56 protein-coding genes (1 of these 56 running past the window's edge) are annotated in these 55925 nt (G+C 69.6%); 19 read left to right on the top strand and 37 right to left on the bottom strand.

Annotated features, from left to right (window positions below; translation table 11 throughout):
* The 6 genes in view from ACFZDA_RS38440 to ACFZDA_RS38415 are tightly spaced (at most 48 nt apart) and all read left to right on the top strand, a layout consistent with a single transcriptional unit that may run on beyond the window.
* Positions 1 to 390, top strand: partial view of a hypothetical protein gene (locus ACFZDA_RS38440; protein WP_391090636.1) — the 3' portion only. The gene continues 282 nt to the left of window position 1, outside the view; 390 of the gene's 672 nt are visible here — the last part of the coding sequence; its start codon lies off the left edge, out of view; its stop codon occupies positions 388 to 390.
* Complete coding sequence (locus tag ACFZDA_RS38435; RefSeq protein WP_391090634.1) at positions 381 to 1472, top strand: hypothetical protein; 1092 nt, start codon at positions 381 to 383, stop codon at positions 1470 to 1472. Before ACFZDA_RS38440 ends, ACFZDA_RS38435 begins: the two co-directional genes overlap by 10 nt.
* Positions 1473 to 1520: 48 nt before the next feature.
* A complete protein-coding gene (locus ACFZDA_RS38430; protein ID WP_020270600.1) occupies positions 1521 to 1826 on the top strand; it encodes a hypothetical protein in 306 nt (101 codons plus the stop codon).
* Entirely contained in the window at positions 1823 to 3085 is a 1263-nt protein-coding gene (locus tag ACFZDA_RS38425; protein WP_391090632.1) for a putative T7SS-secreted protein, read from the top strand. The genes ACFZDA_RS38430 and ACFZDA_RS38425 overlap by 4 nt, the downstream gene beginning before the upstream one ends.
* Positions 3086 to 3101: 16 nt before the next feature.
* Positions 3102 to 3980: a hypothetical protein gene (locus ACFZDA_RS38420; protein WP_391090630.1), complete on the top strand. Its 879-nt coding sequence runs from the start codon at positions 3102 to 3104 to the stop codon at positions 3978 to 3980.
* On the top strand, positions 3977 to 4663 hold the full coding sequence (locus tag ACFZDA_RS38415) for a hypothetical protein (protein WP_391090628.1): 687 nt from the start codon (positions 3977 to 3979) through the stop codon (positions 4661 to 4663). Before ACFZDA_RS38420 ends, ACFZDA_RS38415 begins: the two co-directional genes overlap by 4 nt.
* Before the next feature lie 341 nt (positions 4664 to 5004).
* Here the strand turns inward: ACFZDA_RS38415 and ACFZDA_RS38410 are convergent, their stop codons facing one another.
* From ACFZDA_RS38410 to ACFZDA_RS38375, 8 genes are all read right to left on the bottom strand, one after another.
* Positions 5005 to 5598, bottom strand: a complete 594-nt coding sequence (locus ACFZDA_RS38410; protein WP_391090626.1) for a hypothetical protein — start codon at positions 5596 to 5598, stop codon at positions 5005 to 5007.
* Between the two features lie 48 nt (positions 5599 to 5646).
* Positions 5647 to 6255: a hypothetical protein gene (locus ACFZDA_RS38405; protein WP_391090624.1), complete on the bottom strand. Its 609-nt coding sequence runs from the start codon at positions 6253 to 6255 to the stop codon at positions 5647 to 5649.
* On the bottom strand, positions 6248 to 6889 hold the full coding sequence (locus ACFZDA_RS38400) for a hypothetical protein (RefSeq protein ID WP_391090622.1): 642 nt from the start codon (positions 6887 to 6889) through the stop codon (positions 6248 to 6250). The genes ACFZDA_RS38405 and ACFZDA_RS38400 overlap by 8 nt, the downstream gene beginning before the upstream one ends.
* A 9-nt stretch (positions 6890 to 6898) precedes the next feature.
* Positions 6899 to 8257: a hypothetical protein gene (locus tag ACFZDA_RS38395; RefSeq protein ID WP_391090621.1), complete on the bottom strand. Its 1359-nt coding sequence runs from the start codon at positions 8255 to 8257 to the stop codon at positions 6899 to 6901.
* 6 nt (positions 8258 to 8263) lie between these two features.
* Positions 8264 to 8566 (bottom strand): hypothetical protein, encoded by a 303-nt coding sequence (locus ACFZDA_RS38390; protein ID WP_391090619.1) that lies wholly within the window; start codon positions 8564 to 8566, stop codon positions 8264 to 8266.
* Between the two features lie 308 nt (positions 8567 to 8874).
* The gene (locus ACFZDA_RS38385; RefSeq protein WP_391090769.1) at positions 8875 to 9405 is read right to left on the bottom strand and encodes a transposase; all 531 of its coding nucleotides are present in this window, start codon (positions 9403 to 9405) and stop codon (positions 8875 to 8877) included.
* A complete protein-coding gene (locus tag ACFZDA_RS38380) occupies positions 9402 to 9941 on the bottom strand; it encodes a winged helix-turn-helix domain-containing protein (protein WP_391090617.1) in 540 nt (179 codons plus the stop codon). Before ACFZDA_RS38380 ends, ACFZDA_RS38385 begins: the two co-directional genes overlap by 4 nt.
* Before the next feature lie 125 nt (positions 9942 to 10066).
* Positions 10067 to 10366: a WXG100 family type VII secretion target gene (locus tag ACFZDA_RS38375; protein WP_306964887.1), complete on the bottom strand. Its 300-nt coding sequence runs from the start codon at positions 10364 to 10366 to the stop codon at positions 10067 to 10069.
* Between the two features lie 305 nt (positions 10367 to 10671).
* Between ACFZDA_RS38375 and ACFZDA_RS38370 the strand changes: the two genes are divergently transcribed.
* Positions 10672 to 15312 carry an FtsK/SpoIIIE domain-containing protein gene (locus ACFZDA_RS38370; RefSeq protein ID WP_391090615.1) on the top strand — a complete coding sequence of 1547 codons (4641 nt, stop codon included), beginning with the start codon at positions 10672 to 10674 and terminating at the stop codon, positions 15310 to 15312.
* 46 nt (positions 15313 to 15358) lie between these two features.
* Here ACFZDA_RS38370 and ACFZDA_RS38365 read toward each other — a convergent pair whose 3' ends face one another.
* Together ACFZDA_RS38365 and ACFZDA_RS38360 are read right to left on the bottom strand one after the other, a co-directional pair.
* Positions 15359 to 17332, bottom strand: coding sequence for a protein kinase (locus ACFZDA_RS38365; protein WP_391090613.1), 1974 nt, complete (start codon positions 17330 to 17332; stop codon positions 15359 to 15361).
* A 94-nt stretch (positions 17333 to 17426) separates the two neighbouring features.
* A complete protein-coding gene (locus tag ACFZDA_RS38360) occupies positions 17427 to 18275 on the bottom strand; it encodes an MqnA/MqnD/SBP family protein (RefSeq protein WP_391090611.1) in 849 nt (282 codons plus the stop codon).
* A gap of 319 nt (positions 18276 to 18594) precedes the next feature.
* Between ACFZDA_RS38360 and ACFZDA_RS38355 the strand changes: the two genes are divergently transcribed.
* From ACFZDA_RS38355 to ACFZDA_RS38345, 3 genes are all read left to right on the top strand, one after another.
* The gene (locus ACFZDA_RS38355; RefSeq protein WP_003992177.1) at positions 18595 to 18798 is read left to right on the top strand and encodes a cold-shock protein; all 204 of its coding nucleotides are present in this window, start codon (positions 18595 to 18597) and stop codon (positions 18796 to 18798) included.
* A gap of 155 nt (positions 18799 to 18953) precedes the next feature.
* Entirely contained in the window at positions 18954 to 19196 is a 243-nt protein-coding gene (locus ACFZDA_RS38350; RefSeq protein WP_391090609.1) for a hypothetical protein, read from the top strand.
* 43 nt (positions 19197 to 19239) lie between these two features.
* On the top strand, positions 19240 to 19902 hold the full coding sequence (locus ACFZDA_RS38345; RefSeq protein WP_391090606.1) for a methyltransferase domain-containing protein: 663 nt from the start codon (positions 19240 to 19242) through the stop codon (positions 19900 to 19902).
* A 17-nt stretch (positions 19903 to 19919) separates the two neighbouring features.
* On the opposite strand, the gene kstD is transcribed toward ACFZDA_RS38345, so the two are convergent.
* The 4 genes from kstD to ACFZDA_RS38325 form a co-directional block, all read right to left on the bottom strand.
* On the bottom strand, positions 19920 to 21713 hold the full coding sequence (kstD, locus tag ACFZDA_RS38340; protein WP_391090604.1) for a 3-oxosteroid 1-dehydrogenase: 1794 nt from the start codon (positions 21711 to 21713) through the stop codon (positions 19920 to 19922).
* A 96-nt stretch (positions 21714 to 21809) separates the two neighbouring features.
* Complete coding sequence (locus tag ACFZDA_RS38335) at positions 21810 to 22934, bottom strand: substrate-binding domain-containing protein (RefSeq protein ID WP_391090602.1); 1125 nt, start codon at positions 22932 to 22934, stop codon at positions 21810 to 21812.
* A gap of 190 nt (positions 22935 to 23124) precedes the next feature.
* Complete coding sequence (locus ACFZDA_RS38330) at positions 23125 to 25044, bottom strand: AMP-binding protein (protein WP_391090600.1); 1920 nt, start codon at positions 25042 to 25044, stop codon at positions 23125 to 23127.
* Positions 25045 to 25272: 228 nt separating this feature from the next.
* Entirely contained in the window at positions 25273 to 26556 is a 1284-nt protein-coding gene (locus ACFZDA_RS38325) for an acetyl-CoA C-acetyltransferase (protein ID WP_391090598.1), read from the bottom strand.
* Positions 26557 to 26650: 94 nt separating this feature from the next.
* Here ACFZDA_RS38325 and ACFZDA_RS38320 point away from each other — a divergent pair, with 94 nt between their 5' ends.
* Complete coding sequence (locus ACFZDA_RS38320) at positions 26651 to 27958, top strand: 3-oxoacyl-ACP reductase (RefSeq protein ID WP_391090596.1); 1308 nt, start codon at positions 26651 to 26653, stop codon at positions 27956 to 27958.
* The gene (locus ACFZDA_RS38315; protein ID WP_391090594.1) at positions 27958 to 28824 is read left to right on the top strand and encodes a MaoC/PaaZ C-terminal domain-containing protein; all 867 of its coding nucleotides are present in this window, start codon (positions 27958 to 27960) and stop codon (positions 28822 to 28824) included. The genes ACFZDA_RS38320 and ACFZDA_RS38315 overlap by 1 nt, the downstream gene beginning before the upstream one ends.
* Here ACFZDA_RS38315 and ACFZDA_RS38310 read toward each other — a convergent pair.
* From ACFZDA_RS38310 to ACFZDA_RS38270, 9 genes are all read right to left on the bottom strand, one after another.
* Positions 28812 to 29477, bottom strand: a complete 666-nt coding sequence (locus ACFZDA_RS38310; RefSeq protein WP_391090592.1) for a TetR family transcriptional regulator — start codon at positions 29475 to 29477, stop codon at positions 28812 to 28814. The two genes, ACFZDA_RS38315 and ACFZDA_RS38310, sit on opposite strands and share 13 nt — an antisense overlap.
* 77 nt (positions 29478 to 29554) lie before the next feature.
* The gene (locus ACFZDA_RS38305; protein WP_391090590.1) at positions 29555 to 30856 is read right to left on the bottom strand and encodes a cation:dicarboxylate symporter family transporter; all 1302 of its coding nucleotides are present in this window, start codon (positions 30854 to 30856) and stop codon (positions 29555 to 29557) included.
* 60 nt (positions 30857 to 30916) lie between these two features.
* Positions 30917 to 31018: a putative leader peptide gene (locus ACFZDA_RS38300; protein ID WP_391090588.1), complete on the bottom strand. Its 102-nt coding sequence runs from the start codon at positions 31016 to 31018 to the stop codon at positions 30917 to 30919.
* A gap of 145 nt (positions 31019 to 31163) precedes the next feature.
* Positions 31164 to 31463 carry a DUF4229 domain-containing protein gene (locus ACFZDA_RS38295; protein WP_391090586.1) on the bottom strand — a complete coding sequence of 100 codons (300 nt, stop codon included), beginning with the start codon at positions 31461 to 31463 and terminating at the stop codon, positions 31164 to 31166.
* Positions 31464 to 31571: 108 nt separating this feature from the next.
* On the bottom strand, positions 31572 to 32096 hold the full coding sequence (locus tag ACFZDA_RS38290) for a GNAT family N-acetyltransferase (protein ID WP_391090584.1): 525 nt from the start codon (positions 32094 to 32096) through the stop codon (positions 31572 to 31574).
* Positions 32097 to 32128: 32 nt separating this feature from the next.
* Positions 32129 to 32782, bottom strand: coding sequence for a UdgX family uracil-DNA binding protein (locus ACFZDA_RS38285; RefSeq protein WP_391090582.1), 654 nt, complete (start codon positions 32780 to 32782; stop codon positions 32129 to 32131).
* A gap of 69 nt (positions 32783 to 32851) precedes the next feature.
* Complete coding sequence (gene mqnE, locus ACFZDA_RS38280; RefSeq protein WP_391090580.1) at positions 32852 to 34015, bottom strand: aminofutalosine synthase MqnE; 1164 nt, start codon at positions 34013 to 34015, stop codon at positions 32852 to 32854.
* A gap of 37 nt (positions 34016 to 34052) precedes the next feature.
* Positions 34053 to 34508 carry an Lrp/AsnC family transcriptional regulator gene (locus tag ACFZDA_RS38275; RefSeq protein WP_059424549.1) on the bottom strand — a complete coding sequence of 152 codons (456 nt, stop codon included), beginning with the start codon at positions 34506 to 34508 and terminating at the stop codon, positions 34053 to 34055.
* A 68-nt stretch (positions 34509 to 34576) separates the two neighbouring features.
* Complete coding sequence (locus tag ACFZDA_RS38270; protein ID WP_391090578.1) at positions 34577 to 35263, bottom strand: UbiX family flavin prenyltransferase; 687 nt, start codon at positions 35261 to 35263, stop codon at positions 34577 to 34579.
* Between the two features lie 90 nt (positions 35264 to 35353).
* Here ACFZDA_RS38270 and ACFZDA_RS38265 point away from each other — a divergent pair, with 90 nt between their 5' ends.
* Positions 35354 to 35959, top strand: a complete 606-nt coding sequence (locus ACFZDA_RS38265) for a rhomboid family intramembrane serine protease (RefSeq protein ID WP_391090576.1) — start codon at positions 35354 to 35356, stop codon at positions 35957 to 35959.
* Here ACFZDA_RS38265 and mqnP read toward each other — a convergent pair.
* Both mqnP and ACFZDA_RS38255 read right to left on the bottom strand, forming a co-directional pair.
* The gene (mqnP, locus tag ACFZDA_RS38260) at positions 35949 to 36851 is read right to left on the bottom strand and encodes a menaquinone biosynthesis prenyltransferase MqnP (protein WP_391090574.1); all 903 of its coding nucleotides are present in this window, start codon (positions 36849 to 36851) and stop codon (positions 35949 to 35951) included. The genes ACFZDA_RS38265 and mqnP overlap by 11 nt on opposite strands.
* Entirely contained in the window at positions 36848 to 38299 is a 1452-nt protein-coding gene (locus ACFZDA_RS38255; RefSeq protein WP_391090572.1) for a menaquinone biosynthesis decarboxylase, read from the bottom strand. The genes mqnP and ACFZDA_RS38255 overlap by 4 nt, the downstream gene beginning before the upstream one ends.
* A gap of 69 nt (positions 38300 to 38368) precedes the next feature.
* Here ACFZDA_RS38255 and ACFZDA_RS38250 point away from each other — a divergent pair, with 69 nt between their 5' ends.
* The 3 genes from ACFZDA_RS38250 (at position 38369) to ACFZDA_RS38240 (ending at position 39800) form a co-directional block, all read left to right on the top strand.
* On the top strand, positions 38369 to 38671 hold the full coding sequence (locus tag ACFZDA_RS38250; protein ID WP_391090570.1) for a PLDc N-terminal domain-containing protein: 303 nt from the start codon (positions 38369 to 38371) through the stop codon (positions 38669 to 38671).
* A gap of 128 nt (positions 38672 to 38799) precedes the next feature.
* Complete coding sequence (locus ACFZDA_RS38245) at positions 38800 to 39459, top strand: DUF6232 family protein (protein WP_391090568.1); 660 nt, start codon at positions 38800 to 38802, stop codon at positions 39457 to 39459.
* A complete protein-coding gene (locus tag ACFZDA_RS38240) occupies positions 39456 to 39800 on the top strand; it encodes a hypothetical protein (RefSeq protein ID WP_391090566.1) in 345 nt (114 codons plus the stop codon). The genes ACFZDA_RS38245 and ACFZDA_RS38240 overlap by 4 nt, the downstream gene beginning before the upstream one ends.
* Position 39801: 1 nt before the next feature.
* On the opposite strand, the gene ACFZDA_RS38235 is transcribed toward ACFZDA_RS38240, so the two are convergent.
* Positions 39802 to 39915: a DUF397 domain-containing protein gene (locus ACFZDA_RS38235; protein WP_391090767.1), complete on the bottom strand. Its 114-nt coding sequence runs from the start codon at positions 39913 to 39915 to the stop codon at positions 39802 to 39804.
* Complete coding sequence (locus ACFZDA_RS38230) at positions 39863 to 40822, bottom strand: Scr1 family TA system antitoxin-like transcriptional regulator (RefSeq protein ID WP_391090564.1); 960 nt, start codon at positions 40820 to 40822, stop codon at positions 39863 to 39865. Before ACFZDA_RS38230 ends, ACFZDA_RS38235 begins: the two co-directional genes overlap by 53 nt.
* Before the next feature lie 106 nt (positions 40823 to 40928).
* On the opposite strand from ACFZDA_RS38230, the gene ACFZDA_RS38225 reads away from it, so the two are divergent.
* Positions 40929 to 41534: a hypothetical protein gene (locus tag ACFZDA_RS38225; protein ID WP_391090562.1), complete on the top strand. Its 606-nt coding sequence runs from the start codon at positions 40929 to 40931 to the stop codon at positions 41532 to 41534.
* A 51-nt stretch (positions 41535 to 41585) separates the two neighbouring features.
* Here the strand turns inward: ACFZDA_RS38225 and uvrA are convergent, their stop codons facing one another.
* Positions 41586 to 44087: an excinuclease ABC subunit UvrA gene (uvrA, locus tag ACFZDA_RS38220; protein WP_391090560.1), complete on the bottom strand. Its 2502-nt coding sequence runs from the start codon at positions 44085 to 44087 to the stop codon at positions 41586 to 41588.
* An 81-nt stretch (positions 44088 to 44168) separates the two neighbouring features.
* Between uvrA and ACFZDA_RS38215 the strand changes: the two genes are divergently transcribed.
* Positions 44169 to 44930 (top strand): MerR family transcriptional regulator, encoded by a 762-nt coding sequence (locus ACFZDA_RS38215; RefSeq protein ID WP_391090558.1) that lies wholly within the window; start codon positions 44169 to 44171, stop codon positions 44928 to 44930.
* Between the two features lie 20 nt (positions 44931 to 44950).
* Here ACFZDA_RS38215 and ccsB read toward each other — a convergent pair whose 3' ends face one another.
* The 7 genes from ccsB to hemL all read right to left on the bottom strand — a co-directional run bounded on the left by ccsB (position 44951) and on the right by hemL (position 52720).
* Positions 44951 to 46033, bottom strand: a complete 1083-nt coding sequence (ccsB, locus tag ACFZDA_RS38210; RefSeq protein ID WP_391090556.1) for a c-type cytochrome biogenesis protein CcsB — start codon at positions 46031 to 46033, stop codon at positions 44951 to 44953.
* A complete protein-coding gene (locus ACFZDA_RS38205; RefSeq protein ID WP_391090554.1) occupies positions 46030 to 47772 on the bottom strand; it encodes a cytochrome c biogenesis protein ResB in 1743 nt (580 codons plus the stop codon). The genes ccsB and ACFZDA_RS38205 overlap by 4 nt, the downstream gene beginning before the upstream one ends.
* A gap of 3 nt (positions 47773 to 47775) precedes the next feature.
* The gene (locus ACFZDA_RS38200; RefSeq protein ID WP_086563960.1) at positions 47776 to 48546 is read right to left on the bottom strand and encodes a cytochrome c biogenesis CcdA family protein; all 771 of its coding nucleotides are present in this window, start codon (positions 48544 to 48546) and stop codon (positions 47776 to 47778) included.
* Between the two features lie 13 nt (positions 48547 to 48559).
* Complete coding sequence (locus ACFZDA_RS38195; RefSeq protein WP_391090551.1) at positions 48560 to 49216, bottom strand: redoxin domain-containing protein; 657 nt, start codon at positions 49214 to 49216, stop codon at positions 48560 to 48562.
* Positions 49217 to 49282: 66 nt separating this feature from the next.
* On the bottom strand, positions 49283 to 50572 hold the full coding sequence (locus ACFZDA_RS38190; RefSeq protein WP_391090549.1) for a hypothetical protein: 1290 nt from the start codon (positions 50570 to 50572) through the stop codon (positions 49283 to 49285).
* Between the two features lie 133 nt (positions 50573 to 50705).
* On the bottom strand, positions 50706 to 51407 hold the full coding sequence (locus ACFZDA_RS38185; protein WP_391090547.1) for a histidine phosphatase family protein: 702 nt from the start codon (positions 51405 to 51407) through the stop codon (positions 50706 to 50708).
* Positions 51404 to 52720: a glutamate-1-semialdehyde 2,1-aminomutase gene (gene hemL, locus ACFZDA_RS38180; RefSeq protein ID WP_391090545.1), complete on the bottom strand. Its 1317-nt coding sequence runs from the start codon at positions 52718 to 52720 to the stop codon at positions 51404 to 51406. The genes ACFZDA_RS38185 and hemL overlap by 4 nt, the downstream gene beginning before the upstream one ends.
* A gap of 488 nt (positions 52721 to 53208) precedes the next feature.
* Between hemL and ACFZDA_RS38175 the strand changes: the two genes are divergently transcribed.
* Complete coding sequence (locus ACFZDA_RS38175; protein ID WP_301983146.1) at positions 53209 to 53646, top strand: hypothetical protein; 438 nt, start codon at positions 53209 to 53211, stop codon at positions 53644 to 53646.
* Between the two features lie 421 nt (positions 53647 to 54067).
* On the opposite strand, the gene ACFZDA_RS38170 is transcribed toward ACFZDA_RS38175, so the two are convergent.
* Positions 54068 to 55552 carry an aldehyde dehydrogenase family protein gene (locus ACFZDA_RS38170; RefSeq protein ID WP_391090543.1) on the bottom strand — a complete coding sequence of 495 codons (1485 nt, stop codon included), beginning with the start codon at positions 55550 to 55552 and terminating at the stop codon, positions 54068 to 54070.
* A gap of 66 nt (positions 55553 to 55618) precedes the next feature.
* The coding region (locus tag ACFZDA_RS38165; protein ID WP_391090541.1) for an ABC transporter permease at positions 55619 to 55925 on the bottom strand (307 nt) is incomplete at its 5' end.

The raw sequence follows: 55925 nt of genomic DNA, 5'->3' as shown, positions 1-55925 counted from the left end.
AACTACCTCCGTGCCATCTATCGGGGCGTCGACAAGCGCACGACCAAGGACGCGGCCGTGACCACCTACGCCACCGGCGAGGGGCTCCACTACGCACAGGTACAGATCAACGAATGGATCAAGGGTGGCTGGACCGCCACCGGCACCCGCCGTCACTACGACGCCACCACACGCTCCGCCCCGAATGGCCAATCCGTAGAGGTCGCCTTCTGCGCGGACACCGGGAAGTTCTACGGCAAAGAGGTCAAGACGGGGAAGGTCCTGAAGACCGAGCCAAGCCTCAAGGACTTCGGCTACTACAGGATTGTCATGGTCAAGTTCCCCACGGGCAAGAGTCTCTGGCAGGCATCCAAGGTGTTCGTCGAGACGGCAGCGAAGAAGTGCCGGTGAACAGATCACGAAGTGCTGCCCTCGGCACCAGCACTGCTGCCCTGACTCTTTCGATCAGCGCTCTCATCTTCACGGCACCCAACGCCGCTGCGGAACCGGTGGACTTCGGCAAGGGCGGCGCCACAGAAGAGAAGGGCGGCGGCGACAAGACCGGCATCTTTGCCGCCGCCCGCATCCAGTACTCCGGATCCGTTACCAAGAACGGCAGCACCGGAAACGTGACGTCCACCGACGTCAACTGGACACCCCCACCCTGCTGGTACGCCCCTTACCTCGGCGCCAAGGACTTCAAGAAAAAGATGTCCGAGGACATCGAGCGCAAGAAGAACACACCCGGTATGGGCGGGACCGCGGGTGCGGCGATCGGTGAGATGCAGCGCCACTACGAGGACGAGTACGGCTGGACCGACACTCCCGGCTACAAGGACTACAACGTCGAGAACGACGGCAAGGGGATGTTCTGGGCCGGCGTCGAGAACCCCAACGAGCCGGACCCCCTCAAGCGGTCCTCGTGCACGGAGCTCCCCTTCTGGGTCGAGAACGGCGATGGCCCGCCGCCCCAGTACGAAGAGGCCATCAAACCGGAAATACTCGCCGCTCTCGCTTACCAACACATGGAGCTCCCCGACACCAAGGTCACCCTCGCCCCCGAGGCCACGACCAAGGTGAACCTGCCGACCTGGGCCTGGCTCGACAAGGCCGTCTTCGATGAGGTCCAGGCCACGGCGGCTCTCAACGTCCCCGGCTTCAACATCCAGGCCACCACCACCGCCAAGCCGGTGTCCCTCAAACTGGAGCCGGGCACCGAGGACGCCGAGACCTACCCGGCCTCCGGCGAGTGCACCATCAACGCCGACGACTCCATCGGCGAGCCCTACGCCAAGGGCAAGGCCGACCAGGACCCGCCCTGCGGCGTCAAGTACCTTCGCTCCTCCGGGGACGGCACGTACAAGCTCCGGGCCACCATCACCTGGGACATCGACTGGACCGGTACCGGCGGAGCCGGCGGCGACCTCCCGAACGGCACCTTCGGCAACGACCAGACGGTCACCGTCCAGGAAATCCAAGCTGTCAACCGCTGAGAGCCAAGCCTTCGTAACAGACCCACTAGACCGGCCGGAGAAGTAGGCGTGGCGAACGACTCAGATCTCAAGGTGAACGTCGACCTTCTTGTGGAGTCGGAGTCCCGACTCCGAAAAATTAAGAAGGAGTTCAAGAACCTCGGCAATCACCGTGACGACATGCGCGAGCACTGGGGCAGCGGTGACATCACAGGCGCCATGGACGAGTTCGTGGACAACTGGGATGACTACCGCGAAAGCCTGCTTACGCACATCGACACCGTAGGCAAGCTGATCAAGGCCACCATCGACGGATTCACAGGCTTGGACGCCGAGCTTGCCAAGGAACTGCGCAAGAAGGAAAAGAAGAAGTGACGACGGCTCCCAAAGTCCGGCCGCGCGACTGGCATCCCCTCGCGGAATCCGATCCCGTCCCAGGAGATCCGGAAGAGATACGTTCCGAAGTCAAGCGCATGAAGGGCGTCGCGAGCTCTCTGCGTGAGCAGGCCCGTCTCCTCCGCGGCATCGGCAACGACGACGAGCTCAAGGGCAAGTATGCCAACTCCCTGCGGGACGAGTCCGAGGGGCTGGAGAAGAAGCTTCGCGAGGTGGCGGAACGCTACGAGAACGTACACGGCTATCTGACGCGCTGGGCCGGCGAACTGGAGGGCTTCCAGACCCAGGCCGACAAGGTTCTCGCCAACGCGAAGAGAGCTCAAGAAGAGGCCGACGCCGATAAGAAGAAGGCCGTGACGAACAAGCCGGGGCCAGGCGAACCGAGTCCCTCGCCGAGTGGCACCGACCACGATCCGCTCACTGAATATCGGCTACAGCTCAACCGCATCACGTCTGAGCGGGACGAGCGCGCCTCACATTACGCCGACAAGATCCGCGACGAGCTCGACGACTCCATCGAGGACAGCTTCTGGGACGACGCCAAGGGATGGCTCCACGACAACGCCGACCTCTTCAAGACGATCGGTGACCTGGTCGGCGACCTGAGCGGCATCCTCGGCATGCTGGCCATCATCACCATGCCCTTCCCGCCCCTGGGGGCCATCTTCGCGACAGCCGCGGCTGTGACCAGCGGTATTGCGCTGATCAGCCATCTCTTGGCGAAGGCAGGCGGGGCCGACGTCAGTTGGTTCAGTATGGGCCTCGAAGCGCTCGGAGCCATTCCGGGCATCACCGCATTTGCCAAGGGAGTCAAGGTCGCAGACGGCGCGGTCGCAGCGGCGCGGGCGACACAGCTCGGCAGTGGATTCCGGGGCGTCACGACGATCGGACGGAACATTGTCGGCATCGGCGACAACGTCGCGGGAGCCGCGAGCTTCACCGTCAAGGGCAAGACCATCGGTTTGTGGGGTCTGAAGCACAACGGTCTGATCAAGGCCGAGGGTCTCATGGGACGGATGACTCTGGTCGCCGAGCAAACTGTCCACAACGGTCAGTGGATCGGAACCCGTGGACTCAGCTTGGCCAGTCGGGGGCGCTGGTCAATCGACCCTATGAGCAACCTGGGACGTGGGATCGACGCCGGTCTCAAGATCGCTCCTAAGCTGGTGTCGATTCCCACGCACGTCGGCGAGCTCATCAACCCCGGCGACCGTTTCCAGGAATCGGTCGCCTCCTGACGAGGACGGAACCCCTGTGAACTGGCAACCAGCACCCGGCGAGGAAACACTGGCTCGCTTCCCGGCTTCGTTCGCGACCGGAACCGCAGCCTCCGTGGACGGCCGGCGTTCTTTCCGGGACCGCCGCCGCAATGACATCGAATCCGACCTGACTGGCTGGCCGGAGGGGAGCACCTTCGCGGTTCGCCGCCTACCCGGCAGAATCGGCGTACACGCGCGAACCGCCGTCTCCGGAGTGTTCGCCGTGGCGTGGGGCATTCTCTCCGACCTGCTGGGCGGAAGCACGATCAACCCCGAACCGGGCCGGGGGAAGTTGGAGGAGCGAGAAAACGAGGTGGAGGACTTCCCTGTGATGTGGGCCGACGCCGGTGACATCGCACGCACTCTGCCTTGGCAGCTCGACCCTTCCCGGCGCCCGCAGGGTTACGTGACCGAGATCGTGTTGACCACACGACGCCTCCTTGTCGTCGGGGCAGACACCGCATTGTGGGAAACACAGCGGGAGAAAGTTCTCGATGCAGCGGCCAAGCCCTTCAGCATCGGCCGTAGGGATTTTCGCGTCACCTTTAGGGACGGTTCATGGGCGCGGCTGACCACCACCGCTTCTTCTCACACCACCGAGTTGGTGGGACTGCTCACGGGAAGTCACCGGCGGCTGTCCGATTCCGAACTCTCGACCGCACAGCGCGAGCGGCTCTCCAGCTATACGGCGTCCTTGCCCGAGGGTGCCACGCGCCCTGTCATCACGAGACTGCCGAGCGGACTGGTACGGGTCGAGTCCACCACTCCCGGCCGCGGACGGGGCGCCGTCTCCGAGTCACGGGGTCTCGTGATGGACGAAACCGGCCAGGATGCGACGCCGGCCCCCGGAGACATCGAACCAAGCAAGGCATGAAGGTGAGCACCGACAGCATGGCAACGCCCGGCATCACGACCGTCATCGAGGATCCGGTCATCCCTCCCCTTTGGTTCGTGGCGCCTGAGGGCTTCCACGCTCTACCCGTCGACGCCGACGCTGATGCCCGAGTATCCGCCGCGGCCGAATTCGCTCGTGAACTCTTCCCCGAAGGCGACACCCACCTTTGGGAGTCGGCGGCGCCCTTCTACGCCGGGCTCACCGAAGTCTTCGCGGAGGCCGGGCTGGCCTATTCGGCCATGGGTGTGTTCAGCGACGGCAACGGCGGTGTCGTGCACTTCTCCTTCACCGTGGGTGCGATCGAGTCTCCGTACGCCACGCCCGACGAGGCTGCTGGTTCGATCCAGCAGTCTCTCGACCGTGACCCGGGGAACGACAGCCGTAGCATCACCTTGCCTTGTGGACCGGCCGTATCGAACATCTCCGTCCGCGAGGTCACCGTCGGCGCGGAGCTCACCGCGACAGGCGAAGAAGCGAAGCTCCTCACCGGCCAGATCCAGGTGTTCATCCCCTTCCCGACCAAGCCCTTCGTTGCAGTCTTCACAGTGGATACCGCCGCCATGGAGTACTGGGGAGAAATCTGCGACATGACCGCTGCAGTCCTGGAAACGGTGTCCTTCGATACCTCCTCTGACAACGCCGACCCAGTGAAGCGCACGTGATCTTCTTCGAGTTCGAGGCCGACCCGACCGAGTAGTTTCCCCTGCCCCTGCACTGGACGGACAACAAAAAGGACCAGAACGAAATGGTGCAAGGGTCCGTCCTGCGCTCTCGGAATTCGTTCATCCCCGCTCGGCACCGGGGACTGCACTAGTTTCGCTACTTCGGCGACCGGGGCGTCAACGACTCCCTCAACTACGGCTGGTGGTCCGAGGAGCACCGGGCCTACACGACCATGCGCACAGTCTCCATGGAACTCGACTGGCTGACATCGAACATGGCCGTCTTCGACGACTTCGACCGCCGCATCTGGCTCAACCCGAACGCTGGCACTGACGTTCGCCTACGCCGCTCGGCTCTTGCCCTTCCCCTTCTTGCGGAGCTTGCGGAGCCTTTCGCGCTCCCGCGCCGCCTGCCCCTTCGCTCTCGCATCGAACCAGCGGAAGCAGAGCCAGCCGACCGCGCCGACGACGACGACGTAGGCCAAAAAGGCTGTGCCCGTGCCGGGGATGTACTCGCAACTCGCCGAACGGCAATTCTTACCGGGTAGCGCGCTCAGCAGGTAGAACAGCGGCCCGAACGCCGCCGCGCAACAGAGCGCTGTCCCCGCAGCCCGCAGACCGCGCGTCAGCCGGCTTCCGCCCGAGGGGCCGGACCAGCTGCGTAGGCAGCCGACAGCGCCGAGAGCTGTGATCACACCGAGCGCACCACCCAGCGCCCAGGAGCCACCGGGCAGATTCACCAGCACCGGGACCGTCTCGCGGGCAAAACGCTTCCACAGCCCCATCACCAGCAAGATCACACTCGTGCCGACGACTAGGCAGAGAATCACTCCAGCAAGTCCGAAGCCGTCCCGCATGCCGAAACGCCGGTCGGCAGCCGCAGCGTTGGTCTGTCCCCCCACCTCTCGTCCCTTCATATCTGCTGCGATTCCCACGCGTGGCTCCGTCTAGGCTGGTTTGTGCGCCACGTCTTCACCGCGGTGTCAGGTCCAGTGCAACGTATCCGCCACCGCGTCGAAGAGCCCCACCATCTGCTGCGCCAACGGATCCAGGGGCGTGGAGAACGACAGAATCAGCCACTCATCGGTCGCCGGGACTGGAACGTAGAACTTGACGGTCGTTGTCCGGAGCTCGTTGCCCAGCTGTGTACTGGGGGAAGCCGCTTCGGAGCGGAGTTCACGGACCGCCCTGCCAGCGGCGGAGAGTTCGACCACGGTGGCCTCCGCCCCACGCCGGCCAAGCACCTCCGCGAAGGTGTGCACGTCCGAGGACGCCGGCATCGTCCCCGGCATGGGAAAGCTGACCAGAAGCGACGAGGAAAGTGGCAAAGGACCGATCCGCAGAGTTGACAGGTATAGCTCGATACCACCGGCCTGATAGGCATCCTTTGCCGTCTTCTGCAACTCGCGCATCACCTGCTCCTTGAGCAGTGGAGCATTGTCGACGCCGCGGAACTGCTGCTCCGCCAGGGCGATGATGCTGCGATCGCGATCTTCCGGGTCGAGCGACAGCTTGAACCACCCGTCGGGGACGACGAGGTTGTAGTCCTTCGGCGGAGCGGTGGCGTCCTCGTCCACCCAGGACTCAGACATCAGGGGTGCCCCCCTCCGGAATCGGGTTGCCCTCGGCGTCGAGAGGCACCAAACGCAGAGTGGGGACCAACGCATCAATTTCGTCGGCGAGTTGATCGCTGTGTTCCATGGCGCTCCAGTTCATCGTCGCCAAGAGCACGTCGGAGGTCTCGGGCACCAGGAGGGCATACGAGACGGCTTCCGAGAGCTTCTTGCCGAATCCAAACACCCCCTTGGACTGGTACATCGCCTGCAGCCGGACCGCCGGCCCGACGGGCAGCTCGACCCTGCTGACCTGCGGCTCCCCGACGATCTCCTTGTGCCCAAGCAGTCTCTTCTCGACTTCGTCCAACGAAAGAGCGACTCCGTCTTCACCGAAGATCTGGACGTCGAACGTGGCGTGGTGGGCCCCGCCCAAGGCGAAGAAGGCAGCGGCGAGAACCGCCTGGTTTTTTTCTGCGGCCCGAGCGAGTTGGATCAAGTCCTTCTCGATGGACTCCTTCGACGCCACGAGATCCAAAGGGTTGAAGGATTGGACGACATCGCGCGCCCAGGATTCCTTCCCGTCGGAATCAAGTCCCATACCGGTCGTCAGATCGACCCATCCGTCAGGGAAATTCAGCTGACAGGTCCAGTCATCGATTTCAACTGTCATGCTGATCTCCTAGAATGCTGGTCGGGTGTTTTCATCGAGATAAATATTTCCGCCAGTGACGGCATATCCAATACCAGTCAGGACGTTGACCGTGGTCTTGACCCCGTTCAGCCCGGGAATGTTGGGGAAGTTGTCCGCCATGGGCTTGATCGACTTGAGACTGGCAGCGACTTCAGCGTCCACCAGAGAGACCGACTTCGCCACTCCGCCGTTCGCCGAGATGGCTTCCTTTGCACCACGCCAGCTGTTCGGGTTGAAAACAGTCTTGGCGTTGTCGGCAAAGCCCTTCCAGCCACTCTTGGTGAAGAGTTCGGTAAAGGGGCTGGCCATCGTCTTGCCGAGCTCTCTCGGTGACATCGAGAGCACCTTGGTGAAGCCCTGAGAGCCCAGCTTGTTCAGCTTTTGGCGGTCCCGTTTGAAAGCCTTACCGATACCCGGCGTCTTGCTCGACTTCATTCGGGTCAGCCGTTTTAGAACCACTCCCGCGTACTTACCGGCGAGCTTCGAGAACGCCTTCCCGACGCCGATCATCAGAAAACCCAGCGCCGCCTCACCCAGGTCCATGAGGTCAGCATTTCCGCGTAGGTAGAGAACCGCCGTACAGATGAACCCAACCAGGGACATGACGAGGGCGACCGTGCCCAGGATACCTGCCAGCGCTTGGCCGATCACAGGGATCCAGCCGACCATCAGGGACAACACCCCGCAGAAAGTGGCAATTATACCTGTGATGTTCGCGATGTCGTCGAGGAGGCTGTCCCAAAAACCGTCCTTCAAGGCATCGTCGGAAATGACCTCGTCGATCGCGTCACATGCCCGCTTAGCGGCGGCGTCTCGAATACGCTTCGCCTCTTCGATTTTCTCCTGGGCAGCCTTGACCACATCGTCGGCGGCCTTCTGCTGATCCTCGAGGTCCTTCTTCTTCGAATCGTCTTCCGCATCGGCGAGCTTCGTGCCGGCAGCACGTTTGTCGTCTTCCGCCGACTGGGCCTCCTTGAGGGCCTGGTCAGCGATCTGCTGTGCGCGGTTCAGATCGGAAGCGTAGTCCTTGGCCGTGGCGTGGACCTTATCCGCATAACCACCGCCGACGTCGACGACCTGGTCTCCGAGTACGGCCGCTGCAGTGGCGTAGCGTTTTCGTGCCGCTTCCAGCTTCCCCGTTGACCCTTCGGCCCGCTTACGAAATTCCCTGCCCGCGTCACTGTCCCAGGAGTCGATCTCCGAGATGGCCTTAAGGTTCTTTACTTGACGCTCCAGCTCCTCAGCAGTCTTCTTGAGTTTCTTCCCCAGGCTGGCGACCCTGTCCGGGTCTCCAGGAACGGGGTCGAACCAGCACAGCGGCGACCAGTCACGCGGTCGTGCCCCCACGGCGACTCACTTACCCTTCTTGCCGGAGCTCTGGGCTTCTCGGATCGCCTTGGCCAACTCATGGTCCAACTTGCTGTATGTCTTCGCCGCAGCCAGCGCGTACTCCGACAGGAACTTGAGCTCTTCCTGAAGCTTGTCCCGATTCAGGTTCCAGTTCGACTCGAAGTCCTCGAACTTGTCGGACAGGCCGTCGTGCCCGAAGTCCTCTCCATACGATTCCACGATGTCCGGCAGGCCCTCAAACGCCTTGTGAATCCGTCCGAGGCCTTTCCCCATCTCCCGGATGACCTCAAGGTCGTCGATCCTCACGCGGTCAGCCACAGGCCACCGCCGGAAGCACACTCATCGTCATGTCGATCCCCCGATTGCGCGGGCTCCGCGCTCAGCGATGTGAAGCGGTCGGATTTTACTAACCGTTGACACTTAATGCCAACTGTCATCTCCGTCCCCGCACATCCCACCCTGGGGCAGGGCTCACAGCTACTTCTGGGCAGACGCGGCCGTTCAGACCAGCCGACTACCACGCCGGGGGAGGGGCAGCCATCACGCCAGACGAGTGGAAAGCCTAAAGAGAATCGTCCATTACTGAGGTTGAACTCGTGATGTCGTGCCGTTGCTCAGGCGGGTCTGATGGACAGGCCAGTCTCGGCGAGGCAGCCGTCTATGAGGTCGCTGCGGTACTGGATGTGCCGTAGGCCGCGCCGGATGCGCTGGACGAGGTGTTCGAGGGTGCTGAAGGCGACGTTGGAGTGCCAGCCGCGTCGCAGGAGCGACCAGATCCCTTCAACGGGGTTGAGGTCGGGCGCATAGGGCGGCAGGTAGTAGATGGTCAGCCAGTCCCGGGACGCGGCGAAATCCCGCAGGTCGGCAGCCTTGTGGACATTGAGGTTGTCCCAGACGAGCACGATCGGACCGCCGAGCTGCTGGTGTGCAGCTATCAGCAGGTCCCGGTAGTCCCGCCAGGAGAAGCTCTTGCGCCCGTCCCGCCGACCGTCGTCCCTGCGCGGCCGGTAGATCAGCCGTGACCGGTGGCCAGGTTTGTAGCAGGTCAGCGCCGCGATGGACACCCGTCTGCGGGAACGGCCACGGACCCGAACCACCGGGGTCCGGCCGCGCTGGGACCAGGTCTTCGCCTGCGGCGGCGTCATGGAGAAGCCGGCTTCGTCCTCGAAGACGAGCCAGGCTCCACGGGCCGCCGCGAGTCTTCCGCGCAAGGCCACACCTCTTTGACCCACCCGGCCACAGCTTCGTCGTCCCGCTCGATGGCACGTCGGGCCGGGATTTGGCAGGACCAGCCGTTGCGTACCAGCAGTTTCCGCACACCCTGGATCGTGTAGGTCAGGTGGAAGCGCCGGCCGATCACCGTCTTGATCCGTGCCAGCGTCCACCGCTGGTCCTCCCAGCCGTGCGCGGCCGGCCCCTTGGCCAGCTCTACCTCCAACTGCGCGAACTGCTTCTCGCTCAGCCTCGGCAGCGACGCAGGCCCCCGAGACCGCAGAGCCCTCGGACCGCCGTCATCCCACATCCGCCGCCATCGCTGCACCGACCGGATGCTGACGCGCAGGTCCTTGGCGATCACCGAGCTCGCCTCGCCCCGGGCGAAGCCCTCGGCAGCCTGGAGCCGTAACTCCTCGCGGAACTTCTGACGTTCGGCGGTCAGACCACCGCCCTGTGGATACCTCATGCCCCGCTGATACCGCAGGGCTTCACGGCCCGTCAGCCCCTACGACATCACGAGTTCAACCTCAGTAACCGACCGGGGTGGCGCAGCTCCATCACGTGCACGCCACCCCGCTACAGCCGGCGCCCCTACTTGCGAGCCTGCTTCGCCAGTTCCTCGTCGATCTGCTCGAACTTGTCCGCAGCCATGGTCAGGTAGTCCCCCATGCCGTCCAGACCGTCGAGCGTGTCCTTCGTGCCCCGCACGAACTCGTCGAAGTTCTCGTCGAACGCCTTGGACGAGCTCTTCGTGACGTAGCCGCCCTGGACGAGGTTGTTGATGTACTTGCGGAGGCCCTCGAGCTTCTCCTGGAGCTTTTCCTTCTCCTTCACGACATGCTTGGCTGCGTCCCGCATGTCCTGATATGTGACATCAAGGTCCTTGGCCATGAAGCCGCTCCCTCTCACAACGCCGCAGGGCCAACCCCCGTGGCTCCCTGTTTGCGGACCCACTGTGTGATCGTCCGCTCTTGCGTCAGCAGCTTACGGGTGTGGCCTGTGGGGCCAAACCCCAGATTGTGAACGAGCCGTCATGAAGTCGTGTACGACGTTGCCATCGGGAATGTCACGGCACCTCCCCACTGCCCCGCCCCGACGCGGAACGGATATCGTCGCTACGACTGTGACCCGCGTTGCGGAAGCGGCCACAGCAACCACAAGGCCACACCGGCCCAGTGGCACGGGGAGGACTAGTCGTGCGCCTGACTCTGACCGTCGTCGACCCGTACGGCGGTGGTACCGCCGACGTGGTGCTCGATGCCGATCCTGAGTCCACCGTGGGGGACATCGCGCTGGAGCTCGCCAAGCAGGTCGGGCAGAGCGGCGCGCAGATCATCCCGCTGGGACAGCACCGGCAGGTGCCGGCCAACAACGCGCCCCTCGTGTACGTGGACGGGTACGCCGTCGATCCGAACGCCACCGTCGTCGGATCGCCCCTGCGCGACGGCGCGGTCGTCAGCCTCCAGGATCCTTCCGGGTGTCTGCCCGGTGAGCCCACCGGGCTCGTCGAGCTGCGGGTCGCCGGCGGGCCCGCGGCCGGGTTCGTGCACCGGCTCGGCGTCGGGCGCTACGACATCGGCAGCGGGGCCGCCTCGTACGTCCGGGTCGACGATCCCGAGGTCGATGCCCGGGCCCTCACCCTCTCCGTCGCCACCGACGGCACCTGCCAGGTCGCCGTGCACATGGACAAGGGCCTCGTCACCCTCGACGGCACGTCCCTCGCCGAGGACGAGGAGGACGACCAGGGCGAGAAGAAGAAGAGCGGCAAGAAGAAGGGGCAGGAGAAGAAAGAGGGGAAGGAAAAGGGCGGGCCCACCGACTGGCCCCTCGGGGCTCAGATCGGGATCGGCAACACCCTGCTCGAACTCACCCGGTACACGCCCCCCAACGCCGCCCTCAAGTGGTCCGACGACGGCATAGGGCTCGACTACAACCGCCCCCCGCGGCTGCGTCCGCCCGAGCGGCAGACCAGCTTCCGGCTGCCGTCGCCGCCCCGTGAGTACGAGGCCCGGCCGCTGCCCTGGCTGATGGCGCTGACGCCGCTCGTCGGTGCCGTCGTGTCCGTGATGATCTTCCAGCGCTGGTACTACCTGATCATGGCCGGCCTGGCGCCGATCCTGCTCTTCGCGAACTACTACAACGACAAGAAGCACGGGCGTAAGTCCCACGCCAAGCAGGTCCAGGAGTACGAGGAGCAGAAGGAGCGGATCGAGAAGGACGCTCAGGACGCGCTGGTCGCGGAGCGGACCGACCGGCGGCACGCCATACCCGACCCCGCCACCGTGCTCGCCCTGGGGACCGGGCCGCGTACCCGGCTGTGGGAGCGGCGGCGGACCGACCGCGACCATCTTCTCCTGCGGGTGGGGACGGGGCAGTTGCCCTCGGAGGTCGTGCTCGACGACCCCGAGCAGGACGACCACCGTCGCCAGGTCACCTGGAAGATCGAGGACGCCCCGGTCGCCCTGCACCTGCGCACCCTCGGCGTCATCGGCATGGCCGGGCCCGGGGATTCCGCCCGCGCTCTCGGGCGGTGGGCCGTCGCACAGGCCGCGGCGCTGCACAGCCCGATGGACGTGCAGTTCTACGTGCTGAGCGAGAACGCCGCGCAGGAGTCCTGGGACTGGATGCGCTGGCTGCCGCACGCCCGGCCGTCCGGTGGGCAGGACGTCAACGTGCTCATCGGGACCGACGCCGAGACCGTCGGCGCCCGCATCGGCGAGCTGACGCAGATCCTCGACGCGCGCAAGAAGGCCGCCGAGCAGAACAAGTCGCAGGGTGCTTCGAGTTTCAGCGACCCCGACATCGTCGTCGTGTGGGACGGGTCCCGGCGGCTGCGCTCGCTCCCGGGTGTGGTGCGGTTGCTGCGTGAGGGTCCCTCCGTGTCCATGTTCGCCATCTGCCTCGACGCCGAGGAGCGGTTCCTGCCCGGCGAGTGCCAGGCGTACGTCGTCGCCGAGCCCAAGGCCGAGGAGTACGAGCAGGTCCAGCAGGTCCAGCAGCAGTCCCAGCAGGTCGCCGGTGCCTTCCCCTCGTTCCAGGCCTGGCACACCACCGACCGGCAGACCGAACAGGCCGGCCGCAGCGAGAAGTTGCGGCTGCGTGTGGAGGAGGCCGGTGCGGAGCGGCTGAAGGACGTGCGGCCCGACTTCGTCTCGCCCGCCTGGTGTCTGCGGCTCGCCCGGGCGCTGTCGCCGCTGCGGGACATCAGCGGTGAGACCGAGGACTCGGCGCTGCCGGGCTCCAGCCGGCTGCTGGACGTACTCCAGCTGGAGCCGCCGACGAGTGACGCGATCGTGGCGCGCTGGCGGATGGGCGGGCAGTCGACGCTGGCCGTCATCGGTGAGTCGTACGACGGGCCGTTCGGCATCGACATCCGCAAGGACGGTCCGCACGGTCTCATCGCCGGTACGACCGGTTCGGGTAAGTCGGAGCTGCTGCAGACCATCGTGGCCGCGCTGGCCGTGGCGAACACGCCCGAGAACATGACGTTCGTGCTGGTCGACTACAAGGGTGGCGCGGCCTTCAAGGACTGTGTGCATCTGCCGCACACGGTCGGCATGGTGACCGACCTCGACGCCCATCTGGTGGAGCGGGCCCTGGAGTCGCTCGGTGCCGAGCTGCACCGGCGTGAGCACATCCTGGCCGCCGCCGACGCCAAGGACATCGAGGACTACCAGGACCTGGTGCGCCGGGACCCCTCGCACCAGCCGGTGCCGCGACTGCTCATCGTCATCGACGAGTTCGCGTCCATGGTGCGTGACCTGCCCGACTTCGTCACGGGCCTGGTCAACATCGCCCAGCGTGGCCGGTCCCTCGGTATTCATCTGCTGCTGGCGACCCAGCGGCCGTCCGGTGTCGTCTCCCCCGAGATCCGCGCCAACACCAACCTCCGTATCGCGCTGCGCGTGACGGACGGCGGCGAGTCGAGCGACGTCATCGACTCGCCCGAGGCCGGGCACATCTCCAAGAACACCCCGGGCCGCGCCTACGCCCGGCTCGGGCACGCCTCGCTGGTGCCCTTCCAGTCGGGACGCGTGGGCGGTCGTCGGCCCGGTGCCGCCGACCCGGCCGTGCTGATGCCCTGGGTGGGGCCGCTGACCTGGGAGGATCTGGGCCGGGCGGCGCTGGTCAAGCCGAAGGCCGAGTCCCGTGAGGACGAGGAGATCACCGACCTGAAGGTCCTCGTCGACACCATCCGGGACGCCAACAGCTCGCTCGGCATCCCGCCCCAGCACAGCCCGTGGCTGCCCGCCCTCGACGAGACACTGCTGCTGGACGAGATCGAGGTGCCCGCGTTCGCCGGGGGCGCCGGCACGCTGCCGCCGGCCCCGTACGGCATCGAGGACCTGCCCGCCAGCCAGTCCCGCCGCCCGGTCGTCGTGGACTTCTCGTCCTTCGGCCATCTGATGATCGGCGGCGCCCCGCGCAGCGGCCGCTCCCAGGTGCTGCGCACCCTCGCGGGCTCCCTCGCCCGCACGCACTCCGTCGCCGACGTGCATCTCTACGGCATCGACTGCGGCAACGGCGCGCTCAACGCCCTGACCCGGCTGCCGCACTGCGGCGCGGTCGTCAGCCGTAACCAGACCGAACGGGTCGTGCGGCTCGTCAACCGGCTCAAGGGCGAGATGGGCCGCCGCCAGGACCTGCTGTCGGAGAAGGGCTTCGCCGACATCGGCGAGCAGCGGGCCTCGGTCTCTGAGGACGAGCGGCTGCCGCACATCGTCGTGCTGCTGGACCGCTGGGAGGGCTGGGTGCCCACGCTCGGCGAGATCGACCACGGTTCGCTCACCGACGAGTTGCAGACGATGATGCGCGAGGGCGCGAGCGTCGGCATCCACCTCGTCCTCACCGGTGACCGGACCCTGCTGGTCGGCCGTATCGCGACCCTCACCGAGGACAAGTACGGTCTGCGGCTGGCCGACCGCAGCGACTTCTCGGCGCTCGGCATTCCGGCGCGCAAGGTGCCGGAGGAGATCCCTCCGGGGCGGGCCTTCCGCAACGAGTTCGGTACGGAGACGCAGTTCGCGCTGCTCGCCGAGGACACCAGCGGCCAGGGCCAGGCCGCGGCGCTGGCGGCGATCGGCGAGGCGGCCACGGCCCGCGACGCCGCCGTCCCCCGCTCGCACCGCCCGTTCCGCGTCGACAGCCTGCCCAGCCGTATCTCCTTCCCGGAGGCCTGGGAGCTGCGCGACCCGGACGCGTCCCGCTCGCGCCTGTGGGGTCTGGTCGGCATCGGCGGCGACGAGATCATCGGCTTCGGGCCCGATCTCGCCGAGGGCGTACCGGCGTTCGTCGTCGCGGGCCCGGCCAAGTCGGGCCGCTCGACGGTCCTGCTGAACTTCGCGCACTCCTTCCTCGCCCAGGGCACGCGCCTGGTCCTCGCGGCCCCGCGCCAGTCGCCGCTGCGCGGGCTCGACGGCACGGAAGGCGTCCTGAAGGTCTTCACCGGCGACGACATCGACGAGGACGAGTTCGAGGAGCTCGTCGACCAGGCGTCCCTGGAGAAGCCGATCGCGGTGCTCATCGACGACGGCGAGATCCTGGAGGACTGCGACGCCGAGAGCCAGCTGAAGAAGCTCGTCTCGCGGGGCGCCGAACGCGGCCTCGCCCTCGTCATCGCCGGTGACGAGGAGGACGTGTGCAGCGGCTTCTCCGGCTGGCAGGTCGACGCGAAGAAGGCCCGCCGCGGCATCCTCCTCTCCCCGCAGGAGTCCTCCAGCGGCGACCTCATCGGCGTCCGCCTCAACCGCGGCATGGTCGGCGGCCAGGTCGCCCCCGGCAAGGGCATGCTCCACCTCGGCGACGGGGAACTGCGCACGGTCGTCGTTCCGGGGTGAGGCGAAGGCACTGTCCGTGGCTGTGGGCTGCCGGGCCCGGCCGCGACTACCGCACCTTCGACAACCGAGCCTGAGGCCGGCCCGACTCCTCGCTCTCCGAGCGGTACTGGAGGTCGTCGCCCACCGGGGTGAGGCGCACCGTCGTGGGGGCCGGGTTGCAGCCGCCGTGGTTGGTCTTCGCGCCCACGGACGTCGCGACGAGCTCCTTCTTCGTCACCTGCTTCAGGGTCAGTACGTCGACGCAGACGCCGCCGAGCTGGTCGGTCTGGCGGAGCCGGCCCAGCTCCTGGCCCACGGCGGCCCGTTGGACGGTGATCCGGAACGTGCCGAGGGGCAGCCTGCCGTCCAGTGCGATGCCCTGGCCCTCCCAGGTGCCGAGGTACGCGGCGGGCACGGCGCCGGACGGGGCGGGGCTCGCGGTCGCCGCAGGAGGGGAGTCGGCGCCCGCGCCGGAGCCGCCCTCGTCGTCGGAGGTCCGGCCCGGCAGCAGGTCGAACACGAACACCGAGCCGATCGTCACGGCCGCCATCGCCCCGGCGACCGCCAGCGCCACGGTGCAGCTCAGTCTCCGCTCCCGGCCGCCGCCCTCCGGCGTCGACGGCGTCGACGTCGCCGCGACGGAGACGGAGACCCTGCCGGGGCGCCGGCCGGCGGACGACGGGGCGACGGTGTCGCCCTGCGGACCGCCGTCCCGGGGCGCGGGTACGGCGGTGGGTGGGGCGGTGGGTGCGGCTGGGGCTACCGCTGGGGACACGGCGGCCGGTGGGGCGCTGGGTGCGGCTGAAGGTACGGCGGTGGAGGGGCCCGGCGGCGTGGGCATCACCGGCGGCGGCCCGAACACCCCGGCCGTACCTGCCTCCGCCGACGACACTGCCTCAGTTGGCGTCCCTGCCTGAGCCGGCGTCACTGCCTGAGCCGGCGTCGTGGTGTCCGCCGACGACTCTCCCTCGGTCGGCGTCCCGGCGTCAGCCGGCATCCCGGCGTCAGCCGGCGTCACTGCCTCAGAGGACGACGCTGCCCCCGCCGGCACCCCGCTGCCCGCCGGCGGCCCCGTCTCCGCCCCGGTCACGGACGGGCTGCTGAAAGCGATCGGTCCCGAAGAGCCCCCGGCCGGCCCCGGCCCCGTCGCCTCCAGGTTCAGCAGCCGCACCGCGCCGCGGCTCACCTGCTCCACCAGCGTCCCCGGCAGCCACCCGTCCGCCACCAGCCGGGCCGCGCCCTCGGGTGCCAGTCGCCGGGCCAGCTCGGCGGGGGCCGGCCGCGTGTCCGGGTCCTTCGCCAGGCAGGCCGCGGTGAGTTCCCGCAACGGCCCGTCCAGGTCACCGAGTTCCGGTTCCTCGTGGACGACCTTGTAGAGGAGGGCCGCCGAGGAGTCCCCGGGGAAGGGCGGTTCGCCGGTCGCCGCGTACGTCAGGACCGCGCCGAGGGAGAAGACGTCCGCCGCGCCCGTGACGCCCTTGCCGAGGATCTGCTCGGGCGACATGTAGCCGGGCGAGCCGATCGACACGCCCGTGGAGGTCAGGGACGCCGTACCGTCCGTGGCCCGCGCGATGCCGAAGTCGATCAGCAGCGGCCCGTCGAGCGTGAGCAGGACGTTCGACGGCTTCACGTCCCGGTGCACCAGGCCCAGCTCGTGCACCGCCGCGAGCGCCTCGGCCAGCCCCGCCCCCAGCACCCGCACGGTGTGGGCGGGCAGCGCGCCGCCCTCGGTGACCGCGGCCGACAGCGAGGGACCCGCCGCGTACGCCGTCGCCACCCACGGCACGCGGGCGTCCGGGTCCGCGTCCAGGACGGGTGCCGTCCAGGCGCCGCCCACCCGGCGCGCGGCCGCGACCTCGCGGCGGAAGCGGGCCCGGAACTCCTCGTCCAGTGCGAAGTGCGGATGGACGATCTTCACCGCGACCGTACGGCCGCCGGCGCTGCGGCCCAGGTAGACCCGGCCCATGCCGCCGGAGCCCAGCCGGCCGAGCAGCCGGTAGGGCCCCACGACGCTGGGTTCGTCGGCTTCGAGCGGCCGCATGGCGTCACCCCTCCCCCCGTGGGCGCCCGCAGGCCCCCGCCGGGCCCCGTACGCGCGCACTCCCCAGCAGAGTAGTGCGCGAGCGCGGGCCCGCTCAGGGCTGGAGCAGGTCCACCTTCACGTCCGCGGGGAAGCCGGTCGTGGGGCCCACGCGGCGGGCGAACTCGGCGACCGCCTCCAGCTGCGGGCCGCCGAAGCGGAAGTCGAGGGTCGTGAAGTAGCGGGCGAGGGTCTCCTCGTCGAAGGCCTCCCAGCGGGCGGCCTGCTCGGATACCTTGCCGACCTCCTCCAGGGAGAGGTTGCGGGATTCGAGGAAGGCCTCGTGCACCTGGCGCGTGATGACCGGCTCGCGCTCGACGTAGTCGCGGCGCGCCGCCCAGACCGCGAAGACGAACGGCAGGCCCGTCCACTCCTTCCACAGCGCGCCCAGGTCGTGCACGGCCAGGCCGAAGCGCGGCCCGTCGAGCATGGTCGCGCGCAGGGCCGCGTCGCCGATGAGGACGCCGGCCTCGGCCTCCTGCATCATCAGGCTGAGGTCGGGCGGGCACGTGTAGTAGTCCGGCTGGACGCCGTAGCGCTCGGCGAGGAGCAGCTGGGCGAGGCGGACGGAGGTGCGGGAGGTCGAGCCGAGGGCGACGCGGGCGCCGTCGAGCCGGTCCAGGGGGACCTGCGAGACGATCACGCAGGACATGACGGGGCCGTCGCAGCCGACGGCGATGTCGGGGAAGGCGACGAGGTCGTCGGCGTTCTTGAGGAACTCGACCAGGGTGATCGGACCGATGTCGAGATCGCCCTGCACCAGCTTCTCGCTGAGCTTCTCAGGGGTGTCCTTGGTGAGCTCGAAGTCGAGGAGCGTGCCCGTTCTGGCGAGCCCCCAGTACAGGGGCAGGCAGTTCAGGAACTGGATGTGGCCGACGCGCGGCCGGGTGCGAGGATTGTCCACATCGTGAGGCTAGCCCTCATGGCGTAGGGGGCCGCGCCCGGCCCCGCCGTGGGTCTGTGAGCGGCGGTCGGCGCCTTCACGGCCAGTCGGCGGAGAGGGTTCAAACATTCGGGTGACGTGATCTTGACCCCTATTGCATTCCGGGGCCTGCGTGCTAGGCTCGTCGCAAGTTGCAGTTTGGTTTCCCTTGCAGTACAGAGCCTGCGGAGCATGTGACCGCGGGCTCTCGTCATTCTCAGACGTATGCAGTTGTGCAGAATTCATCTTCACACTTGCTGGTTCTGGAGCAGGGCAACCCTTTTGAGCCCAAGGAGGGCTTATGGCTACCGGAACCGTGAAGTGGTTCAACGCCGAAAAGGGCTTTGGTTTCATCGCCCAGGAGGGCGGCGGCCCCGACGTCTTCGTCCACTACTCCGCGATCAATGCGAGCGGCTTCCGCTCCCTCGAGGAGAACCAGCAGGTGTCTTTCGATGTCACGCAGGGTCCGAAGGGCCCGCAGGCTGAGAACGTCACGCCGGTCTGATCAGTAGTACCCAAGGAGCCCCGCGCCGTCAGGCGGCGGGGCTCCTGCCTTTTGCTCCCCCCTCGCCCCGCCTTGCCTCCCCTTGCCCCCCGGTGAATTTCCGGCGAATTCTCCCCCCGGCCCCTGATCCCCGCGGCTACTGAGAAGATGCCCGGATGCGGAGAAACCCGGAGCACGACGGGGAAGACAGCGGCACCCCCGCCGACAAGCGCCTGGCCTTGGGCCTGTCCCTCGGCCTGTCCCTCGGCACGGCGACAGGACTCGCCCTCGGCCTGACCGTCTTCGACAACCTCGCTCTGGGCCTGGCCCTGGGCCTGGGCTTCGGCACGGCGATCGGCGCGGGGGCGGCCCTCGGAGCGCGGCAGACGGGCGAGGACCGGGGAGACGGGACGCCGTAGGAGCCCCCCCCGCGTTGTCAGACCCCCTCCGTAGGGTCGGCGCATGACTGACGTCGACTTTGTGGATGAGACCCGGGTCTTCTACGACGCCGTGGCGGAGGACTACGCCGTCCGCTTCAGTGAGCCGCGCGTGGCCATGCCGTTGGATCTGGGGCTGCTGTACGGCTTCACGGAGCTCGTGGGTGCGGGGGGCGAGGTCGCTGATCTCGGGTGCGGGCCGGGGCGGGTGACCGCGTATCTGGCGTCGCGGGGGCTGTCCGTGTTCGGGCTGGACCTGTCGGAGTCGATGCTCGCGATCGCCCGGCGCGAGCATCCCGGCCTGCGGTTCGAGCAGGGCTCGATGCTGGACCTGGACCTGCCCGACGGCTCGCTCGACGGTGTCGTGTCCTGGTACTCGACCATCCACACCCCGCTCGACCGGCTGCCGGCCGTCTTCGCCGAGTTCCACCGCGTCCTGCGGCCCGGAGGGCATCTGCTCCTCGGCTTCCAGGCCGGTGACGAGCCCCGCCGCTACGAGGAGGCCTTTGGGCACTTTGTGGCGCTGACCTTCCTGCGGCGGCAGCCGGAGCGGGTCGCCGCCCTGCTGGAAGCCGCCGGTTTCGTCGTGCGCTCGCGGACCGTCCGGGAGCCGGACGAGGAACTCGGGGAGCCGGTCCGCCAGGCGTGCCTGATCGCCCGCAAGCCCCCCGAGCCGGTGTCCCGGTAGTCCCGCCGCGGCCACCCCTACAGCACCCCCGCGATGTCCCTCGCCGCGATGTACCCGAACGTCATCGCCGGCCCGATCGTCGAGCCCGCGCCCGCGTAACTGTGGCCCATCACCGCCGCGCTGGCGTTCCCCGCCGCGTACAGGCCCGGGATCACCGAGCCGTCGGGGCGCAGGACGCGGGCCCGGGCGTCCGTGCGCATGCCGCCCTTCGTGCCGAGGTCGCCGGGGACGATGCGGAAGGCGTGGTAGGGGGGCAGCCAGAGGGGCGCCAGGCAGGGGTTCGGGAGGACCGACGGGTCCGTGTAGTAGTGGTCGTAGGCGCTGTCGCCCCGGTGGAAGTCGGGGTCCTCGCCCCGCCGTGCCTGGGAGTTGAAGCGGTCGACGGTCGTGCGCAGGGCCGCCGCCGGGACGCCGATCGACGTGGCCAGGGCGTCCAGGGTCCAGGCCTTGTGCGCGACGCCCGAGTCGTACCAGGCGTCCGGGAGGGGCAGGGCCGGCAGGACGTCCTTGAAGAGGTACCGGTTGCGGTAGTTCTGGTCGACGATCAGCCAGGACGGGATGGCCGGGTCGGTGTCGTGGACGTCGTACATGGTGTGGACGACGTCGGTGTAGGGCGCGGCCTCGTTGACGAAGCGCCTGCCCGCTCCGTTCACCAGCAGCCCGCCGGGGAGCGTGCGTTCGGCGAGGCAGAAGTACGGCATGCCCGGGACCGGGATCGCCGGGCCCCACCACGCGTCGTCCATCAGGTCGAGCGCCGCGCCGAGCCGCTCCCCCGCCCGGATGCCGTCGCCGGTGTTCTCCTTGGCCCCGACCGTCCACTCGGTGCCGATGGGCTGCCGCTGGAAGCGGTCGCGCATCGCCGCGTTGTGCTCGAAGCCGCCGGAGCCGACGATCACGCCTCGGCGGGCGCGGATCAGGCCGGGCGCGCCGTCGCGGGTGACCACGGCTCCGGTGACCCTGCCGTTCTCGACGTGCAGGTCGCTCAACGGCGTGTCCAGCCACACCGGTACGCCGGCGGAGCGCAGCCCCGCGCGCAGGCCGGCCGCCAGTGCCTGGCCCATCGTCAGGGGCTTCTGGCCGAGCGCGGCGGCCTTCGTGCCGCGGGCCAGGCACTGGGCGGCGACGGCGGCGCCCCGGGCGTGCACGGCGGCCAGGGACAGCCACTTGTAGTCGGCGCCGAAGACCACCAGGCCGGCGGGGACGTCCAGGTACGGCGGGTTCAGCCGGGCCAGTTCGGCGCCGAGGAGCGTGCCGTCGAGCTGGTCGGGCTCGATGGAGCGGCCGTTGGGCAGGCCGCCGGGCAGCTCGGGGTAGTAGTCGCTGTAGCCCTCCATCCAGCGGAAGCGCAGGGGGCTGTGGGCCATGACGTAGGAGATCGTCGCCGGGCCGTGGGCGAGGAAGGCGCGCTGCCGGTCCGCGGGGACCTCCGGGCCGACGACGGCGGCGAGGTAGGCGGCGGCCTTGGCCGGGGTGTCGGGGACACCGGCCGCGAGGATCACCGGGTTGTTCGGGATCCAGATCCCGGCACCCGAGCGGGCGGTCGAGCCGCCGAAGGTCGCGGCCTTCTCCACGACGACGCAGCTCAGCCCCTGCCCGGCGGCGGTCAGCGCGGCGGTCATGCCGGCCGCGCCGGAGCCGATGACGACGACGTCGTACGTGCCGAGCGGGGGTAAGTCGGCGGCGTGGGCGCCCTGCCGCACTCCGGCGGCGACCGCGAGGCCGGCACCCGCGGCACCGGCCAGCACTCGTCTTCGAGTAGGAGAAGCGGAGGGGGAAGCAGCCGATGGTGCGGAGGGCAGGTCAGTGGTCATGACGTCTCCAGCGCGACGGGACACCTCAAGGGGTGGGGAATGTCGCGCGGGCACCTCACGAAGTCAAGAGCCAGGCCCGGATGCCGCGTTGAGGTTCTAGTCGAGTCCGATCGCCGCGCAGTCCGCCTTGTACTTCGCCGTGCAGATGTCCTTGACGGTGTAGACCCCGTCCGTGATCACCGTCTCCTTGATGTTGTCCTTGGTCAGGGCGACCACCGGCACCAGCATCGACGGGATGTTCTTCTGCGTGGGGCTGTCGACCGTCTCCCGGGTCAGCGCCGCGAACTCGATCTCGCGTCCCTGGACCTTGGCCACGGCGATCTTCGCGGCGTTCGTCGCCTCCAGCAGGAACGACTTGTACACGGTCATGTACTGCTCCCCCGACACGATCCGCTGCACCGCGTCCAGGTTGGCGTCCTGCCCCGTCACCGGCGGGATCTTCGTCGCGCCCGCCTCCTTCAGCGCCTCGATGACGGCGCCCGCCATGCCGTCGTTGGCGGAGTAGACGGCGGCGATGTCGTTCAGCCCGACGGTCTGGATCGCCTTCTTCATGTTGGCCTTGGCGATCGAGGGCTTCCACTCCTTGGTGTCGTACTGCTGGACGATGTCGACCTGGCCCTGGAGCTCGCTGAGCGCGCCGTCCTTGAAGCGTGCCGTGTTCGGGTCGGCGGGGTCGCCGTTCATCATGACGACCTTGCTCTTCTGGGCCTTGTCGCCGAGCTCCCCGACGATGGCGCGGCCCTGCACCTGCCCGACGAGTTCGTTGTCGTGGGAGACGTACGCGTCGATCGGTCCCTCGGCGAGCCGGTCGTAGGCGATGACCGGGATGCCGGCGTCCTTGGCCTTGCGGACGTCCGAGGCGATCGTCTTGGAGTTCAGCGCGTCCACCAGGATGACGTCGACCTTGTCGTCGATCATCTGCTGGAACTGCTCGCTCTGTCTGGACAGGCTCGCCTCGGCGTTGGCGTACTTGACCTTGCCCTGGTTCTCGGTGAGGGAGGCCACCTCCTTCTTGATCAGGGGGTAGTCGAACTTCTCGAAGCGTGCCGTGTCCCGGTCGGGCAGCAGCAGGCCCACCGTGATGTCGTTGCCCTTCTTCACGCCCGCGGAGTCGTCGCTCCCGCTGCCGCCGCAGGCGGTGAGGGACAGGGCCGCTGTGGAGACCGCCAGGGCCATGGAGAGGGGACGCAGAGCGGACCGGCGGGGGTTGCGCGCTTTCACTGGTGGTGCCTTCCGATGGGGGAGCATCGCGACGAGGTGGCAGAAAGCCAACAGCGAGGCACCCTGCGTCGTCAAGGACCATGTGTGAAGACCTCGCAAATGCCGAGTGGCGCCTCGTCCGTCTCCTCGGGGGACAGGACGTTCTTGGCCGTCTGCCGCACCCGCTTCGACTTCCACCGGACCCGGGGTCTCACCGCGCGTACAGGTGCTCCACTTCTGCCGCGAAGTCGCGCATCACCGCCGCGCGGCGGAGTTTCATCGAGGGGGTCAGGTGGCCCGCCTCCTCGGTGAAGTCCTGGGGGAGGATCGCGAAGCGGCGGATGGACTCGGGGCGGGAGACCGTCTTGTTGGCCTCGTCGACGGCGCGCTCGAGGACGGCGCGCAGTTCCTCGTCGTCGACGAGGAGTCCGGGCGGTACGGGGTGTTTGCCGTTCATCTGGCGCCAGTGGGTGATGCCGTCCGGGTCCAGGGTGAGCAGGGCCGCGACGAAGGGGCGGCCGTCGCCCACGACCATGCACTGGGAGATCAGCGGGTGGGAGCGCAGCCAGTTCTCCAGGGGCGCCGGGGCGACGCTCTTGCCGCCCGCGGTGATCAGCAGTTCCTTCTTGCGGCCGGTGATCGTCAGATAGCCCTCGTCGTCCAGTTCGCCGAGGTCGCCCGTGGCGAGCCAGCCGTCGGGGGCGGCGGGTACGACGCCGCCGGCCTGGGGGTCCCAGTAGCCGCGCAGGACGTGGTCGCCGGCGATGAGGATCTCGCCGTCGGCGGCGATCCGGACGCGGGTGCCGGGCAGGGGCCAGCCGACGGTGCCCAGGCGGGGTTTGAGGGGCGGGGTGACGGTCGACGCGCCCGTGGTCTCCGTCAGGCCGTAGCCCTCGAAGATCTCGATGCCGGCTCCGGCGTAGAACGCGGCGAGGCGGCGGCCCAGGGGGGAGCCGCCGCAGATGGCGTAGCGGACCCTGCCGCCCATCGCGTTGCGGATCCGCCGGTAGACCAGGGGGTCGTAGAAGAGGCGGGCGGTCCTCAGGGCGCGGGTGGGGCCGGGGCCGGTGCCGGTCTGCTGGGCCTCCATCGCCTCGCCGTAGCGGCGCGCCACCGCCGCCGCGCGGTCGAACGACGTGACCCGGCCGCCCGCCTCGGCCTTGGCGCGGGCGGCGTTGAAGACCTTCTCCAGCATGTACGGGATGGCGATCAGACAGGTCGGCCGGAAGCTCGCCAGGTCCGGGAGCAGGTTCTCCGCCTTGATGCTCGGGGCGTGCCCCAGCCGTACGCGGGCGCGGACGCAGGCGATCGCCACCATGCGCCCGAAGACGTGGGACATGGGCAGGAACAGCAGGACCGAGGCCTCTTCGCTGGTCTTGGCCCGGAAGACGGGGTAGAGCAGCTCGATGGCGTTGTCGACCTCGGCGAAGAAGTTGCCGTGGGTGAGCGCGCAGCCCTTGGGGCGGCCCGTGGTGCCGGAGGTGTAGACGAGGGTGGCGAGGGTGTCGGGGCCCAGCATGCCGCGCCGCACCTCGACCTCCTGGTCGGTCAGGTGCGCCCCGGCTTCCGCCAGCCGGTCGATGTGGCCCTTCTCCACGATCCACATGTGCCTGAGGTCGGGCAGTCGTTCGCGTTCCGGGCCGAGTGCGGCGGCCTGCCCGGCGAACTCGGTGACCAGGGCGACCGCGCCGGAGTCCTGGAGGATCCAGCGGGTCTGGAAGACGGAGGAGGTGGGGTAGACGGGGACGGTGACGAGTCCGGCCGCCCAGGCCGCGAAGTCCAGGACGGTCCACTCGTAGATCGTGCGGGCCATCACGGCGATCCGGTCACCGGGCACCAGCCCCTCGGCGATCAGCCCCTTCGCCACGGCCAGCACCTGCTCGGCGAACCGCGCCGCCGTGACGTCGCTCCAGCGCCCCTCGGCGTCCTTGCGGCTGAGCGCCACGGCGTCCGGGTCCGCGCTCGCGTTGTCGAACGGCAGGTCGGCGAGCGACCCGTGGGTCCACGGGGGCGCCAGCGGCGGTACGGACGCCTCCCGCACGACCCCGTCCAGCCGCCGCGTCTCGGGTTCGACGAGGACCGGTCCGCCGTAGATGTCGCCGTAGGCGGAGGAGGGATGGGCAGTGGACACGGGCGGCTCCTGGGGCGCGCAGCGAAGGAACTGCTTGCTGCATACGTACGTGCCTCGCACGCCGAGGCGCTCAACCGGTTGAACCCTCAGAAAGGGGTTACTGACGGTAGGAACGGGATCGTACGGGCCTCACGTGGCGGGTTTGTGCGGGTTCGGGGATGGTCCGGAGCCAGGCCTGTGCATTCTCGGGGGTTAAGTGAGGGTCCTTCACGTTCGGTACCGGCGCCCTCAGGCCCGCTCCAGGATCGCCGTCACGCCCTGCCCGCCCGCCGCGCACACGGAGATCAACCCGCGGGCGGGCGCGTCCCGTTCGGCGAGCAGCTTGGCCAGGGTCGCCACGATCCGGGCGCCGGTGGCGGCGAAGGGATGGCCGGTGGCGAGGGACGAGCCGGCGACGTTCAGCCGGGCGCGGTCCACCGTGCCCAGCCCCCGCTTCTCCCAGGCCGCGAGCGTGGCCAGCACCTGGGAGGCGAAGGCCTCGTGGATCTCCACCAGGTCGAAGTCGGCGAGGCCGAGTCCGGCCCGCTCCAGCATGCGCGGCACGGCGTACGCGGGCGCCATGAGCAGCCCGTCCTCGCCGCCGGCGACGTCTGAGCCGACGAAGTCGACGGCCGCCGTCTCGTACGCGGTGAGATACGCCTGCGGCTCCAGGCCGCGTTCCTTCGCCCACTCCTCGCTCGCCAGCAGCACGGTCGCCGCGCCGTCCGTCAGCGGTGTCGAGTTCCCGGCCGTCATGGTCGGTTCGGGCTGGTCGAGGCCGAACACCGGCTTGAGGGAGGCGAGTTTCTCCACGGTCGAGCCGGGGCGCAGGTTCTGGTCGCGGGCCAGGCCCCGGAAGGGGATCACCAGGTCCTGGAAGAAGCCGCGTTCGTACGCCGCCGCCAGCCGCTGGTGACTGGCCGCCGCCAGTTCGTCCTGGGCCTCACGGCCGATGCCCCAGGCGCGGGCGGTGACGGCGGCGTGTTCGCCCATGGACAGGCCGGTGCGCGGCTCGGCGTTGCGGGGGATGTCGGGGACGAGGTGACCGGGGCGCACCTTCGCCAGGGCCTTCACGCGCCCGCTCAGCGACTGGGCGCGGCGGGCCTCCAGGAGGATGCGGCGCAGGGTGTCGTTGACGCCCAGGGGCGCGTCGCTCGCCGTGTCGGCGCCGCCCGCGACCGCCGACTCGGTCTGGCCGAGGGCGATCTTGTTGGCGGCGGCGATGACGGCCTGGAGTCCGGTGCCGCAGGCCTGCTGGATGTCGTAGGCGGGGGTGGTGGGGTGCAGACGGGAGCCGAGGACCGTCTCGCGGGCCAGGTTGAAGTCGCGGCTGTGCTTGAGGACCGCGCCGGCCACGAACTCGCCGACCGCGCCCGGCTCCTGGAGCCCGTACCGCTCGACCAGGCCGTCGAGGGCGGCGGTGAGCATCTGCTGGTTGGAGGCGGTGGCGTAGGGGCCGTCGGCGCGGGCGAACGGGATGCGCGCTCCGCCGACGACCGCCACACGCCGCACCGACATCTTCTGGGTGCCCATCTCGACCCGCTCCTCGCCTGTGACGTAGCCTTACCTACGGTAACCTTACTCCAGAGTAAGCAAGTGTGAACCGTCATCCGAGCTGGGAGTCGCCATGGCCGACCGCTATCTGAGCTTCACCGCCACCGCGCCCGGCCGCTTCCTCACCCGCCGGCTCGGCCTGCCCCAGCCCGCTGCGCTGACCCGCTGGTCCCCCGAGCGGCCCTCCCTCGACGGCGGCCTCCGTCACCTCACGGCCGGCCGGTCCGGCCTCGACCTGGCGCCGGTCCTCGCCCGTACGGGGATGGGCCCGGCCAGCTCGGACCGGGCGGGGGCCGTCGTCCTGGACGCGACCGGCGTACGGGACGTGGAGGGCCTGGCCGAGGTGCACGCGGCCCTGCATCCCGTCGTACGGTCGGTCGCCCCGAGCGGGCGCGTGGTCCTGCTGGGCGCGCCGCTCGACCCCGCCGACCATCACCAGGCCGCCGCCCAGCAGGCCCTGGAGGGCTTCACGCGCTCCCTGGGCAAGGAGATCGGCCGGGGCAGGACCGTGAACCTGGTCCGGCTCACGGACGCCTCGGCCGCCGAGTCCACGCTCCGGTTCCTGCTGTCGCCCAAGTCGGCGTATGTGAGCGGGCAGGTGATCGAGGTCGGGTCCGGTGACGAGCCCGCCACCCCCGTCGACCGGGACCGCCCCCTCACCGGCCGCACCGCCCTGGTCACCGGCGCCGCGCGCGGCATCGGCGAGGCCGTCGCCGAGACGCTCGCCCGGGACGGGGCCCGGGTCGTCGTCCTCGACGTACCGCAGGCCGAGCAGGACGCCCGGCGCGTCGCCGACCGGCTCGGCGGCACCGCGCTGCTCCTCGACATCACGGCCGCCGACGCGGGCGCGCGCATCGCCGAGGCCCTGCCGGACGGCCTGGACCTGCTGATCCACAACGCGGGCATCACACGGGACCGGCGCCTGGTCAACATGCCCGCCGAACGCTGGATGCCGGTGCTGGAGGTGAACCTGGCGAGCGTGCTGCGCACGACGGACGCGCTGCTGAAGTCCGGGACGCTGAACCGGGGCGGCCGGATCGTGGCGACCGCCTCCATCGCGGGCATCGCCGGCAACGCGGGGCAGACCAACTACGGGGCGAGCAAGGCGGGGATCGTCGGCCTGGTCCGCTCGCTCGCGCCGCGCGCGCTCGCCGAGCACGGGGTGACGGTCAACGCGGTCGCGCCGGGCTTCATCGAGACGAAGATGACGGCGGCCGTCCCGCTGTTCATCCGCGAGGCGGGCCGCCGCATGAACTCCCTCGCGCAGGGCGGTCTCCCCGCCGATGTCGCCGAGACCACCGCCTGGCTCGCGCATCCGGCCTCGGGCGCGGTCAACGGGCAGGTCGTCCGCGTATGCGGCCAGAGCCTGCTGGGGGCGTGATGGCCGACGCCGCTCTCGTCCTCACCGGGTCCCCCTCCCTCGCCCCGCTCCTCGCGCGCGGCGCCCTGCTGTCCCCCTTCAAACGCCCCGCCCCCGGCGCGGAGTTCCCGCGCACCCGGCTGGTCCTGCCGGGCCTGCGCGTCGACCTCGTGCGGCTGGCGGCGTACGAGCGGGTCTGCGGGTTCCCGACCGGGGAGGACGCGCTGCCGCTGACGTATCCGCACGTGCTGGGATTCCCTCTGGCCATGCGGCTGATGAGCGGCCGGGACTTCCCGCTGCCGCTGCTGGGCCTCGTCCACACGTCGATCACGATCACCCGGCACCGGGCGATGCCGGCCACCGGCGCACACGAACTCACCGTGCACGTCGAGGGGTTGGCGCCCCACCGGCGCGGCACGCAGGCGACGGTCGTCACCGAGGTGCGCGAGGACGGGGACGTCGTATGGGAGTCGACGAGCACCTACCTCGCCCGGCACCGCACGCGACGGCCCGCCGGGACCCCGCAGAACCAGCCCGGGGCCCACCAGGAGGACATACGCAAGCCGCTGCCGGCCGTCGCCGAGTGGCGGCTCGCCGGGGATGTCGGGCGGCGCTACGGGGCCGCCTCCGGGGACCGCAACCCGATCCACCTCCACCCGCTCACGGCCCGCCTGTTCGGCTTCCCCCGGGCCATCGCCCACGGCATGTGGACCGTCGCCCGCTGTCTCGCCGCGCACGGGACGCCGGACTCCTGCCGGGTGCGCGCGGAGTTCCGGGCGCCGGTCCTGCTGCCCGGGACGGTGACCTATGCGGCGGAGGAGGGCCGGTTCGAACTGCGGGGCCGGGAGGACAGGCTCCACCTGACGGGGGACGTCTACTCCACCTGAGTCCCCGCCCGTTCCTCCGGCGGTGACCACGGCCGCCCCGCCATGAGGTCGCCGAGGCCCGCCCAGGCGAAGTTCATCATCGTGGCCGCGGCCTGGCGGGCCGTGACGCCCGGGGTGGCATTGGCCCAGGCGGCGAGCGACTCGGCGGCGCCGACCAGGGCCTCGGCGAGGCCGGCGACCTCGCGCTCGGGGAGGTCGGGGTCGCGGTGTGCCTCGCGCGCGGCGGCGAGGATCAGCTGGGTCACGAACGCGACGATCTCCTCGCGCATCGCGGCGACCTCGGCGGCGAACGGCTCGCCGTGCGTACGGGCCTGGAGGTGCAGGACCGCCCAGGCGTCCGGGTTGCGCGCGGTGTGCGCGAAGAACGCGCCGAGACCTTCCCAGAGTTGCCGGTCGGCCGGCAGATCGCGCCGGACACCGGCGCGCACGGCCTCGACGAGTGCCTTGGCCTCGCGGCGGATGCAGGCGGTGAAGAGGTCTTCCTTGGAGTTCAGGTACAGGTAGACCAACGGCTTCGACACGCCCGCGAGTTCGGCTATCTCGTCCATCGACGCGGCCATGTACCCGCGCTGTCCGAAGATCTGCACGGCGGCGTCCAGCATCTGCTGTTCACGGACCGCACGCGGCATCCGCTTGGTCTTCACGGCACCCATACCGCTTAGCGTACGGTCCCCTTGGCCGGCCCTCGCCCGGGAAGCGGGAGGAGGACCGGCCGGAGGGCGCCAGTGCGTCAGGCCGTGGCGGGGACCTGTTCGGCCCGTGCGTCGCGCGGCTCGTCCAGCGAGGAGCCGTCGGCCGTGGCGTAGGCCGTGCGGTCGAGCAGGTTCTCGCGGGCGGAGACCAGGACCGGGATCAGGGCCTGGCCGGCGACGTTGGTCGCGGTGCGGATCATGTCCAGGATCGGGTCGATCGCGAGGAGCAGGCCCACGCCCTCCATCGGCAGGCCGAGGGTGGAGAGGGTGAGGGTCAGCATGACCGTCGCGCCGGTGAGACCGGCGGTGGCGGCGGAGCCGACCACGGAGACGAACGCGATCAGCAGGTAGTCGCCGACGCCCAGCTGGATGCCGAAGATCTGGGCGACGAAGATCGCGGCGATGGCCGGGTAGATCGCGGCGCAGCCGTCCATCTTGGTCGTCGCGCCGAACGGCACCGCGAAGGAGGCGTACTCCTTCGGCACGCCGAGCCGCTCGGTGACCTTCTGGGTCAGCGGCATCGTGCCCACGGACGAGCGGGAGACGAAGGCGAGCTGGATCGCGGGCCAGGCGCCCTTGAAGAACTGGACCGGGTTGGCCTTGGCGACGGTCGCGAGCAGTGTCGGGTAGACGCCGAACAGCACGATCAGGCAGCCGACGTAGATGTCGGCGGTGAACGTCGCGTACTTGCCGATCAGGTCCCAGCCGTAGGTGGCGATGGCGTTGCCGATGAGGCCGACGGTGCCGAGCGGGGCGAGCCGGATGACCCACCACAGTGCCTTCTGCAGCAGTTCGAGCACGGACTCGCTGAGGGTGAGGATCGGCTGGGCCCTCTCGCCGAGCTGGAGGGCGGCGATACCGGCGACGGCGGCCATGAAGACGATCTGCAGCACGTTCAGCTCGGTGAACGGCGTGATGACGTCCGTCGGCACGATGCCGGTCAGGAAGTCGATCCAGGAGCCGGTGTCGTCGGGCTTCGCCCCGTCCTTGGGGGTGAGACCGGTACCGGCGCCCGGGTTGGTGAGCAGGCCGATGACCAGGCCGATGCTCACCGCGATCAACGACGTGGCCATGAACCACAGGAGGGTGCGCGAGGCCAGGCGGGCCGCGTTGTTGACCTTCCGCAGGTTGGTGATGGAGACCAGGATCGCGAAGAAGACGAGCGGGGCGACGGCGAGCTTCAGCAGGCCGATGAACGTGTCGCCGACCTTCTCCAGGGTCGTGACCAGCCAGGACAGGTCCTGGCTGCGGGCGAGCCAGCCAAGCAGCACGCCCAGGACGAGACCGGCGATGATCTGGGCCCAGAAGGGCACCTTGAAGGACTTCGTGTGTGAGGACACGGACTGGCTCCGTTGGGGGACGCGTAGGGACTGACGTGGGAAGGCGGGGGTTGCGTTACGTCAGGGACGGCAGATTGCGGACGCGCACCGACAGAGATCCACGTGCAGGCGCGCCACGAGCAGAACGCTCGGGGGCATGGAGGGCGCGACTGCTGACTTCATGACATCAACCTTAACACCTGAACTTTGAGGACCTCAAAGCCTGGCTTTGACAGGCGGAAACGTAATGTCACCCACACATGACAAAGCGCCCCGTTTCCGAGCAAGTACGGAAACGGGGCGCTGTACGCCGGTATGTGCGGGGCCTTTACGAGGTCTGCCCCTGCGCCCGGGACGATTCGTCGGCGACGTCCTCCTGGTTGCGGTTGGCCTCCAGGTTGGCCTTCATCCGGTCCACCCGCCGCACGATCTGCACGGACGCCCGGTCCCGCTCCTTGCGCAGCACGACGAAACTGATCGGCGCGGAGAACACCAGGGCGAGCATGATGATCCACAGGCCGTTGCTGGCGCCGAGACCGCGCGGGGCGAGGCCGGAGTAGACGAGGCCCCAGACGACCACGAGGCAGCCTGCGAAGATGCCGAGGCGCATCAGCGTGTAGCGGAGCATCTCAATCCACTCTTCCGGTTCGAACGGCCAGAACGCACCCAAACGGGCACCGTCCAGTGAAGCACGCCGGGCAGCCGATCTTGCAGGGGGGTACGGGGGCCGAGGGGTTCAGTTCAGCGGCAGCAGCATGAAGATGTCGTCCCGGTCGTCACCGGGCGCCACCCGGATCGCGCCGGGGATGCGGCCGACCTCCTTGTAGCCGCAGGACTCGTAGAAGCGCTCCAGGCCGAGGCCGCCCCGGCAGGTGAGCCGGATCGCCTCGATGCCGTCGAGGCCACGCGCCGCGTCCGCCGCGGCGGACAGCAGGTCACGCCCGTACCCCTTGCCCTGGTGACGCGGATGCACCATCACCGTGTAGAGCCACAGCCAGTGCGTCATGAGGTGGTGCGTGTTGAGGGTGAGGAAGGCGGTCGCCGCGACGCGCCCCTCCTCGTCGTGCCCGACGAGCAGCCTGACCTGCCCCTTGGCCATCGACGCGAAGTGCCGCGTCAGCCAGGGCCGGATGTCCTCCGGCGTCACCGGCGGCACGAAGCCGACGGCACCGCCCGCGTTGGAGACGTCGGCCCACAGGTCGAGGATGCCGTCACGCAGGTCGGGCGTGACGGCGGGGTCGAAGGTGAAGGTAAGGGGCATGGACGGATTGTAGCTATTACCGGAGAGGGTAGCTATGCCGCCAGTACCCGCGCCGCCACTTTCAGGTCCGACAGCAGCCCCCGGTACGCCGCCTCCCGGTCGTCCGCCCGCAGCACCGACGACGGATGCACCGTCGGCACCAGCCGCTCCGGCCGGCCGTGGATCTCCTCCTCCAGCACTGTGCCCCGCACCTGCGTGACCCGGAAGGAGGACCCGAGCAGCGCCTTCCCGGCGGTGGCCCCGAGTACGACGATCAACTCCGGCTCCACGACCGCGAGCTCGGCGGCCAGCCAGGGGCCGCACGCGGTCATCTCACGCAGGCTGGGCGCCTTGTGGATCCGGCGCTTGCGCGGCTCGGCCCGGGTGAACTTGAAGTGCTTGACCGCGTTGGTGACGTAGGCCTCGGAAGGATCGATGCCCGCCTCCTCCAGAGCCCGGTCCAGAAGCCGCCCGGCGGGCCCGACGAACGGCTTCCCCTGCCGGTCCTCCTGATCCCCGGGCTGCTCCCCCACCAGCATGACGCGAGCGTCCTCGCTCCCGGCCCCGAACACGGTCTGGGTGGCGTCCCGATGCAGCGGACACCCCCGGCACCCGGCCGCGGCCCGCCTCAGGGCGGGCAGCCCACCGCGCTCAGGAACAAACGGTTCAGCGGTATAGGCGTCCTCAGGCGCCTTGATGGCAACCATGCCGGCCGAGTACCCACCTCAGGAGCGCGGGGAACTGCGCGACCAGCCCCCACGCACCCGCACCGGGAATCACACGCGCATCGGCTGCGGCGACTCCCGACGCTCCGGGTCAGGCCCCTCGTACTCCCGAATGATCTCGTACCGGGTATTGCGCTCCACCGGCCGGAACCCCGCATCGCGAATGAGATCCAGCAGGTCCTCACGGGTCAGCTTGTTCGGCGTACCGAAGTTGTCCGCATCATGCGTGATCTTGTACTCGACGACCGACCCGTCCATGTCATCGGCGCCGTGCTGCAACGCCAACTGCGCGGTCTGCACACCGTGCATGACCCAGAAGACCTTCACATGCGGCACGTTGTCGAACAGCAGCCGCGACACCGCGAAGGTCTTCAGCGCCTCCGCCCCCGTCGCCATCTGCGTGCGCGCCTGAAGGCGATTGCGCACCTTCCCGTCCTGCATGTCGACGAAGTCGTGCTGGTACCGCAGCGGGATGAAGACCTGGAAACCCCCGGTCTCGTCCTGCAGCTCACGCAGCCGCAGCACATGGTCCACCCGGTGCCGGGGCTCCTCGATGTGGCCGTACAGCATCGTGCAGGGGGTCTTCAGACCCTTCTCGTGCGCGAGCCGGTGGATGCGGGACCAGTCCTCCCAGTGGGTCCGGTGGTCCACGATGTGCTGCCGGACCTCCCAGTCGAAGATCTCCGCACCGCCGCCGGTCAGCGACTCCAGACCCGCGTCGATCAGCTCGTCCAGGATCTCGGACGCGCTCATCCCGGAGATGGTCTCGAAGTGGTGGATCTCGGTCGCCGTGAAGGCCTTCAGCGAGACGTGCGGCAGCGCGGCCTTCAACTCCCGCAGCGAACGCGGGTAGTAGCGCCACGGCAGGTTCGGGTGCAGCCCGTTGACGATGTGCAGCTCGGTGAGGTTCTCGCCCTCCATCGCCTTGGCGAGCTTGACGGCCTCCTCGATGCGCATCGTGTACGCGTCCTTCTCCCCCGGCTTGCGCTGGAAGGAGCAGTACGCGCAGGAGGCCGTGCACACGTTGGTCATGTTGAGGTGACGGTTGACGTTGAAGTGCACGACGTCGCCGTTCTTGCGGGTACGCACCTCGTGCGCGAGGCCGCCGAGCCAGGCCAGGTCGTCCGACTCGTACAGCGCGATGCCGTCCTCACGGGTCAGCCGCTCACCGGCCCTGACCTTTTCCTCCAGCTCGCGCTTGAGCCCGAGATCCATGCCCACACCTTTCTACGACGACGTCCCAACCGTACGACTACGCCTCTTCGGGCAGCTCCCCGACCCGGTTCTCCCACTTCGTGGAGAGCACGATGGTCGTACGCGTCCGCGACACACCCTTGGTGCCGCTGAGCCGCCGGATGATCTTCTCCAGGCCGTCCACGTTCTCCGCCCGCACCTTGAGCATGTACGAGTCGTCGCCCGCGATGAACCAGCAGTCCTCGATCTCCGAGAGGTCCCGCAGCCGCTGGGCCACGTCCTCGTGGTCGGTGGCGTCGGAGAGCGAGATGCCGATGAGGGCGGTGACGCCGAGGCCGAGCGAGGCGGCGTCGACGGTGGCCCGGTAGCCGGTGATGACACCGGCCGCCTCCAGCCGGTTGATGCGGTCGGTGACGCTGGGCCCCGACAGTCCGACGAGGCGTCCCAGCTCCGCGTAGGAGGCCCGGCCGTTCTCCCTCAGGGCCTGGATGAGCTGCCTGTCCACCGCGTCCATTGCGATCGAAGCCTTCCGCTGAAGTTGTCTGAAAAGTCTGTGGTTGTGATGACGTACAGGGGTGTGGCTCACTCGTCGGCGTGTGATCCGCCGCCGAGCTCACCTTGCCAACGGCGGTACAGCCGGTGCGGCACGCCCGCCGCGTCGAGGACGCGTCCGGCGACGAAGTCCACCAGGTCCTGGATGTGCGTCGCGCCCGCGTAGAAGCCGGGTGAGGCGGGCACGACGGTCGCGCCGGCGTCGTCGAGGGCGACCAGGTGGCGCAGGGTCTGGCCGTTCAGCGGGGTCTCGCGTACGGCCACGACCAGGGGGCGGCGCTCCTTCAGGGTCACGCTCGCCGCCCGCTGCAACAGGTCCTTGGACAGCCCGAGCGCGACCCCGGCCACGCTCGCGGTCGAGGCGGGCACGATCAGCATGCCCTGGGTGGGGTACGACCCCGAGGAGGGCCCGGCGGCCAGGTCGCCGGCGCTCCAGTGCCGTACGGCGCCGATGTCCACGGAGAATGTGCCGGGCTTGCCGTCGGCGCCCCGGGACAGCCATTCCCGCAGGTCGTCCTGCCAGTGGGCGTCCCGGAAGGAGATCCCGGTCTCGTCGAGCAGGGTGAGGCGGGAGGCCCGGGACACCACGAGGTCCACGCTTTCACCGGCGGCGAGGAGGGCCCGCAGCACGGCAGCGGCATACGGGGTGCCGGAGGCGCCGGACACCCCTACGATCCAAGGCGTACGCGGTGTCTCGCCTGGCTTGACTGGGTTCACAACACCGAGCCTATCCGGCGTCGCAGGGTGGGAACCGGCCAAGGGGGGCGAGGCGTTCCCCGGAGGGACGAGCGAGCACTGGGGGTCGCCATGGCGGGTACCGCATCCGGTTGGTCACGGAGCGACCGCGCGAGGGCCGCGGGCAAGCTGATGCTGGCCTGGGTGGCGCTGCTGTGGCTGCTGGAAGTGGTGGACGTGGTCAGCGGCCACGCGCTGGACGGCCTCGGGGTCACGCCGCGCGTGCCGTCCGAGCTGGTCGATGTCGTCCCGTCGGCGTTCATCCACTTCGGCTTCGCCCATCTGGCCGCGAACACGGTGCCGCTGCTGGTCCTCGGCTTCCTCGCCGCGCTGGCGGGCCTGCGGCGTTTCCTGCTGGTCTGCGCGCTGATCGTGCTCGTCGACGGCCTGGGCGTCTGGCTCATAGCCCCGGCGCACACCAACACGGCGGGCGCCTCCGGCCTGATCTTCGGCCTCTTCGGCTTCCTCCTGGTCAGCGGCTTCATCGAGCGCCGCCCCTGGGGCATCCTGGCCGGCGTCCTGATCGCCGCGATCTGGGGCGGCTCGATCCTGGCGGGCCTGGCCCCCACCCAGACGGGCGTCAGCTGGCAGGGCCACCTGCTGGGCCTGCTGGCGGGAGTGGCGGCGGCGTTCGTCTTCCGCCGCCCGCGGGCCACGCCGCCCGCACTCACACCGTGAGGCCGCGCACCAGCAGGTCCAGCAGCGCGCACACGAACAGGGCGATGCCGATGAAGCCGTTGACGCTGAAGAACGCGCGGTTCACTCGGGACAGGTCGTGGGGGCGGACGATGGTGTGTTCGTAGAGGAACGCGGCGGCGACGATCAGCAGGCCCAGCCAGAAGAAGGCGCCGGCGCCGGTGGCCAGGGCGTACCAGACGAACAGGGCCGTCGTGAGGGCGTGGCAGACCCGGGCGCCCCGGACCGCCGCCGGGATGCCGAAGCGGGCCGGGACGGACATGACGCCGATCTCGCGGTCGGTCTCGACGTCCTGGCAGGCGTAGATCAGGTCGAAGCCGCCGATCCAGATGCCGACGGCGAGACCGAGGAGCACCGCGTCCCAGGACCAGGAGCCCGTGATGGCCAGCCAGCCGCCGACCGGGCCCATCGACTGCGCGAGGCCCAGGATGGCCTGCGGGAAGTTCGTGAACCGCTTGCCGTACGGGTAGACCACCATCGGGATCACCGCGATGGGGGCCAGCGCCAGGCACAGCGGGTTGAGCAGGGCCGCCGCGCCGAGGAAGACGACGAGGGCGATCAGGGCCCCGGTCCAGGCGTGCCGGACCGACATCGCGCCCGTCACCAGTTCGCGGTGCGCGGTGCGCGGGTTACGGGCGTCGATCTCCCGGTCGATGATCCGGTTGACCGCCATCGCGAAGGTCCGCAGCCCGACCATGCAGATGGTGACCAGCAGCAGCCGCCCCCAGTGGACGTTCTTGTCCCACTGGTACATCGCGGTGAGCGCGGCGATGTAGGCGAAGGGCAGCGCGAAGACCGAGTGCTCGATCATCACCAGCCGCAGGAACGCCTTCGTGCGTCCCGGCTGGGGGATCGCGGCGGAAGCGGACGTCACAGGCCGTACTCCTTCCAGCGGCGGTCCACCTTCGCCGCCGTCTCGGGATCGGACTCCACCATGTCGGGCCAGCCGCCGTCGCGCGTGTAGCCCTCCTCGGGCCACTTCCTCGTCGCGTCGATCCCGGCCTTGCCGCCCCAGAACTGCTGGTAGGAGGCGTGGTCGAGGTGGTCGACCGGCCCCTCGACGACGCTCAGGTCGCGGGCGTAGTCCGTGTTGCCGAGCGCCCGCCAGGCGACCTCGTGCAGGTCATGGACATCGCAGTCGGAGTCGACGACCACGATCAGCTTGGTCAGCGACATCATGTGCGCGCCCCAGACGGCGTGCATGACCTTCTGCGCGTGCTTCGGGTACTTCTTGTCGATCGAGACGATCGCGCAGTTGTGGAAGCCGCCCGCCTCCGGCAGGTGGTAGTCCACGATGTCCGGCACGATGATCTTCAGCAGCGGCAGGAAGAAGCGTTCCGTCGCCCGGCCGAGCGGTCCGTCCTCCGTCGGGGGCCTGCCCACGACGATCGACTGGAGCAGGGGGCGCTTCCGCATCGTCACGCAGTCGATCTTCAGCGCGGGGAAGGGTTCCTGCGGCGTGTAGAAGCCGGTGTGGTCGCCGAAGGGCCCTTCGGGCAGCATCTCGCCCGGCTCCAGCCAGCCCTCGATGACGACCTCCGCCTGCGCCGGCACCTGGAGCGGCACGGTCTTGCAGTCGACCATCTCGATCCGCTTGCCCGCGAGGAACCCGGCGAACAGGTACTCGTCGATGTCCCCGGGCAGCGGAGCCGTGGAGGCGTACGTCACGGCGGGCGGGCAGCCGAAGGCGATCGCGACCGGCAGCCGCTCCCCGCGCCGGGCCGCCACCTGGTAGTGGTTCCGGCTGTCCTTGTGGATCTGCCAGTGCATGCCGATCGTGCGCCGGTCGTGGCGCTGGAGGCGGTACAGCCCGAGGTTGCGGATGCCCGTCTCCGGGTCCTTGGTGTGGGTGAGCCCCAGGTTGAAGAACGACCCGCCGTCCTTCGGCCAGGTGAACAGGGCCGGGAGCTGGTCCAGGTCGACGTCGTCCCCGGTCAGGACAACCTCCTGCACCGGGCCGTCCTTCACCTTCTTCGGCGGTACGTGGGTCATCGCGCCGAGCTTCCCGAAGGCCTCGCGCACGCCGACGAACCCGTGTGGCAGCTCGGGCTTCAGCAGCCCGCCGATCCGCTCCGAGATCTCGCCGTACGACTTCAGGCCCAGCGCCTTCAGCAGGCGCCGGTCCGTGCCGTACACGTTCATCGCGAGCGGCATGCGCGACCCGCGTACGTTCTCGAAGAGCAGGGCGGGACCGCCGGACTTCTGCACCCGGTCGACGATCTCCCCGACCTCCAGATACGGGTCGACCTCGGCCTTGATGCGCTTGAGGTCGCCCTCGCGCTCCAGAGCCCTGAGCAGCGAGCGAAGATCGTCGTAAGCCATGCGGTCCAGTATCCCCGAGCGGCTACCCTGGCCCTGAACCGCCCACCCGCTTTCGCTGAGAGGCCGCGCATGCTCCGGGTACTGATGTTCCTCGTGCCGCTGGCGCTGAGCGTGTACGCGTTCATCGACTGCATCAGCACGAAGGACGACGAGATCCGGCACATGCCCAAGCCGCTGTGGGCGATCCTCGTGCTGCTGTTCCCGCTCGTCGGCTCGATCTCCTGGCTCATCGCGGGCAAGAGGCGGGGCGCCGCGGCGGGGGGCCGTCCGCGTCCCGGGCAGTGGGTGGCGCCCGACGACAACCCCGACTTCCTGAAGTCGCTCGACGAGGACAGGGACAAGGACGACGACCCGAGGCGCGACGAGTCCTGAGGGGGCGCGGGCGGCCCAAGTGTGCGGGGCTTGTGTGAAAGCACTTGCCCCCCGGAAACGCATGGTCGTCAATGGTGTTCACACAGTGACCGCTCTCACTGTGCCTTCACCAGCTCTCAGGGGGCTTCATGGAAACAGGACAGCCACCGGGGCAGTGGGACGTCCCACCCCCGCCCGCCACCCCGCCGCGTGCCATGACGGACATCGAACTGCGCGTCAGCAAGCGGCTGTTATGGGTCGGCACAGCGGCCTACCCGCTGCGGAACATCGCGCGGGTGTACACGTTCACCCTCCGTCCGAAGCGCAAGGAGGCGGTCTTCCGCTTCCTCGCACGCACCGGGATCATCCTGGCCGTGGCCATCGGCCTGTCGATCATCGCCGGCCTGATCTCCCTCGCGAACGAGGCCGGCGACAGCGGAGCGTCCCCCTACGAAGCTGATCCCTCCAGCGGCGGCAGCGGCAGCGGCAGCGGACTGATCATCTTCGTATGGGTCTGCTCCGGTGCGGCGCTGATCTACTTCTTCATCGAGATGCTCTCGGTGGTCACGGCGCCGTCCCACTACGTCCTCGCCATCGAGACGGCCGGCCCGTCCACCGCCATGGTCACCAGCCGGACCCCGGAGCACCTCGACCAGCTCGTGGGCTACGTGGCGGGCGCCCTGGAGAACCCCGACACCGAGTTCCAGGTGACGGTGGAGCAGCTCACCATCAACTCGCCCACCAACTACCACTTCGGTGACAACGTGAACATGTACGGCGGCAGCGGGAACGTGGGGATCGCGGCATGAGCGGCAACAACTACTACTACGGCGACAGCGTCAGCATGCACGGCGGCAGCGGCAACACGGGCATCGTGAAGAACGGGGCCACGGGCGAAACGGACCCCGCCCTGCGGCTGGCCCTGGCCGAACTGATCCGCGAAGTCCGGGAGTTGCGCGAGCAGCTGCCGCAACCGAGTGCGCAGCTCATCGACGAGTCCCTGCCGGTGCTGGCCGCGGACGCCGCGCCCGCGCAGGAGCGGCACCGTGCGCTGATGGCTGTCGCCGCGATCGCCTCGGCCGTCGGGGCCGTGGGCCAACCGGTGGCGGAGGCGGCCAACCGGATCCTGCAGATGCTGAGCGGGCAGTAGTTCAGCGCACGCCGGCGAGGAAAGCGGACCAGGCGGACCGGGTGACGAGCAGGACCGGTCCGTCAGGGGTTTTGCTGTCGCGGATGGGGACGACGCCGGGGGTATCGGGGGCGATTTCGATGCAGTTGCCGCCGTTGCCGTCGCTGTAGCTGCTCTTGACCCAGGTCACTGTGCCGAGCTCGTTCCGGTCCATAGTGCTCGTACCTCTCCATCGCCTCGTGGATCAGAGCGGCGGACTGGGGAGCTGACAGGGCGTCCGCCCTGAGCACATCATAGAACTGGTTATAGCGCTCATAGAGGGCTGGATCGTTGGTGAAGTGGCCACGGTTGAGGGACTCCGAATAGAGCCACTGGCGCCCTTCGGGCAGCGTGATCAGGGACATGGAGCCACTGGGACGAACGATTTCGAGGGGACCTGCGGGCGCGACCTGGATACGGATGTTGGGGCGCTGCGCGACGCTGAGCAAGTGCGCGTACTGGTCCCGCATGACAGCCGGACCACCGACCACGTTGCGCAAGCAGCTCTCGTCGAGGACGACGATGTACAGCGGACCGCCATCGGCGAGGAAACGCTGCTGTCGACTCATCCGGGCTCGGACTCGCTCCTCCAGCTCCGCCCCCCTCACGTAGCGCGAGGACAGCGCCCGAGCGTAGTCCGACGTCTGTAACAACCCCGGGATGACACGCTCCTGGTACTCCCGCAGGGTCACGGCCTCCTCGTCCATCTCCGCCCGCCGCCGAAACCAGTCCGGATGCTCCACCTGCGGATACCAGTCGATCCGCCCCCACAACCGCAGCAACACCCCACCCGTGCCGAGAAGCTCGTCGCACTTCTTGGCGAAACTCTCCTGCGGAACCCTCGTGCCCGCCTCCACCCGCGCCACATGCGAGCGGTCGCACGGGATCTGCCTCGCCAGCGCCTCCTGCGTGAGCAGCGCCGCCTCGCGGAAATGCCGCAGCACCTCTCCGAACACGGCCGCCGTGCTCGCCCCTGACTCCGCCCCGCCGTTGCGTCGGCTCACGGCCATCCCCCTCCGTGACAGTGCACCGGTGTCACACGCCAAGCATTGAACCGGACTGTTCCCCTGCGCAACGCTCTGTACACCCAGAGTTACGGAGGTGCACGGAATGGAACCGGGAACGCTCGTCTACGACCCTGCGACGCGCAAGGTCGGCGAGTACCAGGACAGAACCGGCCCGTATGTGATGCTGCGCCCGGTCGGCGGCGGCCGGGAGTGGCAGGCGGACCCGGCGCGGATCCGGGTGGCCACCCTGGAGGAACGGCTCAGCGCGGGCGTACGCGCGGCCAACGACCGTTCCAGGGAAGGGCTGTCAGCCGGTCCGAGCCGGCCCCCCGCGCCCGTGCCGGGATGCGCGACGTGTGAGGAACTCGGCGTCCGCCGGGACAAGGCGCGGGCCGCGTTCGACGGGAGTGCCGTGACGGACGCGAACGTGCTGCTGCGTCAGCACCAGAGGCAGGAGCACGGCGGGGAACCGGCGGGGCGCCGGATCTTCCGGTACGTGCCGTACTCGATCGTGCAGGACGCGTCGGCGCTGCCGGAGTACCAGGCGTACTGCGTCTCGGGAGAGGAGGAGGACTGCGGGGCGAGTTCGGGGCCGCGCCAGGCCCCGGCCGAGGTGGAGGAGTGGCAGCGCAGGCACACCCAGGAGACCCGGCACCTGCGCTACCGCCGCAGCTTCGCCGACTACGCGGTGCTGGAGAGGCAGGGCTGACGGGGCACGACGCCGCCGAGGAAACGGGCGATCCCGAGAGCCCTGCGCAGGTCACCCAGCCAGAAACCCGCCGGTCCGGGACGCCCGCGCGGCCGCCACCTCCCCCGGGGTCCCCTCGGCCACCACCCGGCCGCCTCCGGCCCCGCCGACCGGCCCGAGGTCGATCAGCCAGTCCGAGGCCCGCATGACGTCGACGTTGTGCTCGATGGTGAGGACGGAGTGCCCCGCGTCCACCAGCCGCTGGAGCACGTCCAGCAGTCGCGCGGAGTCCGCCGCGTGCAGACCGGTCGTCGGCTCGTCGAGGACGTAGAGGGTCCGGTCGGCGGCCCGGCGGCCCAGTTCCTTCGCCAGCTTGAGGCGCTGGGCCTCGCCCCCGGACAGTGTGGGCGCGGGCTGTCCCAGCGGCAGGTAGCCGAGGCCGACGTCCGCCATGCGCTGGAGTCGGGAGGCCACGCCGGGCACGTCCCGGAACACCCCGAGCGCCTCGTCCACCGTCGCCGCCAGCACCTCGGCTATGTCGTACCCCTGGTACCGCACGGCCAGCACCTCGGGCCGGAAGCGGCGGCCCTGGCAGGCCGGGCAGCGCACCTCCACGGCCGGGAGGAAGTGCATCCGCACGGTGAGCACGCCCGCGCCCTCACAGCGTTCGCAGCGTCCGCCGGGGACGTTGAAGGAGAACCGGCCCGCCGTCAGGCGTCCTTCGCTGCTCGCGGCGAAGACCTCCCGGATCGGGGTGAAGACGTCCGAGTACGTCGCCGCGTTGGAGCGCGGGACGCGGCTGATGGGCTCCTGGTCGATGAGGACGGCCTTGGAGAGGTGCTCCCAGCCGTCGATGCCGTCGTGTTCGGCCGGGAGGTCCCCCGCCCCGTGGTAGTGACGGCGGGCGGCCCGGCCCAGGATGTCCAGCAGCAGCGTCGACTTGCCCGAGCCGGACGGGCCCGTGACCGTCACCAGGCGGTTCAGCGGGATCCGTACGGTCACGTCCTTGAGGTTGTGGGCCCGGGCCCCGCGGATCACGAGCGCCGAGGCGCTGTCGCCGCGGCCACGGGACGCGGGCGCGGGCAGCCGGCCCGACAGATACGCGCCGGTCACCGAGGACTCGGCGCGGGCCACCTCCTGCGGCGTCCCGGCCGCCACGATCCGGCCGCCGTCCCGGCCCGCCCCCGGGCCGACGTCCACCACGTGGTCCGCCGCCCGCAGCACGTCCAGGTCGTGCTCGACGACCAGCACGGTGTTGCCCAGGTCGCGCAGCCGGCGCAGGACACCGATCAGACGGGCGGTGTCCGAGGGGTGCAGGCCGATGGTCGGCTCGTCGAGGACGTACAGCACGCCGGTCAGGCCCGAGCCGAGCAGGGCGGCCAGCCGCAGCCGCTGCGTCTCCCCGGCGGAGAGGCTCGGCGTGGACTGGTCCAGGCTGAGGTAGCCGACTCCGACGTCCACCAGGCGCCGTACCCGCTCCTCCAGGTCGGCGACGACCGGCTCCACGAGCAGCCACTCCTCCCCGGCCGAGCCCTCCTTCAGGCCGGCCAGCCAGCCGTCGAGGTCGGTGAGGGGCAGGCGGGCCGCCTCGACGATCGTCAGTCCGCGCACGGTCACCGCCCGGCTCTCGGGCCGCAGCCGGGTGCCCTCGCACTCCCCGCAGGGCTGTTTCACCAGGCCCTGCTTCTCGGCCCGTTCGCAGTACTCGGGGTCGTCGGCGCGCTCCGTGTAGCGGCGCAGCAGCGCGGTCGCGACCCCCTCGAAGCGGCCCGTCGCCACGGTCGTCGGCGCCGCCACCGACGGGAAGTGCCGCCGGAACTCGGGGCTTTCGACGCCGTGGACCAGCAAGTCCCGCTGCGGCTCGCCCAGTTCGTCGACCGGGAGGTCCGCATCGAAGGTGAAGCCGTAGTGGCGGGCGGCGGCCCGCAGCGCGGTGAGGTTCCATTCGGTGAGCTTGGGGTTCCAGCCGCGTACCGCCCCCTCGGCCGGCGAGCGGGAGCCGTCGACCAGGCGCCGTACGTCGGGCCGGATGACCTCGCCGAGGCCGGTGCAGGACGGGCAGGCGCCCGCGGGCTTGTTGAAGGAGAAGGAGCCCATCACCAGCTCGGGCACGAGCGTGCCGCAGTGCGGGCAGGGGATCCGCTCGCCCTCGGCGTCGTCGTCGGCCGCGGCGGCCCCGGCGGCGTTGGCGTACGACGGCGGGATGCTCTTGCCGCAGCCGGGGCAGGGGCGGGTCCCGATCCGCGACCACAGCAGCCGCAGGTAGGTGAACACCTCGGTGACCGTGCCGACCGTGGAGCGCGGGCTGCGGTTGGTGAGGTGCTGGTCGACGCTGATGGACGGGGACAGGCCGCTGATGGAGTCGACGGCGGGTTTGCTGACGAAGCCGGTGACCATGCCCAGCGACTCCAGGTACTGCCGCTGGCCCTCCTGGTGGAGGGTGTCGAAGGCGAGCGTGGACTTGCCGGAGCCGGACAGGCCGGTCAGGACGACCAGCTTGTTCTTCGGCAGGGAGAGGGAGACGTTCTTGAGGTTGTGTAGGCGGGCGCCGGTGACCCGGATGCTGTTGTCCATTCCTTCAAGTCTTCCATTGAAGTGCAGCGTTGAGACTTTTCGGGCACTGACGCCGGGTGCTCTGCCGTAACCTTCAAATCGATGACCAACGAACGCCGTTACCGCCCCGTCGACCTCGCACGGCTGGCCGGTGTCTCGACGCAGCAGATCCGCAACTACGAGGACGCCGGAGTGCTGCCGCCCGCCGGGCGGACCGCGTCCGGCTACCGCGTCTTCACCGACACGCACCGCGGCGCCCTGCTGGCGTACCGGGCCCTGCTGCGGGGGTACGGGCCGCAGACCGCGACAGGGATCATGCGCGCCCTGCACGACGACGTCCCGGGCGCGCTCGCCCTGGTCGACGCCGCGCACGCCGCCCTGCACGAGGAGCGGGTCTCCCTGCGGGCCGCGAGCGAGGCCCTGGAGCTGCTGGCGGCCGAACCGCCCGCCCCGCTGCCCCGGTCCGGGGGCTTGCGCATCGGGGAGGTGGCCGCGTTGCTGGGCGTACGGACGTCCGCGCTCCGGGTGTGGGAGGGGGCCGGGCTGCTCACGCCGAGCCGGGAGCGCGGGACGGGGTACCGGGTGTACGAACCCGCCGATGTGCGCGACGCCCGCCTCGTGCACACGCTGCGCCGCAGTCACTACCTCTTCGACCAGATCCGGCCGGTGCTTCAGGGGCTGCGGCGCGAGGGCAGCAGTGAGGCGCTGCGGGCGGCCGTGGCGGCGCGTGGTCAGGCGCTGACGGCTCGGAGCAGGGCCATGATCGAAGGCGCGGCTGCCCTCCACGCCCACCTCGACCGGCTCACCGCGGCCGGGACGACGACCGGATCGCCGGCAGCCGGGCCGGGCCCCTCACCCGTGTGACCGAGGCTTCCGCGGGAGCGCTACACGCCCGCGTAGGAGTGCTTGCCGGAGACGAAGATGTTCACGCCGTAGTAGTTGAACAGCCAGCAGCCGAAGGCGATCAGGGCCAGGTAGGCGGCCTTGCGGCCCTTCCAGCCGGCGGTGGCGCGGGCGTGCAGGTAGCAGGCGTAGGCGACCCAGGTGATGAAGGACCAGGTCTCCTTCGGGTCCCAGCCCCAGTAGCGGCCCCAGGCGTCGCCGGCCCAGATGGCGCCCGCGATGATCGTGAACGTCCACAGCGGGAAGACGGCCGCGTTGACGCGGTAGGAGAACTTGTCGAGGGAGGCGGAGGAGGGCAGCCGCTCCAGCACGGACGTCGCGAAGGTGCCGGGCGTGCCGCCGCTCGCGAGCTTGTTCTCGTAGGAGTCCTTGAAGAGGTACAGGATCGTGCCGACCGCGCCCACGTAGAAGACCGCGCCGCAGAAGATCGCCGTGGAGACGTGGATGTAGAGCCAGTACGAGTGCAGGGCCGGGACCAGCTGGTCGCTGGCGGTGTAGAGGACGGTGACCGCGAGGCCCAGGTCCAGCAGGACCGAGGTGATCAGGAACAGGCCCAGCCAGCGCACGTTCTTCTTCAGCGCCAGCAGCCCGAGGTACACACCGACGGCGACCGTGGAGAACGTGATGTTGAACTCGTACATGTTGCCCCACGGGGCCCGCTCCACCGAGGCCGCGCGGGCGATGACGCCGCCCAGCTCGATCAGGAAGGCGAGCACGGTGAGGGAGATGGCGATCCGGCCGTACAGGTCGCCCTGTTCGTCACCGCCGTGCGCCCCGGGCCCGTCCGGCACGTCCCGCTGCCCGGCCCCGGCCCGCACGGTGACCTTGGGCCGCTCCAGGACGGCGGTGCCGCCGGCCTGGTTGACGGTGACGGCGGGCGCCTTCTTCGCGTCGGCCGGCTTGGCGGTGAGTGCGGCGGCGGTCTTGGCGACCTTGCTGCGGCTGCCGAAGAGCCATTCGGCGATGTACGCGAAGAACGCCAGGGTGTAGACGGCCATCGCGGAGTAGATCAGCACATTGCTGATGTTCGCGAGGTGTTCGTTGGTGGCGGCGGCGAGAGTCACTTCTCAGCCCCTTCGGCAGGTACGGGGGTTGCGGTACCCGGCTCCTGGTCGGTGTCGGGGGAATCTGCGGGGTCGTCGGGGCCGGGCGCGGCCGGTGCCTGGTCGTAGAGGATCCCGGCGAGCTCGCCGAGTTCCTCGGGGACCTTGGCGGACTCGCTGCGGCCGAGGCCGGCCATCTCCACGACGGTGACGCCGTCGGCGCCCCGGACCGCGCGGACCCAGACGCGGCGGCGCTGGATGAACAGGGAGGCGGCGAGACCGCCGATGGCCGCGAGGGCCCCGGCGAGGGCCCAGCCGCCGCCGGGCTCCTGGACGACCTGGAAGCCGGCCCACTCCTTGACGTCCTTGCCGAAGGTGACCGAACCGGCGCCGTTCGGGAGCTTCATGGTCTCGCCGGGGCGCAGCAGCTTCTTGAACAGCTTGCCCTTGGAGTCCTTGAACTCCTTCATGTTGGTCTTGTCCATCTGGTACACGCTCTGCGGGATGCCGGAGTCGGCCCCCAGGTCGCCGTGGTAGGCGGACAGCGCGAGCAGCGGATGGTCCAGCGCGGGGAACTGCGACAGCATCGTGCCGCTGGCGGCGCCGCCGAAGGTCGGCACGAAGAACGCGTTGAAGCCGAGCTGTTCCTTCTTGCCCTGGGCGTTGCGGTAGCCGTCGAGGACCTTGACGACGCCGGAGGAGGTGACGTTGGCGTCGAGCGGCAGCAGCGGCACGGCGTCGTCGTAGACGACCCTGCCCGTGGCGTCGCGGACGGTGATGACCGGGGCGTAGCCGTGGCTGACGAGGTAGACCTTGGCGTCGCCGATCTGCAGCGGGTGGTTGACCTTGACGGTGGTCTTCTGGTCCTTGCCGTAGGGGCCGTCGCTGTAGGTGAGGTCGGCCTGGTAGAGGCGCGGGGTGCCCTTGTTGGGGCCGGTGCGCTCGTAGGTGCCGGTGAACTTCTTCAGGTTGAAGCTGAAGGGCACCAGGTCGTCGGAGGTGAAGAGGTTGCCGGACTTGAAGTCGTCGTACTGGGTGAGGGTGTTGGAGAAGCCGTCGCCCTCGACGACCAGCTTGTTGCCCTCGGACTTGTACAGCTGGCCCCAGGCGAAGGCGACCAGCAGCACGATGAGGGCGATGTGGAAGGCGAGGTTGCCCAGTTCGCGCAGGTAGCCCTTCTCGGCGGCGACGGCGTCACCGGCGAGGTGGGCGCGGAAGCGGCGCTTCTTCAGCAGGGCCAGGGCGGCGCTGCGGACCTGCTCGGGCTCGGCCGTGGTGCGCCAGGTGGTGTGGGCGGGCAGCCGGTTCAGCCGCCGGGGCGCGCGGGGCGGACGGCCGCGCAGCTGACCCACGAACTGCCAGGTGCGGGGGACGATGCAGCCGATGAGGGAGATGAACAGCAGGATGTAGACCGCGGAGAACCACACCGAGCTGTAGACGTGGAACAGGCCGAGCTTGTCGTAGACGTCCCCGAGGGTGGGGTGGGCCTTGCGGAAGTCGGCGACCTTCGTCTCGTCGGTGCCGCTCTGCGGGATGAGCGAGCCGGGGATCGCGCCGAGGGAGAGCAGCAGGAGCAGCAGCAGCGCGACCCGCATGGAGGTCAGCTGCCGCCAGAACCAGCGGAACCAGCCGATGACGCCCAGGGAGGGCAGGCCCGGCGCGTCCTCCGTGGGGGCGGTGGACAGCTGGGAGCCGGCGTCGCCCAGCTCCCGGTTCTCGGCGGCGGTCGGGGCCGGGTCGGAGGCGGTGGTCTTGCTCATCGATCAGATCCCCACAGTGAAGCCGTCGGACCAGACCTGCATCTCCTGCACGATGCGGTCCCAGGCGCCGGTCAGCAGCAGCAGACCGGTCACGATCATCATGGTGCCGCCGATCCGCATCACCCAGACGTAGTGGCGCTTGATCCACCCGAAGGCGCCGAGGGCCTTGCGGAACGCGACCGCGGCGAGCACGAACGGCACGCCCAGGCCCAGACAGTACGCGATGGTCAGTACCGCTCCGCGACCCGCGCTGCCCTGGTTCAGGGCGAGGGTCTGGACGGCGGCCAGCGTCGGGCCGATGCAGGGTGTCCAGCCGATGCCGAACAGCGCGCCGAGCACGGGGGCGCCGACGAGACCGGCGGCCGGCTTGCGGTGGAAACGGAACTCGCGCTGGGTGAGCCAGGGCATCAGGCCCATGAAGAAGACGCCCATGAGGATCATGAAGACGCCCAGCACCTTGGAGAGCACGCCGCGCTCCGCCTGGAGCGTCTGGCCGAAGTACCCGAAGAAGGCCCCGCCGGAGACGAAGACGGCCGTGAAGCCGAGCACGAACAGCGAGGCCCCGGCGACCATCCGGCCGCGCCGGGCCTCGGCCAGGTCGGTGCCGCTGACTCCGGTGACGTAGGAGAGGTAGCCGGGCACGAGCGGCAGCACGCAGGGGGAGAAGAAGGAGACGAGTCCACCGAGCAGGGCGATGGGCAGGGCCACCAGCAGGGCGCCGTTGAGCACCGTGCCGTTGGGGTCCGCTACCGCGGCGAGGGTGAGCGCGCTCACGTCACTACTCCGCTCACTTCTCGGCGACGACCGGCTTGAGCATCTTCACAAGCCGTTCCTCACTGAGGGCGGACAGCGAGCGGGCCGCGATCTTCCCGTCCCGGTCGAGGATCAGGGTGGAGGGGATCGCCTGCGGGTTGAGGGTGCCCCTGTCGAAGCGCAGCAGCAGCTTGCCGGTCGGGTCGTAGAGGCTGGGGTAGGTGATGTCCCAGTCCTTCTCGAAGGCGAGCGCGGCGCCGGTTGAGGTGTCGCGGGTGTTGATGCCGACGAACTGCACGCCCTTGCCGGCGTACTCCTTGGAGACCTTCGCGAAGTACTTGGCCTCGGCGCGGCAGGGGTTGCACCAGGACCCCCACACGTTGAGGACGACGACCTTGCCCTTGTAGTCGGCGACGTCGAGGGTCTTGCCGGCGATGGTCTTGCCGGACAGGTCGGGTGCCGGGGTGCGCTCGCCCCGGGCGACCGTGGCGATGCCGTCGGTGCCGGTGACGAAGTTGGTGTTGCCGCCCCCGCCGGAGGTGCCGCCGGAGCCGCACGCGGTGACGAGCAGCGCCGCCACGGCGGCACCGGCGGTCAGGGCGGCGCGGCGACGGACCCGGGTCGAGCGGGCCGTGCGGATCGAGCGGATCGAGCGGTTCGAACGCAGGGGGGCGCGGCTGGCGGCACTCATGTGAAAAGTTTCGCATGTCCGTTCCGAGGCTCTCGCCCACCCCCCTTGCGGGCGGAAAACCGCATTTCAGGCGGCGTTCTGGGAGGGCGTCCCGGCCCCCTGCGGGGTCTTCTCGACGAACCCCTTCCACCCACCGGCCGGTTGCTGCCCGACCTCCAGCGTGCGGAGCTTTTCGAGCACCTCGGGCTTCTGCACGTCCAGCCAGTCGGTGAACTGCCGGAAGGAGACGAGACGCACATCCGCGCCCTTCTCCTTCTCCCGCGCGATGTGCTTGAAGGCCTCTTCCACGGCGTCCATGTAGATGCCGCCGTTCCACTGCTCGAAGTGGTTGCCTATGAAGAGAGGCGCCCTGTTTGTCTCGTATGCCCGCTTGAATCCCTGAATGTACGCCTGGGCCGACTGCTGCCGCCAGCCCGGGTAGTTGTGCGCCGGGGCCTTGGTGGTGCTGATCGACTGGTTCGCCAGCATGTTGTAGTCCATGGAGAGGACCTCGAAGCCACGGCCGGGGAAAGGTATCTGCTGCAACGGCAGGTCCCAGATCCCCTGCCGCTTCACCGGCCAGACCTGACGGCCGCCGGGCGAGGAGGCGTCATAGCGCCAGCCCAGCTCGCGGGCGGTGGGCAGCAGGTTGTCCTGGCCGAGCAGACAGGGCGTACGGCCGCCGACGAGCTCCTTGTCGTAGTCGAACGGCAGCGACGGCATGTCGGTCCAGCCGGTGTTGGTGCGCCACTCCTTCACGAAGGACTTCGCCTGGTCGATCTCGCTGCGCCACTGCCGGGGCGTCCAGTTCTTGACCGAGCCGTAGGTCTCGCCGCAGAAGTGCCCGTTGAAGTGCGTGCCGATCTCGTGCCCCTCCAGCCAGGCCCGGCGGACGTTCTTCAGCGTCTCCTTGACGTGCTCGTCGGTGAGGTAGCCGATGTCGGAGGCGCCGCGCGGGTTGTTCGGCGGGTCGTAGAGGCGCTTCTTCGACTCGGGCAGCAGATACAGCCCGGACAGGAAGAAGGTCATGCTCGCGCCGTGCTCCTTGGCCAGGTCCAGGAAGCGCGGGAAGAGCCCGTTGCCGACCTCGCCGGCGCCGTCCCAGGAGAACACCACGAACTGCGGCGGGGTCTGGCCCGGCTCCAGCGGCTCGGGCTTCGCGGGCTGGTGGGGCTGCTTGCCGGTGTAGGCGGTGGAGCCGTCACCGATGGGCCGGGCGGCCGGCTTCGGCTTCGACCCGCCCTGGGCGGATTCCCCGGAACCGTCGGCATGACTGGACTCGTCCGACCCGGTGAGTCCGCCGCACCCGGCGAGGGAGACGGCGGCCGCGGCCCCCGCGCCGATCGAGAGCATTCCCCTGCGGGAGTAAGGGCGCATTGCATCCCCGTTCATCACGTTCTCTGGTGGTCACCCAGTCAGAGGTCGTGATGAACGGGGAGGTTCCGTTGATATTTGCAGATTCCGTAACGAAGGAGTCGTAAGCACACAGAAGAGGGCGGACGGAAAGGGCTTACGCGCCGAACGCCTTGGCCTTCCCCTTCACCGGCTTGGCGCCGGCGAGGAGATGCGCCGGGACGAGATCGCGGGCCGGCTCGGTGTAGCCGACGGAAACGATCCTGTCGCCCCGGTACGTGAAGGTCGTCAGCGAGGCCAGCGTGCACTGCCGCTTGCGCGGGTCGTGCCAGAGCCGCCGCCGCTCCACGTACGACCGCACGATCCAGATCGGCAGCTGATGGCTGACCACGACGGCCTCATGGCCCCGGGCCCGGTCCTTCGCGGCGCTCAGCGCGCTCGTCATCCGCACGACCTGGTCGACGTACGACTCGCCCCAGGACGGCCGGAACGGATTGACCAGGTGCTTCCAGTTGCCGGGCTTGCGCAGCGCCCCGTCCCCGACGCCGAACGTCTTGCCCTGGAAGATGTTCTCGGCCTCGATCAGCCGCTCGTCCGTCGCGAGGTCCAGCCCGTGCGCCTTGGCGATCGGCTCCGCCGTCTCCTGCGCCCGCTCCAGCGGGGAGGCGACGACGTACGTCACATCGCGGGACGCCAGGTGCTCGGCGACCCGGTCGGCCATGCGCCGACCCAGCTCGGACAGGTGGTAGCCGGGCAGCCGCCCGTAGAGGATGCCGTCCGGGTTGGCGACCTCGCCGTGCCGCACGACGTGGACGACGGTGAGGTCGCCGTTCGTGTCGTGGGTCGTCTCGCTGCTCATGCCGTGGCCTCCGCGGCGGCTCGGGCCGCCGCCGGGAGGGCGTCGGCGATCCGCTGCACGGCCCGCTCGTCGTGCGCGGCGGAGACGAACCAGGACTCGAAGGACGACGGCGGCAGGTAGACGCCGTCCGCGAGCAGCGAGTGGAAGAAGGCGGTGAAGCGGAAGGACTCCTGCGCCTTGGCGTCCTCGTAGTCGCGCACCGGCCGGTCGGTGAAGAACACGGAGAACATGTTGGAGGCGTTCTGCAGCGTGTGCGCGACGCCCTCCTTGGTCAGCGCCTCGCTGACGAGCCCCCGGATCTGCTGCGACGCGGCGTTGACCCGGTCGTAGGCGGCCTCGTCGAGCAGCCGCAGCTGGGCGAGTCCGGCCGCCGTGGCCACCGGGTTCCCGGACAGGGTGCCGGCCTGGTAGACGGGCCCGGCCGGCGCGAGGTGCGCCATCACGTCCGCGCGTCCGCCGAAGGCCGCGGCCGGGAAGCCGCCGCCCATGACCTTGCCGAAGGTCATGAGGTCCGGCCGCACGCCGTCGATCCCGTACCACCCCGCCCGGCTGGTCCGGAACCCGGTCATGACCTCGTCGGAGATGTAGAGGGCGCCGTGCTCGGCGCACAGGTCCTTCAGCCCCTGGTTGAAGCCGTCCGCGGGCGGTACGACGCCCATGTTGCCCGGGGACGCCTCGGTGATCACGCAGGCGATCTCGCCGGGGTGGGCGGCGAAGGCGGCGCGTACGGCGTCGAGGTCGTTGTAGGGCAGGACGACGGTGTCGCCGGCCTGGGCGCCGGTGACGCCGGGGGTGTCGGGGAGGGCGAACGTGGCGACGCCGCTGCCCGCCGCGGCGAGCAGCGAGTCGACGTGCCCGTGGTAGCACCCGGCGAACTTGATCACCTTGCTGCGCTGGGTGAACCCGCGCGCGAGCCGGATCGCGGACATGGTCGCCTCGGTGCCGCTGGAGACCAGCCGCACCTGCTCCAGCGGCTCGACCCGCGCGACCATCTCCTCGGCGAGCGCGACCTCGCCCTCACCGGGCGTACCGAACGACGTACCGCGGGCGACGGCGTCCTGCACGGCGGCGATCACCTCGGGGTGCGAGTGCCCGAGGATCATGGGCCCCCAGGAGCACACGAGGTCGACGTACTCCCTGCCGTCGGCATCGGTCAGATACGGCCCCTTGCCGGACACCATGAACCGCGGTGTGCCGCCGACGGCACGGAAGGCCCGCACCGGCGAGTTCACGCCACCGGGTGTGACGGCCGTCGCACGGTCGAACAGAGCCTGCGAGGCCGGTGCTTCATACGGATATGCCAGTTCGCTCATGACCTGCGACTTCTCCGACCTTCTCCGACGTCGTCGGGATCCGGGTGTGAGTGACCTGTTCAGGGTAGGACAGTGAGCCGCAACGGGTCCCCGGACCTCTGTCGTCTGCGAGACTGGGGCGTGATACACACAGCTCAAACGGCCCGGGGTGGTCGGAGGCTGCGAAGATCCTGCGGACAGATGTTTCAGCGCACGTTTCGGCGAGCGGCCGCGGGGGAGGTCACTGACACGATGATCGGGTTGCGCGGCGGGGGCGACGCGTCCTAGAAAAGCAGTCGGGTGGAGATATGCATCGCGGTGGCGGACTGGGCGAGGGGACTGATGACCTGGGTCCTCGGCGTGCCCGGCGGGGAAGGCACCGGCGCGAAGCGGAGGACACGCAGGAAGCACGTCAGACGCAGGGGCTGCCGAGTGAACCGGACCGGCTCGACCGCCGTACTGAACGCCGGATGGACGATCTTCGGACGGGGAGCAGGAATGGTGGTCGGGTGGGGGTGACGTACAAGTACTTCGGCGCGCCCGACGGGGCGACGGCGGCCCGCGTCCCGATCTCGATGCGTCCCGAGGAACTCGGCGGCGACGAGCTCGGTATGAACGGCATGTTCACGAAGATCAAGCCGGAGACCATGGCGGCGATGGTCCTCACGGGCATCGAGGGCGTCCCCCTGTACAAGGTCCCGCCCCTGGAACTGGTCGTCCTGCACCCCGACTACGCGGTGGTCAAACTCCCCATGACCGTCGTCGACCCCCTGCGGGGCATCGGCGAGGAGGCGGTGGGCGCGGCGGCCTTCATCTGGTCGACGGTCCCGGACCGGGGCGGGCCGCGGGACGCGTTCAATGTGTACCAACTGCTGCACGAGTGGCAGGACTTCAGCCATCGGTTGCATGAGGCGGGGCATCAGCCTTATTGCCTGGTGTGGCCCTGAGCTGGGGTTTCGTGAGGGGCGGGCGGGGTCTTCGGGCCTCGCCCTTTTGCTTGCCGGGGAGGGGCCGTCAGGTACCCGGGGCCGCGCCGCCGCGCGACCTACATGGGCCGCGCACAGGCCCGTCGCGACGGCTCGACGCCCTTGGCTTCGTCGGCGAGTTCGACGGTCTGCCGGTCCGGCTGTAGGCGCCCGCTTGCTGGGCGGTGCTGACACAGTCGAACTCGACGCCGATGTTTTTCGACGTTCCTGGCGATCAGGTCGTCGTCGGTGCTGGAGCGTGGGTCCGGGGAGCGCGGCCAGCCCGCCCACTTCGGTGGAGGAGGGGCAGGCTGACCTCGGCGCCGTACGACGCGAGCCGTGCGGTGCCTCATGTCCGGTCTGCGAACGCGGTGCAGCCGTTCGTGGTCTGCGTGAGGCTCGCTCAGGTGTGAAAGCCGGGCAGTGAAAGGTACTTGAGCTGCTGGTACTCGTGGAGGCCCTCGGGCCCGCCTTCGCGCCCCAGACCGGACTGCTTGATCCCGCCGAAGGGTGCCGCGACCTCGGAGACCAGGCCGCGGTTGATCGCGACCATTCCGGCCTGCAGACGGGCGGCGACCCGGCGGGCGCGGTCGATGTGGGACGTGATCACGTACGACGCGAGGCCGTGCTCGGTGTTGTTGGCCACCGCTATGCCCTCGGCTTCGGTGGAGAACCGGTGGATGGCGGCGACGGGTCCGAAGACTTCCTCGTGCATGATCTCGGCGTCGGCGGGGACGTGGTCCAGCACGGTCGGGGCAGCGTAGTGGCCCGGCCCGTCGGGGATGTCCGCCTGGGCGACGACGTGTGCCCCACGGGCCACGGCGTCCTCGATCAGGTGGCGGGCCTTGTCGACCGCCCGGTGGTCGGCCAGCGGGCCGAGGTCGGTGTCCTCCCGCTCCGGGGAGCCGACCCGGATGGCGGCGATCCGTTCGCCCAGCGCGGCGGCGAACGCGTCCGCGATCCCCTCCTGGACCAGGAACCGGTTGGCGCCGACACAGGACTGGCCGCCCAGCCGCATCTTCGCGATGATCGCTTCACGGACCGCGAGGTCGAGGTCGGCGTCGTCGAAGACCAGGAACGGCGCGTTGCCGCCCAGCTCCATCGAGGTGCGCAGCACCCGGGCACCGGCTTGCTGGAGCAGCAGCCTGCCGACCGGGGTGGACCCGGTGAAGGACAGCTTGCGCAGCCGTGGGTCGGCCAGCAGTGCCGTGGTGACCGCTGCCGCGTCGCTGCTGGTGATCACGGTCAGGACTCCTGCGGGCGCGCCGGCTTCACGCGCCAGCTCGCCCAGCACCAAGGAGGACAGCGGGGTGAGTTTGGCCGGCTTGAGTACGGCGGTGCAGCCGGCGGCCAGGGCGGCGGCGACCTTGCGGGCGGCCATGGCCAGCGGAACGTTCCACGGGGTGATCAGCAGGCAGGGCCCTACCGGTTCGGCGACGGTGACGATGTGGCTCCTGCCGTCCGGGGAGGGGGTGCTGCGCGCGTGCGGGCGGACCGCCTCCTCGGCGTACCAGCGGAAATAGGCCGCGGCGTAGTCGACCTCGCTGCGGGCTTCGGTGATCGTCTTGCCGATCTCCAGGGTGATGATCCGGGCCAGCCGCTCGCGGTGTTCGCTCATGGCGTCGGTGAGACGGTGCAGGACGTTCGCGCGGTCCCGCGGGCTGGTGAAGGCCCACTGGTCGGCGGCCGCGGCCGCCGCGTCCAGTGCTCGCACCGCGTCCTGCGCGTCGCAGTCGGCGACGGTGGCGATGACTTCCTCGGTCGCGGGGTTGCGCACCTCGAAGGTGCGACCTCCGGTGGCGGGTCGCCAGTCGTGGGCGAGGTAGCCACGGGGGACGGATTGAAGGGCTTCCGACTCCCCTGACGGAGCGGTGAGTGTGTCAGTCATGCGCATGGCTCTTTCGGTCTTGGCGGGATGGTGTGCCACGAGAGCACGGGCGTCGGGCGTTGGTGGTCACACGGTCTCGCCTGCGGGGTTGGCGACGCCTGCCGTGTTCTCGACCGAGAGCAGGGAGCCCTGCTTTCCGGAGCCGATCCAGCGCACCAGGGCCACCAGGCCCAGGGCGAGGATCGCGAAGGCGGTGAGCAGCGCGCTGACCGCGGTCACACTGGGGTCGATCTCGAAGGTGAGGGAGTTGTAGACCTGCACCGGCAGGGTGACGGTGTCGACGGAGGAGAGGAACTGGGAGATGTAGAACTCGTCGAAGCTGGTGATGAAGGAGAAGATCGCCGCCGCGATCATGCCGGGAGCGGCGAGGGGG

Origin of the sequence: Streptomyces sp. NPDC007991, from assembly GCF_042958445.1 — a bacterium.
Lineage (GTDB): Bacteria > Actinomycetota > Actinomycetes > Streptomycetales > Streptomycetaceae > Streptomyces.
This window is presented reverse-complemented; position numbering and strand designations above follow the sequence as displayed.

Coding starts and splice junctions, on each gene's coding strand:
- ACFZDA_RS38415 (WP_391090628.1), top strand. CDS start 3,977: ATGAAGGTGAGCACCGACAGCATGGCAACGCCCGGCATCACGACCGTC.
- ACFZDA_RS38405 (WP_391090624.1), bottom strand. CDS start 6,255: ATGTCTGAGTCCTGGGTGGACGAGGACGCCACCGCTCCGCCGAAGGAC.
- ACFZDA_RS38400 (WP_391090622.1), bottom strand. CDS start 6,889: ATGACAGTTGAAATCGATGACTGGACCTGTCAGCTGAATTTCCCTGAC.
- ACFZDA_RS38385 (WP_391090769.1), bottom strand. CDS start 9,405: ATGACGCCGCCGCAGGCGAAGACCTGGTCCCAGCGCGGCCGGACCCCG.
- ACFZDA_RS38380 (WP_391090617.1), bottom strand. CDS start 9,941: ATGAGGTATCCACAGGGCGGTGGTCTGACCGCCGAACGTCAGAAGTTC.
- ACFZDA_RS38375 (WP_306964887.1), bottom strand. CDS start 10,366: ATGGCCAAGGACCTTGATGTCACATATCAGGACATGCGGGACGCAGCC.
- ACFZDA_RS38365 (WP_391090613.1), bottom strand. CDS start 17,332: ATGCGGCCGCTCGAAGCCGACGAACCCAGCGTCGTGGGGCCCTACCGG.
- ACFZDA_RS38355 (WP_003992177.1), top strand. CDS start 18,595: ATGGCTACCGGAACCGTGAAGTGGTTCAACGCCGAAAAGGGCTTTGGT.
- ACFZDA_RS38350 (WP_391090609.1), top strand. CDS start 18,954: ATGCGGAGAAACCCGGAGCACGACGGGGAAGACAGCGGCACCCCCGCC.
- ACFZDA_RS38345 (WP_391090606.1), top strand. CDS start 19,240: ATGACTGACGTCGACTTTGTGGATGAGACCCGGGTCTTCTACGACGCC.
- kstD (WP_391090604.1), bottom strand. CDS start 21,713: ATGACCACTGACCTGCCCTCCGCACCATCGGCTGCTTCCCCCTCCGCT.
- ACFZDA_RS38325 (WP_391090598.1), bottom strand. CDS start 26,556: ATGGGCACCCAGAAGATGTCGGTGCGGCGTGTGGCGGTCGTCGGCGGA.
- ACFZDA_RS38320 (WP_391090596.1), top strand. CDS start 26,651: ATGGCCGACCGCTATCTGAGCTTCACCGCCACCGCGCCCGGCCGCTTC.
- ACFZDA_RS38315 (WP_391090594.1), top strand. CDS start 27,958: ATGGCCGACGCCGCTCTCGTCCTCACCGGGTCCCCCTCCCTCGCCCCG.
- ACFZDA_RS38310 (WP_391090592.1), bottom strand. CDS start 29,477: ATGGGTGCCGTGAAGACCAAGCGGATGCCGCGTGCGGTCCGTGAACAG.
- ACFZDA_RS38300 (WP_391090588.1), bottom strand. CDS start 31,018: ATGAAGTCAGCAGTCGCGCCCTCCATGCCCCCGAGCGTTCTGCTCGTG.
- ACFZDA_RS38295 (WP_391090586.1), bottom strand. CDS start 31,463: ATGCTCCGCTACACGCTGATGCGCCTCGGCATCTTCGCAGGCTGCCTC.
- ACFZDA_RS38290 (WP_391090584.1), bottom strand. CDS start 32,096: ATGCCCCTTACCTTCACCTTCGACCCCGCCGTCACGCCCGACCTGCGT.
- ACFZDA_RS38285 (WP_391090582.1), bottom strand. CDS start 32,782: ATGGTTGCCATCAAGGCGCCTGAGGACGCCTATACCGCTGAACCGTTT.
- mqnE (WP_391090580.1), bottom strand. CDS start 34,015: ATGGATCTCGGGCTCAAGCGCGAGCTGGAGGAAAAGGTCAGGGCCGGT.
- ACFZDA_RS38275 (WP_059424549.1), bottom strand. CDS start 34,508: ATGGACGCGGTGGACAGGCAGCTCATCCAGGCCCTGAGGGAGAACGGC.
- ACFZDA_RS38265 (WP_391090576.1), top strand. CDS start 35,354: ATGGCGGGTACCGCATCCGGTTGGTCACGGAGCGACCGCGCGAGGGCC.
- ACFZDA_RS38255 (WP_391090572.1), bottom strand. CDS start 38,299: ATGGCTTACGACGATCTTCGCTCGCTGCTCAGGGCTCTGGAGCGCGAG.
- ACFZDA_RS38250 (WP_391090570.1), top strand. CDS start 38,369: ATGCTCCGGGTACTGATGTTCCTCGTGCCGCTGGCGCTGAGCGTGTAC.
- ACFZDA_RS38245 (WP_391090568.1), top strand. CDS start 38,800: ATGGAAACAGGACAGCCACCGGGGCAGTGGGACGTCCCACCCCCGCCC.
- ACFZDA_RS38240 (WP_391090566.1), top strand. CDS start 39,456: ATGAGCGGCAACAACTACTACTACGGCGACAGCGTCAGCATGCACGGC.
- ACFZDA_RS38225 (WP_391090562.1), top strand. CDS start 40,929: ATGGAACCGGGAACGCTCGTCTACGACCCTGCGACGCGCAAGGTCGGC.
- uvrA (WP_391090560.1), bottom strand. CDS start 44,087: ATGGACAACAGCATCCGGGTCACCGGCGCCCGCCTACACAACCTCAAG.
- ACFZDA_RS38215 (WP_391090558.1), top strand. CDS start 44,169: ATGACCAACGAACGCCGTTACCGCCCCGTCGACCTCGCACGGCTGGCC.
- ACFZDA_RS38205 (WP_391090554.1), bottom strand. CDS start 47,772: ATGAGCAAGACCACCGCCTCCGACCCGGCCCCGACCGCCGCCGAGAAC.
- ACFZDA_RS38195 (WP_391090551.1), bottom strand. CDS start 49,216: ATGAGTGCCGCCAGCCGCGCCCCCCTGCGTTCGAACCGCTCGATCCGC.
- ACFZDA_RS38190 (WP_391090549.1), bottom strand. CDS start 50,572: ATGCGCCCTTACTCCCGCAGGGGAATGCTCTCGATCGGCGCGGGGGCC.
- ACFZDA_RS38185 (WP_391090547.1), bottom strand. CDS start 51,407: ATGAGCAGCGAGACGACCCACGACACGAACGGCGACCTCACCGTCGTC.
- hemL (WP_391090545.1), bottom strand. CDS start 52,720: ATGAGCGAACTGGCATATCCGTATGAAGCACCGGCCTCGCAGGCTCTG.
- ACFZDA_RS38170 (WP_391090543.1), bottom strand. CDS start 55,552: ATGACTGACACACTCACCGCTCCGTCAGGGGAGTCGGAAGCCCTTCAA.